This window comes from Lysinibacillus sp. NPDC092081, assembly GCF_044755845.1.
GTDB lineage: Bacteria > Bacillota > Bacilli > Bacillales_A > Planococcaceae > Lysinibacillus.
Genome location: NZ_JBIVRU010000014.1, coordinates 1 through 57,671 on the forward strand (window position 1 = coordinate 1; position 57,671 = coordinate 57,671).

Sequence of the window (57,671 nt, forward strand, 5' to 3'; positions counted from 1 at the left end):
TCACACCCGTTCCCATACCGAACACGGAAGTTAAGCTCTTTAGCGCCGATGGTAGTTGGGGGCTTCCCCCTGTGAGAGTAGGACGTCGCTAGGCAATCTAAAGTCTGAGAATTTTTTCTCAGGCTTTTTTATTTTTCAGGCTGTCTTATACAATCAATGTATAGGACAGCCTTTTATCTTAGTTAGCAAAATGTTTTCTGTGCGAAAGCGAAACGATAGCAACAAATGACATTAATTACGCTAAGGTGAAATCTAAAATTCAAGGGCGTTTCTTAGATTATTTAAATAAGATTGGCTAACGGGTAGTTCACTTCCATCCTTTAGAGTGACAATAAAATTGGAAGTAAGATCACGAGCCATTTTTTTTATGAAATGAATATTAACAATATAAGATCTGTGAATGCGAATAAAAGATGAAGGTAGGCGCATTTGAAGTTCTTTAAGTGTAATACTTGTTTTAAATTGTTCCCCCGCCACATAAAACCACGTTTTTTTCTGCAGACTTTCAATATGAGAGATTTTTTCAATTGCAACAGGATTCCATTCCTCTTCTTGCTTTCCAGTTAAAAATTGAAAGGGCTCTAATTTCTTTTCGGTAAAGGTTGACGGTAATACTACAATAAGTGCTGCAGGCACATCTAAAATGTTTATAGGGTAACCTATCCCATAATAGGGTGTTCCGAATAAAGAATTATCTAAAATGGCGTCTGTTCGTTTCCTTGTACGTAGTACTTGCTCTGCTATGCTTCCAGATTGTACTTGTTGACCTACTTCCAAGTTAACGTTTTGATGCCCAGAATGAAAATAGATATAGGCGTTTTCAGCAGCAATTGCAATGGATGAATTGGCTGGAACCCAGTCTTTTAGCATTGAAATAAACTGTTGTGAAATATCTTTTGGCAAAGAATTAGACTCATTGTTCATTGTGAATATCCCCCTTGTTTGTAAACAGTTTACCAAATTTCGTCGCCCAAAAAAGCAGTTTCATCATTAAAATTTGGTATTTTATCTAAAAATAATGAAAATTCAGATGCTCTGTTATATATTAATTTACAACAAATAAACCTGTTATGGAACAGTTGAATAAAAGTTTTTTAACAGAGTATATTGTATACAAAGGGGAAGGTGGAATTTCAATATGTCAACACGTCAAGAAAAAATCCAAACATTAGAAAAACAATGGGCAGAGAACCCTCGTTGGGCAGGTATTGAACGCGCATATTCAGCTGAAGAGGTTGTTAAGTTACAGGGCTCTGTAGTACTTGAACAAACTTTAGCAACTAAAGGTGCGGATCGACTTTGGAAATCTTTACACGAAGAACCGTTCATTAATGCATTAGGTGCATTAACTGGTAATCAAGCTGTACAACAAGTAAAAGCGGGATTAAAAGCAATCTACTTATCAGGCTGGCAAGTTGCTGCTGATGCTAACCTTTCTGGTCAAATGTACCCTGACCAATCCTTATATCCAGCAAACTCTGTACCAGCAGTAGTTAAGCGTATTAACCAAGCTTTACAACGTGCAGACCAAATCGATCATGCTGAAGGACGTGTAGATCAATTTGATTGGTTCGCTCCAATCGTAGCAGATGCTGAGGCTGGCTTCGGTGGTCCTCTAAACGTATTTGAGCTTGTAAAAGGTATGATCGAAGCTGGAGCTGCTGGTGTTCACTTAGAAGACCAATTAGCTTCTGAGAAAAAATGTGGTCACTTAGGCGGTAAAGTTTTACTTCCAACACAAAATGCTGTTCGTAACTTAATTGCTGCTCGTCTTGCAACAGACGTAATGGGTGTTGATACAATTTTAATCGCTCGTACAGATGCTGATGCTGCTGATATGGTAACATCTGATATCGATCCACGTGATGCTGAGTTTATTACTGGTGAACGTACTCCAGAAGGCTTCTTCCGTACAAAACCGGGCATCAAACAAGCGATTGCTCGTGGTTTAGCTTACGCGCCATATGCAGATTTAATTTGGTGTGAAACTTCTAAACCATCTCTTGAGGAAGCTCGTGAATTTGCGGCAGCTATTCATGCCGAATTCCCTGGTAAATTGCTAGCATACAATTGCTCACCTTCTTTCAACTGGAAAGCAAATCTATCAGAAGAAGAAATCGCAGAATATCAACGCGAGCTAGGTAAATTGGGATATAAATTCCAATTCGTAACATTAGCTGGTTTCCACGCATTAAACCACTCTATGTTTGAGCTTGCACATGATTATAAAGATAATGGTATGGCTGCATACTCTAAGCTACAACAAGCTGAGTTTGAATCAGAATCAAAAGGCTACACAGCTACACGCCATCAACGTGAAGTAGGTACTGGTTACTTTGATGATGTATCTCAAGTTATCTCTGGTGGTACTTCTTCTACAACAGCAATGGCTGGTTCTACAGAAACAGAACAATTCGTATAAGTTTCATAAAGTACGTGTATTCCTAAATTCATAATCATAGATTAGTCTCCTCCGCTCCTCCTAAAGCGGGGGATGACTACTTAAAATCACAAAGGTGGGGGAAACAACTGATGGAACAAGCAACAACAGGTAAGCTTAAAATTGTTGGGGAACAAAACGAGCAAACAAAAGAAATTTTAACACCAGAAGCCCTTGAGTTTGTTCTTGCCCTGCACGAAAAATTTGATGCTCGTCGAAAAGAGTTATTAGAGGCTCGTCAAGAACGCCAAAAGCGTCTTGATGCAGGTGAGAAACTCGACTTCTTACCAGAAACAAAGCAGATCCGTGAGGGAGATTGGACAATCGCACCACTTCCAGCAGATTTGCATGACCGTCGTGTAGAAATTACAGGACCTGTTGACCGTAAAATGGTTATTAATGCATTAAACTCTGGCGCAAAAATGTTTATGGCTTGCTTTGAGGATGCATCTGCACCGACATGGGAAAACATGATTGGCGGTCAAATTAATATGCGTGATGCTATTAATAAGACAATTGAATTTACACAAGCATCTAATGGTAAAACGTATAAGTTAAACGAAAACACAGCTGTGTTATTAGTTCGACCACGTGGTCTACATTTACTTGAAAAGCATGTACTAGTAGATGGCAAACCGATCTCTGGTAGTTTCTTTGATTTCGGTCTGTATTTATTCCATAATGCTAAAAATGCATTGGCAAAAGGTACGGGGCCTTATTTCTACCTACCGAAGCTTGAAAGCCATTTGGAGGCACGCTTATGGAATGATGTCTTTGTGTTTGCACAAGATTATATCGGAATTCCACAAGGGACAATTAAGGCTACTGTATTAATTGAAACAATTTTAGCAGCATTTGAAATGGATGAAATTTTATATGAACTACGTGAACATTCAGCTGGTCTGAATTGTGGACGCTGGGATTACATTTTCAGCTATATCAAACGTCTGCGCAATCAACCTGATGTAATTTTACCGGACCGTGGACAAGTAACAATGACTGTACCTTTCATGAAGGCATATACGTCTTTATGTATTCAAACATGTCATAAACGTAATGCTCCTGCGATGGGCGGTATGGCAGCACAAATCCCGGTTAAAGGGGATGACGACGCGAATGCTGTAGCGTTTGCAAAGGTTGCAGAAGATAAAAGTCGTGAAGCAACAGATGGCCATGATGGAACTTGGGTAGCGCACCCAGGTATGGTTGCAACGGCAATGGAACAGTTTGATGCGATTATGACGACACCAAATCAAATCCATAAAAAGCGTGAGGATGTAAATGTTACAGCGGAAGATTTAGTAGCTGTTCCAGAGGGGACAATTACACTAGAAGGTCTTCGTATTAACTGTAGTGTAGGGGTTCAGTACATTGCTTCTTGGCTACGAGGCAACGGAGCTGCACCGATTAACAACTTAATGGAGGATGCTGCAACTGCAGAAATCTCTCGTACACAAGTATGGCAATGGATTCGTCATCCAAAAGGTATCTTGGATGATGGTCGTGGTATTACATTGGCCTTTGTACTAGATATCTTGGAGGAAGAGCTTGTGAAAATTAAAGAGGCTGCTGGGAATCAAGCCTATAACGGTGGCCGCTATGAAGAAGCTGCTGAGCTGTTTAAATCTTTAATTGAACAAGATGAATTTACGGAATTCTTGACGCTTCCAGGTTACGAAAAATTAGCTTAACTTGCTTTCAGCAATTGCTGAAAGAGAGGAACTCAGTCTAAAAGCGCCACGTCCTGTGGCAACGACTGAGTGACCAACATCATGTTGCTGTCGCTTCGCTTTCGCACAGAAAACATTTGTTGGCCTAAAGCCTCCGGCGGATGTCACGGAATCGGAAAGGAGTGCTTATAGGATGTTAGCCTAAAATCATCGAATCCATGCGATAACGGTTAACTGACCTGCATCGGTAAAAACGCCACGTCCTGTGGCATTACCGAAATGACCAACATCGTGTTGGCCCTCATGCAGGCCCAAGCACAAAGCCGATTCCGGACGCAATTATGCCGAGGCATAATTGATTTGAGATACGAATCTACTAAACGAACATATCCAAACTTTCCTAAATTGTTGTGGACTAAACTCGAATGGAGTCCACCTTATTCCACTAATGTAACGAGCGGGGTCTGTTCCCCCGTTCCTTACTGAAAAATGAACACGGTTACAAAAAAAGGGGTCTTAATAAAAAGAGATTTAAAAGGGGTGAAGGATGTCTTACGAGCTTAGATGGGGGCTTGTAAGGCATTTTTTTATCTTCTAAAAAATGTTCCTGGACCGACGCCGGTAATTGATGAAATTTATGATGCATTAGCAATAGTTTAGAAATAGCTATAGTTGAAGGGGATGTCTCGAATTAATCATGAGACATCTCCTTTTTTCGATTGTTCATATTGAATATGAAAGTCAATTGGTCTTTTTCTTTGTGCACAAAGAATGATTATTTGTTATATTAGCTATATAACAATTATGGAGATGATATTAATGTTTATTCAAATAGAGCCACAATCTGATGTACCAATCTATGAACAGGTAACACGGCGAATTATGGAAGGTGTTGCAAGGGGAGAAATGAAACCAGGAGATACCCTACCATCTGTACGTAATTTAGCGGCTGATCTGGGTGTAAATATGCACACGGTTAATAAAAGCTATCATGAGCTAGAGGAAAAGGGGATCATTACTATAAGAGCCAAATCAGGTGCTATTATTCGTTCAACAGAGGAACGAGCGTTAACTTCTGAACAATTACAACAAATTGAAAAAAACTTAAAGCCTGTTGTGGTAGAAGGAATGGTGCTCGGCGCAACAGCTGAACAAATCGAGCACATGATAAAAAAGGTATTTTCTGATTTGCAAATACCTGTAGAAGGGGTGTAACACATGTTACTTGGCGTTTTTTCAACCGTGTACATCATAACATTAGCTCTACAAGTATTTGTTCCGTATATAGTACGTGAGACAATTGTTTTTGGCGTTACTGTACCTGAACAAAAAGTAAAACATCCCGCATTACGTAATATGAAAAAGCATTATGCTCAAATTGTTGGAATTTCTGGTGTCTTGTTATTACTGATGATGATTGTTAGCTATTATTACTTTGCACAATCTGAATTCATGCAAAGTATTTTATTGTTGGGCTGCTTATTTGCAATGCTTGCAGTCAGTATGACACTATATTGGATAAACCATCAAAAAGCTTTAAAACTTAAAAAGGAAGAGCAATGGGGCTTAAATATAAAACAAGTTCGTGCAGTTGACTTAACGGCCCGTAGTCGCGATGAAATGCTTCCGTGGCCATTTTATGTAATCCCTTTTGGTGTTGCGATGTTTCTAATTATCTTTACATTCCGCCATTATGACCAAATACCAGATCACATTGCTGTACACTGGGGACCTAGCGGTGAAGCGGATTCTTGGAGAAGCAAAACATATTTTACTGCGGTTTCACTGCCGCTTGTTATGCTGATGATGCAATGTATGATGTGGGGAATTGTAGATTCCATCAAGCGTTCAGCAATAAAGTTGGCTGTTAATCGTAAGGAAGACTCGTTGGAAGATCAGTTAAAAAGCCGAAAGTATATGAGCTGGAGCATTATGTTGTTAAGCTATGCACTTACTATTTTATTTACAGTGTTGCAGCTAAGCAATATCTATCCTTCGATGACTACAGGAAAAAGTCTATTACCGGTATTTATTTTATTCTTATTGCTTGTTCTTGGCTCAGTCCTTGTTTACGCATGGAAAAAACGTAAGCTGAGGGTGAATTATGGAGATAATGTTGCTTCAGAGGTAATGGATGTGGATGAGGATCGCTATTGGAAGGGTGGATTAATTTATATGAATCGTCAAGATCCTTCCGTTTTTGTAGAGAAACGCTTTGGGATCGGTTGGACGATGAATTTTGCAAACCCACGAGGTTATATCGTGATTGGTTTGCCGTTACTTATATTGCTGTTGATTTCTTTCTTTTCGTTATAATATAAATGAAAGTTGTTATGAAAAAAATTCGCTACACTCCTGCGGGACAGCGAGACGCGAGGCTTGCAGAACGTCCGCGGAATGGGGCGGATTTTTTGTTGAAATAGTGTGCCAGAAACAAGTTAGATGGAGGTAGACTTGAATGAAAATTCTCGTTGTAGATGATGATGTACATATTTTACAGCTAGTGAATATCTATCTGACAAGAGAGGGCTATCAGGTGATACAGGCAGAAAACGGACAACAGGCACTTAAATCACTTGAAGGAAACTTGCCTGATTTGGCTGTTGTAGATGTAATGATGCCGGGAATGGATGGTTTTACATTAACCGAGACATTGAGCCAGGATTACGATATCCCTGTACTGTTATTAACAGCAAAAGGCGAACTTGAGGACAAGGAACGAGGGTTTTTGGCAGGTTCAGACGACTATGTAGTAAAGCCTTTTGAACCTAAAGAATTGCTGTTTCGCATAGCCGCGATATTGCGTAGACTAGATAAGAAAAATCAGGTAACCATCCAGGTGGGCAGGCTAGTTATTGATCGTCTAAGCTTTGAGGTTGTCATTGGGGAAGATACACTCGTTCTGCCTTTAAAGGAATTTGAACTATTGGCATTACTAGCTTCTCGCCCGAATCAGGTGTTTACACGTAGTTTTATTATGGAGCAAGTGTGGGGCTATGATTATGATGGAGATGAGCAGACTTTAAATACGCATGTGAAGCGGATTCGTGAGCGTCTGCATCGTTATGAAACAGGTGTTGAGATTACTACGGTGCGTGGTGTTGGCTATAAGCTTGAGGTTATTGCATGATGAAAACGTTATATAGTAGATTTGTTGTCACGACTATGTTTGTTATGATCGGAAGCTTATGTATCGGCTTTTTATTCACAAATACTTATTATCATCAAGTTGTGAAGGAAAAAAACGATGCTAAAAATGTGAAAATTGCGCAGGATATTGCGAAATACATTGAGTCGTCTAAGCCTAACGATTTAGATAATTATTTAACGACTCTTGGCGAAATAGGCTATCAAATTTATGCAACAACCGGTGACGAAGGCCATTTCTTCGGCGGTGAGTATCGTGATAAAACACTACCGTCTAATACAGTCAAGCGTGTTTTAAACGGGGAAATTTATCATGGTATGCGTGATTTTCCAAAAGAGACTTTTGTGACAGGCTTTTTTGCGAATGAGTTAATTAATACGATAGGTGTGCCATTTACTTATGAGAATAAGCAGTATGCACTGTTCATTAGACCTGATATTCGCTTGTTGTTCTCTGAGGTGCATACGATACTTGGTGGACTTATTCTTACGATGACAGTACTTAGTCTATTAGCAATGCTGCTTTTTGCTAAGGCACTAATTCGCCCTATTACACAATTAACAGAGGCAACACATCAGCTTGCACATGAAAAATTCGATACGCTCCTGGATATAGATCGAGCAGATGAGATTGGACAATTAGCAGATAGCTTTAATGTCATGACCGGAAAATTACAGGAAAATGATCGAATACGTAAAGAGTTTATTAGTAATGTGTCCCATGATTTTCAGTCGCCATTGTTGAATATTCAAGGCTATGTAGATTTACTAAAGAATCCCTTGCTGACCGACAAGGAAAGGCAGGAATATACAACGATTATTGAACTAGAAACGAAGCGTATGTCGACATTAACTAAGCAATTACTTTTACTAACGTCACTCGATCAATCTACAAGGTTGTTAAAGTGTGAACCTTATCGTTTAGATGAGCAATTAAAGGAAACAGTAAGAAAATACCGCTGGCAGCTTGAAGACGCAAATGTACAATTATCATATCAGTTTGAACCAATAACTTATGATGGTGATGCGGGGCTATTACAAAATGTTTGGGATAATTTATTGACGAATGCCATTAAATATAATGTTGAAGGTGGAGAAATTCATATTCACTTGCAAGAATCCTCAAACTCGGTTGAAGTGCTTATTGAGGATAGTGGCATAGGAATGACTGCTGAACAATTACAAAAGGTATTTGATCGCTTTTATCGAGCCGATGCGTCCAGAACAAAGCAAGGTACGGGGCTTGGACTAGCCATCGTGAAGCAAATTGCTGAGCTACATGGAGGAACGGTTCATATGGAAAGTGTGATGAACTCCGGCACAAAGGTCCATGTCCACTTACCCAAATTGAAATGAAGAGTTCATGTAAAGTTCATGTTCACGAGATAAACTGCTACTAAGTTAAAAAAGCTTAGGGGGAGTTATCGTATGGAACAAAAATGGAGTATACGCCTTATTCGTCTTGCTGCGATTTTTGCCTTATTGGGAACGTATCTAGGCTCACATATGTCCGGTTCAGGTAGTTATCAATATAGACCAATACATGCACATATTTTGCTTGTAGGTTGGTTAAGTATGTTTGCCTGGGGTATTTTCTATCGTGCCTTCAAAGTGAAATCACAAAAGTTAGTGGCCGCACATGGTTGGACAGCTATTCTCGGTGTTTTTGGCTTAACACTGGGCATGTGGTTCTACAATTTAAATCCATTTAGTTTTAGCAGAACATTTACAATGATTTTCTTTATCATAGGTGGGACAACATTATTAATTAGTTTCGCTTTATTCATCGTTGTAACATTTATGGTAGATCAAAAAGAAGAAATGAAAAACTAATCAACATACCGTGTCACTATCTTTAATAAGAGGTGACACGGTATTTTTTATGAAGAACAGTTTTGTTTTGGATATGACATTTGTTAAAATATATGACATATATAAGTTGATTGGAGTGGAGACTTAGCGACAAAATAAAGTAAAAGGATTCACACACAGTTTTGTGTGTGAATCTTTTTTTACTATTTGGAAGGTGAATGTCGATAAAATTCAGAAGTTGGGTGATAAAAATTAAAAGTTGGGCGATAATTCCTGAAAATGTTCCGATAAAACTAAAAGTTGGATGACATTCTGTTAAAACGTATGTCATGTGGATAGGTTGATTGGAGCGAGCCCATAGGGGAACGAAGGCTAAAACCATCACGTCCTGTGATAACGCCTTCGTGACAAACATCCTGTTGCCCTAAGCGGCTCATCGGACGCCCCCAGGAAAGCGCCCAGCCGGAACGGAAATCAACCCCACACTATGCTGATGAGTCCTTTATTTTAAATTTTCAAGAGACTTCTTAAGCCATTTTGTTGCCTCTGTATAATCCTGTGCAACACCATGACCTTTTTTGTAAAGCATACCAAGCTGGAATTGTGCTTTTGGATGCCCTTGATTGGCTGCCAGTCGATACAGTTGGGCTGCTTTCGTAAAATCCTTCGGTACCCCTTGTCCATGACTGTGCATTTGAGCCAATTGATATTGTGCTTTGGCATGTCCTTTAGCTGCAGCTTGTTCAATCCATTTTGCGGCCTCTGTATAATCCTGATCGACACCTTTTCCTTTATCAAATAAATTACCGAGCTGATATTGGGCACCTGAATGTCCTTGGATGGCTGCTAGTCGATAGCAGCGTCGTGCCTCTTCTAAGTCCTGTTCGATCCCCAATCCGTGCTCATATAATAATCCTAATTGATATTCAGCCTGAATATGGGACTGATCAGTAGCGGCTCTCCACCATTTTACTGCTTCAACATAATTCAATTCAGCTTCATATAATAATCCGAGCTCATACTGAGCATCAGCATACCCCTTTTCAGCAGCTGCTTTAAAGTGAGGGAGAGCTTTCTCTGGTTGCTGAAGTTGGTATACATAAATACGTCCAAGCTCAAATCCTGCACTTATATGTCCATTGTTAGTGGCTAACTGTAACCATTTTTCTGCTAAAGTTATATCGTTTTCTTTGACATAGAGCACACCGAGACAGTATTGAGCATTTAAATGTCCTTTATGTGCTGCGAGTTTAAACCATTTTATAGCCTCTACGTGATCCTGGGGAATACCTTGACCAGTGTTGTATAGCATTGCCAATTGAAATTCCGCATTTGTATGGTCTTGAAGTGCAGCTAAATGGAACCATTGCACAGCTTCTTCAAGATTTTGCGAGATGCCACGACCTTTAAGGTACATATAGCCAAGATTATACTGAGCGCTTGCATCACCAGCTAATGCAGCCATTTCAAAATAGGCTATAGCTTCCTCATAGCTTTGCTCGACACCAGTTCCATTGTGATAAAGGAATCCAAGGTTATTTTGAGCACTTGTATTTCCTTGATTGGCTGCTAGCATGTACCATTTTGCTGCCTCGGCAAAGTTTAGTGGCATCCCAAGTCCTTGATTGTATAGAACCCCCAGATTGTACTGTGCATCTGCGTTTTCTAAATCCGCAGCAGCTTTATAATATTGAGCGGCTTCTTCATAATTTTGTATAACACCATGGCCTAAATGATAGAGCACGCCTAAGCTATAAAGCGCGTTTGCATCATTTTGCGCAGCGGCGCGTTCATACCACATTTTTGCAACAGCATAATCTTTCTTAACACCACGGCCTTGATTATAAAGAGCGCCTAAATTATATTGGGCACTTGCATTCCCTTGTTTGGCTGCAAGCTCAAACCAGTTTGCAGCACTTTTATAAGCCTCGGTTGATTGGTCATTTTGAAGCAGCAAATTTACATCAAAAGCTGAAGTTATATCTTCAAAGCCTGGTGCTATGCGAATCATTTTTGCCTTTAAGCTACGGTCATAGCATTCGATAAACCATTCTACAATATCACTTATATAATCAAGAACAATTTTTGCCGCCTTTGCTTCTACAACTTCACTACTATTACTAGAAGTCATTTTGCTTACAAGATTCATTAATAAATAAATACGACGTGGATGAATTTTTGCAACAAAGTTACGATTATTGAGTAACGTTCTCATGTTTTTTAACTTCGGTTCGGTATGCATTTCCAGCTTATAAAGCTCATGTAAAATTTCCTCCAGTACTAGGAGTGATTTTTGAAGAGATAGAGCTGGCTTTGAAATGGCGAGCGAGCTAGCATCCTGTAAATTTTTAGCCAATTTAACCAAGCATAAAGCTTTTAATTTCGTACATTGATCTTGGAGAATCTCGTATTGTATGACGATAGCAATCACCACTTTCATAAAAATGGGTCATCACCATAACGTGGGGTTGATTTCCGTTCCGGCTGGGCGCGTCCGATGAGCCGCTTGGGGCAACAGGATGTTGGTCACGAAGGCGTTATCACAGGACGTGATGCTTTTAGCCTTCGTTCCTCTATCGCTTATCCCCAAGGAGTCGCCCAGCCGGAACGAAGATCAACTTATTTACATGGTATACGTCTTGACCAATACCATTCCCAACTTTTGGTGATGAATCATAAATGTCCTCTTTTTTCATATATCGGGAAAATACCGTTATTGTTGAATTGTCCTCGATACATGATACTATTTGTTATAAGGAGATTCGTTGATATTCGAAGTAGCAATTACTAAAAAATACATCTGCCAAAGTTTCATGTTATCCGGGGGATAGAAATGATGAAAAATATTGCAGCAATTATACCAGCCTATAATCCACAACAGTCACTTATAACCTATGTCCATCAATTATTAGCCACCACCATTAGCCAAATTATTATTGTCAATGATGGCAGCGATCAAAAATATGCAAGTGTATTTGAAGAGTTGAAAAAGATTGACTGCTGTAGAGTGCTAGAGCATGACCACAATATTGGAAAGGGAGGCGCACTAAAAACAGCCTTTGCCTATGTAAGGGCGCAAAGGGGTATGTTTCAAGGTGTCATTACAGTAGGTGCTCATGACCAACATACGTTACAAGATGTAAAGTTAGTTTTAACGATGACAAAGGTATTTTCTGAAGGAATTGTGTTAGGAGTACGTAACTTCCATTCTTCGGATAGCACGTTTTTATCATATTGGGGTAATCGTACAACAAGTTTGTTTTTTGAGATCCTTTATCATAGAAAACTAATGGATACACAAACAGGTTTACGGTTTATTTCTATAAAGGAGCTACCATGGCTGATAAAAGTAAAAGGTGAACGATATGACTACGACACAAATATGCTAGTCGCTGCACTTGAAAGAAAGTGCCCAATTTTTGAAGTAGAGATAGGTCAGTTACGAATAAAGAAAAATACAGTGATCCAGTATGATGAAATAACAAATGCAGGGTCAATTATTACTAAAATGCTTATGAATTATTTAAATCCAAGAAAAAAATAACTATAGGTTTAATTTTGAAATAATGTGCTAGAATAAAAATTACTCAAGACCGTAGCGAGTATAGAAAGAAGGAACAAGGATGATGGAGTATTCAGATCAAGTGAAAAATCGTGTAAAACGGATGGAAGGCCAGCTACGTGGAATTTTAAAAATGATGGAAGAAGAAAAGGACTGTAAGGCAGTCATTACTCAATTATCGGCAGTACGTTCAGCAGTAGATCGAACAGTTGGTGTCATTGTAAGTACGAATCTTTTAGAATGTGTACAAAATGCTGAAGGTGATGGCGAGAAAATGAATGAAGCTATTCAAGAGGCAGTCAACTTAGTAGTAAAAAGTCGCTAAAATAAAGAGAAGCCTGCTCGATAGAAATGGCCATTAATATATAGAAAACTCACTGAAAAACGGGTGAGTTTTTATTTTTTTACAAAAATATAGTTTAATTCGATACTTCTATTATTTTCAAGGGAGTTTATACCTATATATTGTTTATTGTGTATACAGATAAAAGTCATGGTTAGTGAACTTGTCCGATAGATTTATAGTTCCTTCCTTTGTTATTCTAATTATAAGAATTTAACAAATGGGAAGGTGATTTATTGTGAAAAAGTGGTTAATAAGCGGAGCAGCATTATTGATGTTAAGCCCAACAACAGCCTATGCGCAAAATGCAGACGCTCGTTCAGTAAATACTTCCTCAGTGAATGCTTATAATGTAGTAGCTAATACGAAAGTAACAAATTGGGATCAATTCACAACAGAAATCGTAAAGCAATTAAATAATTTCGCTCCCGAAATAAAAATTACATATAGTGGACCAATGACTGATTTCAAAAAGAACTTTATGGAGTCCTTTGAAAAAGCACAGGAGCAAGCAGTCTATGCGAGTGGTCATATGGAAAGTACCGCTATTTCTGCAGACTCAACAGGCAATGTAACGTTTAAAGTGAAATATTTGACAAACCAAACACAAGAAGCGGACGTACAAAAAAAGGTCGATCAACTATTAAAAACAATTATTAAGACTTCAATGACAGAATTCGAAAAAGTAAAAGCGATTAATGATTATATTGTGTCAAATACTACATATGGTACTAAAACAAAGGCTAGTCCCCATAGTACTTATGCATTGTTGATGGAAGGGCAAGCTGTATGTCAGGGCTACGCATTAACAACTTATAAAATGTTAGAACAAGCTGGATTCGATGTGAAATATGTTGTTGGTACTGTTAATGGTAACGAGGCACATGCATGGAATCTAGTGAAGGTTGATGGTAAATGGTATCATTTAGATACAACATGGAATGATCCATTACCAAATCGTTTCGGCGCTTCTTCATACGATTATTTCTTAGTAACGGATGCACAGCTAAAGAAAGATCATAAATGGATAGCATCAAATTATCCTACTGCAACAAGTACAAAATATAGCTATATGCAAAATGTTCATTTTGCATATCAGGTTAATAATACACTGTACTTTAGTAATACAGCAGATAAAGATAAATTGTATAAGCTTGATTTAGCAAGTGGTACAAAAACAAAGGTCATTGATAAACGTGCCTTATATATTACAGGAGCGGATAACTTTTTATATTTCAGTGATTACAGTAACAGTGGCTACTTAACAAAATTAAATCTTAAAACATTAAAAACTGAGGTGCTCGTGAAGCAAGCAGTTTCTGATTTAAGAATTAATGATAATTATTTAGTTTATACTGTTAATGGTAAAGAACAGAAGCTTAAAATAAAATAAACTTCAAATACTTATCTATTGATAAAATGAAAGCACAAAAGGACTTCCAAGTGAGTCCTTTGTGCTTTTTTTGTATATAATGAAAACAGGAAAACGGTTGGAGGTGAGGATCTTGTGGAAAAAATTAGCCATTATTGTAATTATTATTATTTTTATTGACCCCATTTATACGGCTGGTAAAGCAGTTGTACAACAAGTGATAACTTGGTCAAATAATGATGAAATAGAAACGATGCTTCTTTCAACAAAGGAAAAAATTATAGACGTTACTGCTAAACTTTCAGAGAATACCTCCATTGAAACGGCCACACCTATAAAAGAAAAGCCAGAAGAAGGAGTAGCCGTTACAGCTCCTGCAGCCAAAAAACCTGAAGCAAAGTTAGTTGTAACAAATGCAAAGGAAATGGCTGATGCGATGTATGCGTACTACAGTAGTTTTTCACCTAAGTTTGAGATTCAATATAAAGGCGATACACAACGAATTGAACAGCTAGTGGAAGAAGCCTATGAAAATGCTATTAAACGAGATGATTATGTATATGGGCATATTAGTAAACACTCAATTCGTTTTGAATATGGAGGAAGAACGGCCACAATCTTTGGAGAGCAAAGTTATTTAATGACACCAGAGCAGGCAGCATTTGTTGAAATGAATGTGCAAGAGATTGTAGCCTCTATCAATAAAAAAGCATTAAGTGATGTAGAGAAGGTGAGGGCTGTCAATGATTATATCGTTGCCAATACCGCCTATACGGATCAAACGAAATCAAGTCCACATAGCGCTTATACAGTGCTTGCGGAACATGGTGGCGTTTGTCAGGGCTATGCATTGCTGGCTCATTCGATGTTACAAAAGCTAGGTATAGAAACAAAATATATAGTAGGCTATGTCGGACAGGAAGGACATGCTTGGAATTTAGTAAAGCTGGACGGTCAATGGTATCACCTCGATACTACATGGAATGATCCGGTGCCTGATCGTAAAGGGGCGGTACGCTATCAATATTTTTTAGTGGATGATCGAACAATGGCAAAAGATCATACGTGGATTACTAAAGACTACCCGAAAGCAACGAGTACGATGTATAACTACTTTCACAATGTAGATTTCGCTGCACAGGTAGGGCAACAAATATTCTATAGTAATGTATCTGATGATAATAAATTGTACGTGCTTGATTTAAAAACAGGTAAATCGAAACGCATCTCCAATTCACGTACACAGTACGTCGTTTATGCAGATGGTTGGCTATATTTTAGTAATTATTCACACGGAGCGTATTTAACAAAGATTCGCCCGGATGGAAGCGAAGAAAAAATATTAAATAGGGAAGAAACGAAGGATTTATTTGTGCAGGACAGCTATTTATATTTCACTACAAATGAGCTTAAAAAAATGGCACTTTAACGTTATGGCGCAATTGTAATCTGTTGTTATTGCAGTTTCGTTTTATCACAATAAATTAGAGTGACATGCCAGAAGATGCATGCTTTGTGTAGTGGTTGATTGGAGTGAAGACTGGGCGACTCTTTGGGGATTAGCGATAGAGGAACGAAGGCTAAAGCATCACGTCCTGTGATAACGCCTTCGTGACCAACATCCTGTTGCCCCGACGCCCCCAGGAAAGCGCCCAGTCGGAACGGAAATCAACCACTCGTTTTGCAGAAGAGAAATGGATACCCTGATTTCATTGAATATAATAGTTTTTCAACAACATGAAGGGCCTATGACATTACAAACTGTCATAGGCCCTTTTTGTTCGCTCCATAAGATAATAGATTGGTTGATGCTGACATAGAGAAACTTCGATTTGCGGATACATCAATTTCATTTCCTGTGAAAAAATCTTAAAAATTAATGGATTATGCTTAATGGCACCACCATTACAATAAAGGCTAAATGCTTCGCCTTGATAGTTGACTTTTTGCAACACGGCGCTTGCAAGGAGCACTAATTCATGGGCAGCACGCGTTGATATTTGAATGGCACATGAATCCTTTTTGGTCACGGCATCTGCTAAAAATGCGCCCATTTTTGCTAGCTGTGCATTCGTGTAGGATGGATGGAACAGCCATGTAGCTAGCTCTGTAACATCTTGGATTCTTAAGTAATCATAGACAGCATTTTTTAATAGGGTCGGCTCACCGCGTCCGTCTTCCATGCGGAAAATGGCACGTATGACTTCTTGCCCTAACCAATAGCCACTGCCTTCATCTCCTGCACGATGCCCCCAACCACCTGCACGTACTATTTGTGTACCATCAAATGCGTACGCAATGGCTCCTGTTCCAGCAATGAGTAATGCGCCTGCCTGTCCAGCAGTAACACCAAGTAAAGTGGCTTGTGCATCATTTTCTATAAGAAGCGTATCTATTTTTAACTGTAATGCCGATACAGCACTATGAACGATTGCCGATACGACTTCATGATCTTTGGGAGAATCAATGCCAGCCATTGCAAAGGTAGCTACAGCAATATTTGAGTAATTTTGCTTTTGCAAAAAGTTCTGCACGTTTACTAGTAACGCTTGCAATATTTCTGTAGCAGACGCAGCACCGATTGCTTGATAATTCGAGCCACTTGTTGATGTTGTATATTTTATTTCACCAGACTCGGCATGTACGAGCGCACATGCCGTTTTTGTAGCACCACCGTCAATAATAAGTAGCCATCCCATCATTGATTCCATTCCTCTATATATACTGTTAATTGTTTTTCTGCCTCAATAATCATAGACTCCTTCAAACGAATCCACTCATAAAGGTTATGAGTATTTTCATTGGAGCGTTCAAGAGATGCTTTCATCGTTACGGGTGCCGGACCACCAGGTAATGTACGTACAGCAACGAAAGTCTCTGGTTTTAATGTGTTATAAAAATCTTCCTCGGAAATTTTTAATGGTTTACCAGTAATTAATTTGGATTGTGTATTGGTAAGACCCCATGTAAGGCTTGCTAGAGATTCCTCGCCATGAGAGAGCAATACTTTAATACATTTACTAACTATACTATGTGCTTGGCGGAATGAAATACCTTCCGAGCGCACTAGCGTATCGGCAAGCTCTGTCACATTGGCAAAACTATTTTCTGCTCGACTTTTTAGTTTTTTCTTGTTTACATCCATCGTGACAACAAGTGAACCAAATAGTTTATAAATACCTATTAAACGGTCAATGGCGCGCCATAAATATGGTTGCATATCATCCTCTGTGTCTACGATATCTCCAAAAGGTGTATTATGTACCATTTGTAATACTGTACTAGCATCACCAACAACCGCTGAGAGCAATGAACGTGTATGTTCGATCGAAACAGGATTGCGCTTTTGTGGCATGATAGAGCTAACTTGCACGTACGGACTTGCTAGTGTAAATGCATTGAATTCCTGTGTAGCCCATAATAAAAAATCTTGGGATGTGCGTCCGAGATTAAGTGCCGCAAGCTGAACGATACTTGCTGCCTCTGCAATATAATCTGCACCAGCAACAGCATCCCAAGCATTTTCGATAATATCATCGAATGCCAATAACTCCCGCATGCGCTCTCGACTTATATTGAAGCCTGTTGTCGTTAATGCCGCAGCTCCCATACTACTGCGATTTACCGTTTTATAGACATGCTGTAAACGTTCAAAATCTCGTTCAAGTTGATCGATGACGGCTTTCAAATAATGCGCAAAGGTTGTTGGCTGTGCCTGCTGCGTATGTGTATAGCCAATCATAATCGTATCGACGTGCTCCTCAGCAGCTGCGATTAAATCATCTCGTAATGTCAGTAATTCTTGCATAAGCAACAACAATTTTTTTCTTAAAGTCATGCGATAGATGGCAATACCCATATCATTACGACTTCTTCCAATGTGAAGATTCCCAGCAACATCGCCAGCAAGCTCTATTAATTTATTTTCGATGCGGAAAAACAAATCTTCATATCGCGGGCTGTAATCCTCTATACGATAATAGTTCAAGTCTAGTTTTTTTAGAGCAATACCAATTTCTTTAGCTTCTTCTTTTTGTACTAGTCCCTGTTCTTCTAACATTTTTAAGTGTGCAATATTGATCTGTAGCATAATTGTTAAAAAGTTTTTCTTGGCTTCATCGTAAGCCGGCTGTAAGACAATTTTACGATAAATATTAGAAGGGAAGATCATCCCATCTTCTTGCTGGGTTTTGTTGCGGAAATCTTCAAACATATTAATTGCCTCCTAGTAGATTGGCAGTTATATGGCCGAACCAGCACTGCCTTTAGATAACTTCTCGGAAATAATAAGTACAATTAAAATTAAACAAATTTGTAAGACGCCATATGCACAAGCAGTTCCAAATTTAAAGGAATACAATTTTTGGAATATTGCCACTGATAATGGCATTGTTGACGTACTGTAAATAAGGATAGACGCTACGAATTCGCCAAAGCTTTGAACAAGTGCTAATAACGTACCTGCCAAAATGCCCGTAAATGTAAGTGGTAGGACAATACGTCTAAATGAATACCACCATGTTGCACCTAAACTTCGTGATGCTTCTTCGATAGATTGATCTAATAGCACAAGTGATGCTGATGTCGATCGGAAAACAAGAGGTAAATGTCTAATAAAATAAGCTAATGGCAAAATCCAGAATGTCCCGATAAGAACCTGATTAAAGGCGAATATATTTTCCGTACTAAAGGCTGCTATTAAATTGACAGCTACAACCGTTCCCGGCAATGCCCAAGGAACCATGATTAAAATATCGAGTAATGTTTTACCTTTAAAATTTAACCGTACCATCGCATAGGCTGCCGCAACACCGAAAATGATATTGCCGAGTGTTGCAACGATCCCCATTCGAACGGAATTCCAAATCGGTCGCCACGTCCGTTCATCTGTAAAAAGCGCTTGATAATGATCTAATGTATAGTCTGTTGGAAGAATTTGCGTTTTCCAGGCACCATCAACGGAAAATGAAATTAATATAAGCACTAAAATCGGCAAAATTAAAATTAATGTACCTAGGAAAGACGCAATAGTCGCTATGATTTTCATGCTTTTTGAAGATACTTCAGATCGATGAACACTAATACCTTTGCTGAGATTTTGATAATTTCGGCGGTTTTGATACCAGCGCATAACAATTAAAAAGGTAATGGACACAAAGGATAAAATCATAGATTGTGTCGCTGCCATATCTAAATTCCCATTCGTACGTGATAAATAGATTTGCATTGTCATCGTGCGTTCGACACCGAACATTAAAGGTGCAGTGTAGGATGCCATAGATATCATAAATACGAGTAAGGATGAGGCAACAATCGAGGGTGTCAACATGGGCAAAATAACCTTTGTCCATACTCGAATACGCCCGGCACCTAAGCTAGTTGCGGCTTCTTCTAAAGCTGGATCAAGACCTTTTATAGCTGCTGAGGCGGTTAAGTAGAAGTAAGTGTACATAGTGAATGTATGTACTACGATAACCCCCCATATGCCTTTTAATGAAAAAGGTACTTGCTCTAAACCGAATAGGTGCTGAAACGCACGTGGGAAAATTCCACTCTCTCCATACAAAAATGTAAAGGACAGCACACCTACTAATGGCGGAAGAGCCATGGGTACTAATACTAAAACAGAGAGTATCCGTCTGCCTGGGAAATCATAGCGTTCCAGTAAAAATGCCATAGTTACACCGACGATTGCACAGCAAATAACACTGATAACGGATATATAAATACTAGTCCACAATGCCTCTAAATTTGCTGGGCTAGCTATATTAAAAAAGTTTTTATAATTAGATAGCGCGTCAGCACCAGAAAAGCTTTCTTTAAAAGTTTGATAGAACGGGTATACTACATAGGCAAACAACACTAAAAATAAAGGTGCAACTAAAATATAGACAAACCAATTTGAGCTAGTTAGTCGTGTCCATGCATTTCCTTCAGAAGGTTTGAGGTGTGTTTTTTCCATGTTGGTACCCTCCTATTCCCCTAAAAAATACAGTGAATCTTGGGCTATATTTAAGGTGATTTCTTCACCGATTTTTTTAAATTGACCGTTCATATTAATAATCATTACTTTTAGTGAAAAATCTAGACATTCCACAATGTAGTTCACACTAATTCCTGTAAATTCAACAAAAGTGATTTTACCTGTTAAGTTGTTTTCACCAGTACCTTGATTAATGGATTCAGGACGAATAGAAATAAACACTTTGTCTCCAATCATATGCGTTAAAGTGGGGGAGCTTTGTTGCTTTCGCCCAGTGAAAACAAGTCCACTCACAGTTTTTACTTGTATATCGTCACCATTAATTGCATCGATTGTCGCCTCAATTAAGTTTGTCTCACCAATAAAATCTGCTACGAAGCGGTTTGAAGGTCGATTATAAATCTCTTGCGGAGTACCGATTTGCCTGACATTACCATTTTCCATGACCATTATCCGATCGGACATGGACATAGCTTCCATTTGATCATGCGTAACATAAATGGTTGTAACACCGAGCTCAGATTGAATACGTTTTATTTCAACGCGCGTTTCTTCGCGTAATTTAGCATCTAAATTCGACAATGGCTCGTCGAGTAATAAAATGTCAGGCTCAATCACAAGAGCTCTTGCCAATGCAACCCGTTGCTGCTGCCCACCAGATAATTCATTAATTTTCCGATTCCCATATTGCGATAAATGTACAAGCCCTCTAATACGGTCAACTTTTTGCTTGATCTCCGCCTTCGAAAATTTTCGTACTTGTAATCCAAATGCGATATTTTCGTCTACCGTCATATGTGGAAAGAGAGCATAATTTTGAAACACCATACCGATGTTCCGTTTATTAGGTTGAAGCCTTGTTACATCAAAATCATCAAAAAGAATTTTCCCTTCGCTTGGGTAATAAAAGCCGGCTATCATCCTTAGCGTTGTCGTTTTCCCACAACCACTTGGACCGAGGAACGTGAAAAATTCACCAGCTTTAATATGAAGATCTAAATCTTGTACGCCATGAATTTGACCGAATTTCTTAGAGACATTTTCTATTTTGACACTTTTCAAGTGAAATGCTCCTCTCTCGTTAGAAAATTAGTTACATGAAGCCTCGAGTAAAATATACTCGAGGCTTAAAAATATGAACAATATTGGTAGATGTTTTATGAGTTACTTATTAATCGGTCACTTTTTCCCGCGTCCTTTAATATTGTTATCCCAATGTTCCATCCATTCTGCTTCGTTTTCAGACATGAGTTTCCAGTCTATATCAAACGTTTTTAAATCTAATTCTTTATACCACTCAGGCATAGCAGCTTTATCAATATCTGAGCGAGTAGGAATTTGATAGTAATCGTTTGCTAGTTGGGTCACCATACCTTTTTCAAATAAGAATTCGACGAAGAGCTTTGCATTTTCTAAGTTTTTGGCATTGTTGACAACTGCAACACCATCAACTAGAATCGGTGCACCACTTTTCGGATAAATATAGTCAAACGGATAATCAGTCGTATATTTCTTTAATAAAATATCTTGCAAATTCCATAAAGAAACACTGCCTTCTTGTCGTGTCATCTTTAAATAAAGCGCATTTGGGTCTTGTGTATATTCCTTCGTGTTGGCATCTAATTTTAATAACCAATCGTAGCCCTTCTCAGGTGAATCTGCACCTTGACGTAAAATCATAGATGAATAAATAGTACGCATCGTTCCAGATGCTAACACACCACGAATTAAAATTTTATCCTTCCACTTTGGATCTAATAAATCATTCCAATCTTGTGGACCTGTTTCTTTCGTTAATACATCACGGTTAATCATAATGACCTCTGGCAGTAACATTTCACCAAACCAACGACCATCTGCATCTTTATAAGCTGCATCAATGGAGTCGTTAAAGCTCGGCTTCCAAGCGTGAAGTAAACCTTCATTGGCGCCGACAGTTAGTGCAGATTGCGTACCGCCCCACCAAAAATCAGCCTGAGGATTTGCTTTTTCACCACGTAGGCGTTCTAAAATTTGCTGTGCGCCCATCGTTAAAAATTCCACTTCAATGTCCGGGTACTTTTCATTAAACTGATCGATTACCTTTTGCACCATTTCTTCATCGCGCCCTGTATAGATAACAAGCTTTCCAGATGGCTTAGCTGCTACATCGGTCTTTTCAGAACTGGATGTTTTGTCGCTATCTTTTGCATCTTTTGTAGATGCCTTGTCACTACTACAAGCAGCTAAGACAAGAAGCATCAGCACAAGTAAAAAACCGAAGATACGTTTTTTCTGCATAATCTCCCCCCTTCCTAATAGTGAAAAACTTACATACTATCAGTATAATCTTTAAACCTGACATTAATGTTAGAATAATTAAAAAATTATAATTAGTTTCATCATAGCTAAGTAAATTCTAGATAGCAATGGCGCTTCACTAAAGTCGAAAACTCTTTAAAGTAGCGAGAATTAAAGCTTTTCAGAGTAGATTATCAAAATATGTTCAAAAGTGAACAAAAGTTGATTTTGGTGATTTTGAAATGCATGCTATTATTTTAAGAATAATTCGAATTATTTGTTATTAAAAAATGAAAAGGAGTGAAGAGACATTATTGGTAGGTAATTTTTTGAATAAAAAAATTTTTTTCGATTTGCATAGTTTGTATAGCTATAATTTCGCTATTTAGTCCGACAATTGTTTCTTCTTTAATGATAACTGACAACAAAATACTAAATACTCATTATTACATTCAATATATTGCTAATTTGTTGAGTTTCCATTTAAGTTTATTCTTCCTTGTTTTGTTAGCAATATTCTATTTGTCAAAAAAGATCGATGACTAATTAGTACAGACAAAACCTACCTAAAATCGATGTGAATAGAGATTTTAGGTAGGTTTTAATTGTTCTTTAAACGATGACATTGACTTTTTTCTTGGGCGAGTGGATATATTGCCACTCTTGCGGACTACAACATTGCGCTAGGCGATGAAAACGGTAATTTTAGACCGAATGAAAACTTAACACGAGCTCAATTTACGGCGTTTATGTATCGAGCACTTGGTTTATAAAAGTTCATATATAAATAAGGGAGATGTATCAAAAAATAGGATACATCTCCCTTTCTAATGTAGATTAAAGTATTTATTTACTGATAGGCTCTAGAGATTTTTCCTTTTGTCGTCGCTGCGAAAGTATTGTCGGTAGCATCATACCGACAATAACCAAAATAATACCGGCTATTTGTAAAGAAGTTAATGGTTCGTCGAGAACAATAACTGAAACAGTTACAGCAACGGGTAACTCCATAGCACTTAAAATAGAGGCAAGAGCGCCTCCCACCTTCGGAACAGCTATAGAGAATAAATAAATTGGCAAAATAATACCGAAGAGTCCTAGTGCTAGTCCAAATTTCCATAAGCCCCCGGTGAATAATTTGCCGTTCCAAAGAACTTCAGGGTTTAGGAAAATACTAATCATGATAAGAGCGACAAAGGAAACGATCAACACGCGTGATGTAGTTGTAATACCTTCCACGTGACGAGAGTTAAATTGAATAAAGCAAGCAAAAGTAAAGGCAGCAGCAAATCCTAGTAGCCAGCCTTGAATGGCAATACCGCTTAAATCTACATTTAGTACGCCAGCAGCTAAAATAGTTCCAGCAAATAATACAATAATTGAAATCACTTCAGTTCGACTTGGTAGGCGTTTATGAAGTGCGCAATCTATTAATAAGCCGATCCAAGTGAATTGGAAGAGCATTACTACTGCAAGAGAGGCTGGTAGATACTTTAATGATTCGCCGTATATAATTCCTGTAGTGCCGGTAAATATCCCGGCGCACACCAAAATAAGCAGTCCCTTTTTAGAAAGCTTCGGTAATTGTCTTTGTGTCACTATAAAAATAGTTGCAACAAGCATAAAGCCAATAATATATTGACTCGATACGGCCTCTCCTGTTGTAAAGCCATGCTGCATAGCTACTTTGACAATTGTCGATAATACACCGTAGCTACTAGAAGCAATGACAATCAAAAGAGGATAAATTAAATTCTTTTTCATGTTTTTTATTTCACTTCCTAAAATTGCTTGACCATATGATGAAATGGTTCATCGATTATGGACCATGGCTCTGTAATGACAAAGCCCATACGTTCATAAAGACGACGAGCGTCCTCTTTTTCCGTTTCAACATTTAATGATAATTTTGTATAACCTCGTTTTTCTGTTTCCGCTAAGACAAATTGTAGTAATAATGTTCCTATTCCTTTACCACGAGCTTCTGGTGCTACACAAATAGTATCAATATAATATTCATCTTCATGAGCTTCTTTATCGATGATGATGGATGGCGCATTTTTTTCTTCAAGCCATTTTACGAGATTTGCATCCATATGAATGGCTTCGACACCATTATAGTAAACAAGAATTCCTAGTACTTGCTCATTCTCAACTGCAACAAAAGTATTTAAATAGGAATGTCGATTATCCTCACGCTTGAATAGTACAGTAAGTTCTTGCTCCACTGCTTTAGCTGTCAGTTCTCCGGTTAAACGGTTGGCAATCTCACCAATCGCATCAATAATTAGTGGTATAACGGCATGGGCATCCTGTGGTTGCGCTTGTCGAATTGTAATACTCATTGTCAAAATCCCTACCTTTCTATAAGCAAGTATAACAAAGATAGAGGATGACTCAAGTTTTTGAATAAATGGTGATATTCTGACGGCATCATTGGTTATTTTTCCGAAAGTTTAAAACTTTATACGATATCTGATTTCGTGTTAATCTATAATGACTAGAGTTTCGGGAGGACAACAATGACAAAGGAAGATAAAGATTATATTTTAGTTTATGGAGATGCTTTTATTGACTATATCGCAGATGATGTAACAAACACATCTTTTACTAAATATATGGGTGGTGCAACGGTAAATGTTGCTGCGGGAATTAGCCGTATCGGCGCTCCATCTGCATTAATTACGATCACAGGAGACGACGAAGGCTCTCAGTTTGTTCGAGATGGCCTTGCACAAGAAGGGGTAAGCCTGGATTATGCAGTATTTAACCCTGCGAAGCGTGTTAGCGGTGTCTATGTACATTTAACAGAAGCATGTGAGCGAATTTTTAAAGATTATGTCGATGAGACGCCAGATTTACAAGTAGAAGCAATACAATTAAATGAAGCAGCTTTTAAATATGCATCTGCTTTAACAGTATGCTCGGGTACAATGTTCCATCCTACAGCCCTTGATACAACACGTGCTGCTGTAGAAATGGCAAAGGAAAAAGGGGCAATTATCGCAATGGATGCGAATATTCGTCCTCTACGCTGGAGCAGTGAGCAGGTTTGCCGTGAAACGATCACGTCATTTTTTGAGCACGTAGATATTTTAAAGGTTACTGATGAAGAATTATTTTTCCTAACAGAAACAACTAGCTTGGAAGAGGGCATTGAGCAGTTAAACAGTTATTTAGTGCCCATTATTTTAGTAACAGTGGGGGAAAATGGCACATATGCGGTATTAAATGGTGAAGTTATCCATGTACCGACAGAAAAGGTAGTGCCAGTAGATACTACAGGTGCTGGAGATGCATTTATGGCTGGTGTATTACGCGATATTCATTACAATGGTTTACCTACAACGGAAGAAGAACTTGTTCGTTGTGTAAGCTTTGGCAATAAGCTAGGTGCTATGGCAGCTACTAAAGCAGGAGCATTAACAGCCCTTCCATTTTATGATGATATTAAGCATTTACTTAAATAGTCGTTTGGAGCGTGCATACAATGGAAAAAAATTACGATGTATTAGTGAAGGATCGATTATTTTTTGGCGGTGCGAAAGATGCAGATTCAGCTTTTGAACAAGAAACGGTTGATATCGTGATTGATGTTCGAGTAAATGGCTTATCTAATGAGGAGCAAGAATCAGCTTCATATGCGTACAAGCATATGCCGATTGCTGATGAGGACATAGAAGTAGCACCATCTATTCAAAAAGTGGCGAAAGAAATTGTTTCTGCTTATGAGAATGGGCAGAAAGTGTACTTCCATTGCGGAAGCGGGGGAGGTCGCGCAGGAGTGGCTGCCACTGCTGTATTGATGGAACTTGGCATGGCCAATTCTCTAGAGGAAGCGGAAGAGGCCGTAAAGAACGCCCGTCCACAAGTAACAATTCGTCCAAAAATGGCAGATGCATTGCAGAAGCTATTTAAGTAAATGAGAAGATGTACCAAAAGGTTTTTCAACCCTGGTACATCTTCTTTTTTAGTTTTAATGAATTATCCTTTTTTGCTCTTTGAAAGTTTATCGATAAAATTCAAAAGTTGGGCGATAATTCCTGAAAGTGTTCCGATAAAACTAAAAAGTTGGATGACATTATGTTAAAACGTGGTTTATTTTTGAAAATATAATTCACTTTAATTTTTGTAAGTTAAAAAATACAAATTTAGGAGTGAATCAAATGACTACATTTACATCCTTACAAGAGGCTCAAGCCTTCGCCGAAGCTTTTCTTTTATCAACTGAGCAGGTATCTTTAAACCATCCTTATAAGAAGGATAAAGGTCGATATCCACGAGTGCGAAAATTTTTCCAAGACCATCTATTAAATGGTACAAGTGATGCGTCCACATATCAACAAGGTGTTGGACAATTAATGATGTTCTGTGCCCAATTCGCCCAACAAAAAGCACTAGTTGGCGAGCGTGATGCAGTTTACAAGGAAATGGTTAATAATGTTATTCCCAAACTTTTGGAAAGAACATATAATTTTCCGACAATCAATCCATTAGCTGGCTTTATTTATCTTGGTGTAGCGATGCTTAAGAAATTAGATGAATCGCAAAGTGATGTATCTCTTTCTAATGTAGATGAGTTGTTAGTGCGATACCGAGATTATTTTGCTAATGAAGTATTAAGTTCTAAAGAATACCATGCTCTAATGTATCATCGTACTCCGTCTGCTTGGACATACAATGACTCAGAAAAAGCGTACCGTTTTGCTACTGGACCATATTCGGGGCAAATCGGATACTGGATAACTACTGCCGATTTATCTACCGATCCTCAAAAAAATTACTTAGAGATGCCAACAGTTCTGGATAGTTCAGGACAAGTTACTTTCGCTGGTATTCAACCAGGAACAAGTGGAAGAGATTATATAGATCATCATTCCTTTTGCCACACTAAAAACCAGCGATTTATTCTTAATGCCTCGCTCAATGCAATTGCTTTATGGATGGCGGCACATGTTTATGATGTAAAAGTTAATGAGACTGGAGCTTCATTAAACCCTGCCTATAACATGAAAAATGCAATTAGAGATGTTCTTAGCTATACTCATTGGGGTTCCAATACTTCAGTTGCTAATGCTTCTAAAGGGTGTTTCCAACAAGAGCCCTTTAACGGTGCATTAACTGCTAGAAGAGTCCTCCCGGTTCATGGATTTTCCGAGGTAAATCTAGCGAATAGTATGCTGCGAGCTCGATTTGATTCTCCGGCATATAATACATTTGCAATAACATTCTTACAAATCTTTGCAAGTTTAATTGAAAATCCAACAGTTTCGTCATGGTATAATCTTGTTCCAAACTTTAAATCAGATTCTGGAGTTATGGTAACTCAGATGATTAATACCTACCAAGATATATTTACAAACTATTCAACTATCAAAAATACTTTAATTAATAATTTGTTTAGCCTAGCTAAATATTGGGGTATGTACATTCCGGAAAATGCAATGTTAGGTTCATCCGAGATGATTAAAAATCCGTGGCAAATACCTAATAAGGGTGAGGGGATTAATCAAGCCATGGTTGGATTGTTCAATGTTTATCCTGGATTCACAGGTCAAGGATTTGCAAGTAGTAACAATAAAATAGGAGAAGCTATTAAACTTCAACTTGAAGTTGGTCAAGCATTACACGGCCAAAGTTTCTTCCCATCGCACGATCGTTCTGGTCTTTGGGATTTAGCCCGCTTAGATATATTAGCCGATGCTTCAAATACAGATGGAACTGTTAGCTCTGCTACAGACCTTACGACTACAGATAAAGAATCTCCAAACTGTGCCGGAGCACGTCGCACATTCTACGCTTTAGCTATGGCGTTAGCAGTCGATGGTTCTAATGGATTCAAATTAATTTAATGCCCCATTAGGATGGAAGGAAACATATAAATAATGACTAGCTGCGATATAAAAGCCTAATCATGAACGCATATAAATTTGGAGATATTTCAAATTTATATGTGTTTTTTATACAACTGTGATTTTTATAAATTATCGTTGCGGCTGGAGCCCCTAAGAAAGCACTCAGCCGCAACGGAAATCAATCCCACTTTATGGTAAATAACCGTTAAAATAAGGATTGTTGACGCCCTAGTTAATATATAGTTATTATTGTGTCTAGGGAGGTTCTTCAATTGCCTTTAAAGAAAGAACGAATTGACGCAGTAAAATTTATGCGAGTAACAGCGATGTTACTTGTTATATTAATTCATGCAACTGGGGTTGCACTGAGTAAAATCTCAAATGATAATTCCTCTTATTTTGTCTATTTATTTTTAAACCGCTTTACACGCTTTGAAGGGGCTGTTTTTGTATTTTTAAGTGGACTTACATTGTTTTACAATTACGAATCGAAACCTTTTACAAAACAAACATGGACAAACTTTTACAAACGTAGATTTTTGTTTATTCTAGGACCTTTCCTCATTTGGTCTATTTTTTATGAGCTATTTTCCTACTATCAAGGATTCCGAGTGTTTGCAGGTGGGAAGGCAATGTTCACTTCCATCGTTACAGGGGGAGCCTATTATCAATTATATTTCATATTAATTTTAGTGCAGCTCTATTTTTTAATGCCGCTTTTCATATATCTCGTAAAACGCTTTTGGTGGTTTAAAAAATATTTATTATTCATTGGCTTTACTGTTGAAGTAGCTGTTCAAAGTTACTTTGAAATGTTTGATATTTCCTTTACCGTTCCTTTATTTGCTATATACATTGCGAGCTTTTTCTTCGGTGGCTGGGTTGCATTACATTATCAATTTTTAAAGGAACAATGGTCGAAAAGGCAATATTTCGTATGGATATCCTTTACCTTTTTATTAGGAATAGCTTACACAATTCTGTATTATTTCCGCAGCGTATTGGAGCATGATGAAATTTCATACATAGCATTTAAATTTTTGTCTACTAGCTATATGCTTCTCTCTTGTTTTGTACTATTCAAAATTAGTATTTGTTTAGTTCATCACGGAGGACGAAAGCTCAACGAATTTGCAGAGCATTTAAGAATTTATTCGTTTGGGTTTTATTTAGTCCATCCATGTATTTTATATTTATTGAGCGATACTATTTTGAGTGGCCTCGTTACTTCACATATACATTTATATATATTTCTGAGATTTGTCTTAACGGTCATTTTCTGTTATGTATTTATTCGCTCATTGCATCTTCTTTTCCCTCGTGCATGGTTTTTATTTGGAAATTTACCTGCACCAAAGAAGAAAAGTTCGCTTTAGATATTCTTGAAATTATCAGTTGATAAAAATCAAAAACAGCCTTAGCTCCTCATAATTGTTGATCTTTGGCTGTTTTTGCATACGTAAATTTGTGCTATACATATTAGAACAGTTTTTGTTATAGTAATAATATAACAAAGATGAGGTGATCTGTATGATGGAGGAGTTAGCGAAAGTTCCTTGGGCAGTCATAGCGCCACTAATTGTGGTTCAATTTATTTTAATGATTGTTGCTCTAGTCGACTTGCGAAAAATCCATGCCACTAATGGGCCTAAGATATTATGGGTGTTTCTTATTATTTTTACTAGTTATCTCGGATCGATTGCGTACTTTATAGTTGGGAGAAAACAATCATGACGATATTACTTCAGGTAACAAAACTTACAAAGCAATTTGCAGAGAGAGTAGTTGTGGATGGAATCGAGTTCACATTAGAAAAAAACACATCGACAGCTTTAATTGGACCTAATGGCGCTGGTAAAACAACGACATTATCGATGCTAACAGGTTTATTAAAACCGACCTCTGGAAGTGTAAAAATGCTGGATGGTGATGTAAGAGCCAACATTGGTTTCTTGCCACAATATCCGCAATTCCATCCTTGGTTAAGTGCGTTAGAGTTTACTGAAATGGCGGCAAAGTTAAATGGTGTACCTGCAAAAAAAGCAAAGTTAGAAGCACAAAAAACGCTTGAGTTTGTAGGTTTAGGTAATGATTTAAATAAGAAAATTTCCACTTTTTCTGGAGGCATGCGGCAACGACTAGGTATTTCCCAAGCAATTGTGCATAAGCCGAAATTGCTCTTATTAGACGAACCAGTATCTGCTTTGGATCCGGTTGGTCGTAGGGAAGTTCTTGATTTATTGAAGGGCTTACAACAAGAAACAACTATTTTATATTCGACACATATTTTAAATGATGCCGAAGAGATGACAGATCAATTACTGTTTTTACGTGATGGAAAGCTAGTAGAACAGGGGACATTACGTGAAGTTCGACAACGTTTCGATGAACAAAATTATGTTGTAGAATTTAGCACTGAAAAAGAAGCAAAACTTTTTGCTAGTCAATCTGAACTTATAGGAGAAGCAAAGGGTAGTCATGTATATATAGAAATTATTGATGAAAAACCGAGTATGCAGGAGCTGCTTCAACATTTGAGTAGTTGTCCTTATAAAATACGAAAAGTGGAGCGACAAACAGCATCACTTGAAGAGATTTTCATGAAGGTGGCGAGAAAAATATGAGAGGATTTAATGTACTTCTGCAAAAGGAATTCAGAGAAGCTTGGCGAAGCTGGAAGTTTTTATGGATACCTCTTGTATTTGCTTTGCTCGGTATGAGTGATCCACTGACAAACTACTATATGATGGATATTTTAAATGCGGTTGGTAACGTACCAGAGGGCTTTGAAATGTTGATGCCAGAATTAATGCCAGTTGACCTATTACAAGCTTCCATTGGACAGTTTCAAACGATAGGTTTACTCGTATTAATGGCTACTTTCGTAGGAGCCATTAGTAAAGAAAGAGCAAGTGGAATGGCTACTTTATTGTACGTCCGTCCTATATCGTTCGGCGCTTATTTTATGAGTAAATTTATCGTCATGAGTACTGTTGGCTTTATTAGTATTTTAGCTGGTTTTGCTGCGAGCATATACTATACGGTCGTGCTTTATGGAACATTTGAGATTGGGCCACTTATAGCAAGTTTTTCCACGTATTTTTCTTGGCTACTCTTCGTGATAGCAGTGACATTAATGATGAGTGCGACTTTTAAAACAGTGATCGCTACAGCATGTGCATTTGCTTTCATATTTATTGGGCAAATATTGGACGCTTTAGTTGGGGCGTTTTGGACAATATCACCGTGGAAATTACCGGTATATGGTGTTCAATTAATGAGGGGCACGATGGAGATGTCGGATTATTGGTTGACCCTATCTATTACATTAGTTATCACGATCATTTGTATGAGTATAGGAATTTTAACAATGAAGAAAAACGCATCGATGACGAAAATTTAAAGGAAATGTACCCTGCCAATAGAAAACTATAGTGTACTTAGCCACATGGTTAAAGTAAGAATTCCATGTCTGTTGAAGTGCTATTCCGTTACACATAAGTAACTTTATTAACTTTATTTTATAATGGTTTAATCATATTTATGAGCATCAACCTGGTAGATTCCTGCCGAGTTGATGTTTTTTTTATCTAAACTAATTATAAGAACTGTTCTTGGAATATCCATAACTTAGGAATATAATGTAGCTGTAACTCATGGTTTGTCGAACAACTCAGAAAATATAAAAATATAAGTAGGAGGATGTGGTTAAATTGGCTACAGAAAATTCTGATCGCTTTCTCATTTCATTTAACTTCTTTCAGCTGGTCCAAACACCAGCTGAAAGAAGTTAAAGCCTCCGGCGGATGTCACGGAATCAGAAAGGAGTTCACATAGGATGTTAGCCTAAAATCATCGCATCCATGCGATAACGCCTTAGCTACGATGATGGGAGGCGATCAAATACCTAAGAAGATTCCGACCTTACATGATATATTAATGCATGAAAAGAATAGAGTGAATTATAAATTTGTGAGTAGATACATAACGATTTACGAGGCTGAAGATATTTTTAAACAAGGAGTGGAGCGGGGACGCCGCTTTGAAGCTTTATTAATAACGGAGCATGGCAAACCACATCAAAAACTAATCGGCATTGTTACACCATTAGATATTGTAAAAATAGATTAAGCAAGACGAAACAAGCTGTTAAGGGCTTGAGCGTCTTGCTTTATCCTTCATGCTTATATAGAGGGAACCGTTTGCTTGAACCTGAGCAAAATAAACATCTTCAACGGATTGGACATTTTGCTTTTTCAGCTTTTTCATAAGCCAATCTTCAGTTAATTCAAGTTCAACTAAGTTTTCATAAATAACCTTCCCATCTGAAGCTACTTCTGTTGGTATATAGGTTGGTGGTGTAACATCGGCCTTTACATCTTGTTTTGTAGCTGGTTGTTCAGCAGGCCTTGGTAGTACACTTAATTTACCCGTAGTTTCAAGTAATGCGTATTGTACATCTTGTACAGAGAATACGGCTTGTTCCCTTAGCATCATCGCTAATTCATCCATATGCAAACGATTCTTCTTTAAGGCAGACTCTAAAATAATTCCATTTTGAATAAGGATTGTAGGCTTGTCATCAACAATCACACGGGCTTTTTTAGATTTAATGGTTATGATGGTCATTAAATATGTTAAAACGCTCCACCAAATGAGGGCAATGAGTCCATCTAAAAACGGTGTCTCAGCCTGTGCTGCTATTTCTGATGCAATGGAACCAAATGTGATACCTGTTGTATAGTGGAAGAATGTAAGTTGTCCAAGCTGTTTTTTTCCTAGTAGTCGGGTTACGATGAGTAACGCAAAGAAGGAAAGTGTGGACCTAAGTATCATTTCCCAAAAATCAGCTTTAAAAAATTCGTCTATATTCATACATAAATCAACTCCCTTAAAACTGCTATTTCAATAAATAGCTTGTGCAAAAAGGTTAATAGTATGCGACGATCTCTTATAAATGGAGATTAAATAAAATTGGAAAGTAGGTGGCGACATGAATAAGAAAATAGAAAATTTAAATAATCCGGTCTATCCCATTATGATTGCAATAGCTGTTGCCCATCTTATCAATGATACGATGCAGGCCGTTATTCCAGCGATGTTCCCGATATTGAAGAGTGATTTAGGGTTAACTTTCACACAAATAGGTCTTATTTCGTTCGCATTAAATATGTTTGCTTCTGCTTTGCAGCCTGTTGTTGGTTTTGCTAGCGATAAAAAGCCGATGCCTTATGCTCTACCGATTGGTATGATAAGTTCATTCATAGGCATTGCTATTATAGCGTTTACATCACAATATTGGATAATTATTATTGCAGTATTATTTTTAGGGTTTGGCTCAGCTATTTTCCATCCTGAAGGTTCACGTGTTTCATTCATGGCAGCGGGCTCAAAAAGAGGACTTGCTCAATCGGTTTATCAAGTTGGCGGTAACTCTGGGCAAGCACTCGCACCACTAATTAGTGCTTATATTTTTGCTTTGCTTGGACAACGTGGTGCCGCGATTGTCTTAGTAGTGGCAGCAATAGGTATTGTTATATTGAGCAAAATTGCAGTGTGGTATAAAAAGCAGTTGGAGCAAGAACGTATGGCAAAGAAAAAACGAGTGTTGATTTCTAACTTGCCTCCATTAACAAAGAAACAAGTAGGCATTGCGTTGACGTTACTATTTACTATTATTTTTGCGAGATCATTTTATACAACTAATATTACAAGTTTTTATGTATTTTATTTAATGGATCATTATGGTGTTAGTCTTCGCCTTGGACAAATTTTAATTTTCACCTTTATGGCATTTGGGGTCGTTGGCACATTTTTCGGAGGTTCATTATCAGATCGAATTGGTAGAAAAAACGTTATTTTACTGTCCGTTGTTGTACCGATGCCATTTTGTTTAGCGTTGCCTTATGTACCGTTATGGGCAGCAATGATATTTTTAGTAATTATCGGTACACTCATTATGATTAGCTTCTCGGTAACGGTTGTCTACGCACAAGAACTTGTTCCGACAAAAATTGGGACAATGGCTGGTTTAACAACTGGTTTTGCTTTCGGAATGGGTGCAATCGGTGCGATGGTAATTGGTGTATTAATGGATCATAGGGGTATTGATTTTACGATGATGGTCGTATCTTTGCTACCATTATTATTACTAGTAGCATTTTTCTTACCTAAGGATAAACCAGCTTCGGCGGTGTAACGCTTAGGTAAGAGTGAAAGATAAAAACGCTACTCCTAATTGCATAAAGCTGTATGGTGATTTTTTTGCGAGGAGTATCGAAACAGTTTGTTTTCCTCCTAGGTGAGGCTTGTCTTGGGAGAATAATTTAGGTTGGATCTTTTTAGTATTTTAATCAAAGTTATTAAACTATTTTGGTTTAGCTTGCTATTCATACCAATGATGAGGAACTGTTGATTTTTCACGGAGAGTGGTGACTCCTGCGGGATGAGCTTGCGCTGAAAGCCCCGCAGGAACGTAGTGACGAGGAGATTGAAGCCAAGCCCGCGGAAAGCGCCAACTCGGAGTGAAAATCAACTTTTGATTAATGCTACACTTTAATTTATATTCATTATTTTATAGATAAGCTAAAACGCGTTCTCAAGTTAGAAGAACGCGTTTTTATTATTGACGTAATGGGGATAAAAATTCAGTCGGAAGTTTTCCCTTATCTAGTACATAGCCCTCTGATACGTGAACTTCATGCATTTTATCATTGTAAGTGAATTTAAAAATACCATTATCAAAGTCAGTGCCAATCTCTTTGAAAAATATTCCTTCAATTGATACATATTTAGGACATGTAAATGCTACTTTAAAATCCTCATGTTCTTGGATTAAATAAGCACGTACCCCTTTTTCATATGTATCGTTAGCATCATCGTCAGTTGGACGTTGGACAGCCACGATGTGAAAATCAACAAAAGGAACCTCTTTTAATAAGACGTTTAGGAAGGAACCCTTTGTAATCTCTTCCCAGCGACTTTGTGCGCTTTGGCCTACGATGATTTGAGAAATTCCGTAGTTTTTTGCCACTTCTGCAATAACCTTTTGTATTGGGCGCTTTTCATTATCTTGTAATATAAACTTTTCAATTTCAAGCTCATCAGATAACTTTTTCCATTGCTCGATGTAGCTAGATTTCTCTGCATCAAATGCATCAAGGGGTTGCGAATCGACGGAAAGAATATATAATGGACAATCTAACATTGTAGCCATTTTATGACCACGTCGTATTAATCGCTCACCGTTAAGCCCATAGTAGACACAAACTAATATACTTTCGTCTAAACGCCCTTTTATATGCTTCATAAAAATTAACACCTCATATCTTGTCTTTATTTTGTCATTTTTACTGTAGATTTTGAAAAAATATCCTAAAACAGCTAAAACCGATACTGATACAGTGCATTATGCTCATTTGTATTGTATACTAAAAAACGTATAAAAGTTAATGATAATATATTGGAAAAACCTTGAGGAAACAGGATTATCTCTATACTTTACAGTTATTTGATTTATGCATTTCATGCATTTAAACTAATTGCTTCTATATGCCACACTATTATGCAGTTAGTTAAAAAGATAGTCAAGTGACTCGGTACGCCGTAGTGACAGGAATAGTGTGTACATTTTATCTCTTCAAAAGTCATGCTATTTTCTAAAGGCCTTAAGAAAATACGTTATTGGTTATTCAGGTTTCTTAAGATAGGGAGTTCATAGCCTGAAAAGTTCCCCTGGTTTTATGCAGTGCTATCACCATAAAATAATATGCGCTGAATGTTGAATGAACTAGATTTGTCATTATTTATTATTTCTATTACTTCAACACATACCACTTACTTTCCAATTCAAGGAGTACACAAATCAAATTTTGTACGTGAAGCAAAGTATAAAACAGTAGTAACTTCAGTAGATTTGGGAATACTTTATTATCGGTTATTTTCTCATATACACAGTTTTTCGCACCATATCAAACAGCGGTTGCTAAACGAATTTGTTAGTAGGAGGTTTTCACTTGGTTACAGTTCTCTTTGCGATACTTTTACCAATTGTTTGTGCTGCGCTTATTCCACTACTTTATAGGCGACTAAGGCGTGTTGCACATCTTGGCTGGTTTGTTTTATCCGTTCCATTCATCTTGTTTCTTTTACTCGCGAGCTATATTCCTCAAATTGCCGAGGGTAAAACGTTTATTCATACATATGAGTGGATTCCCTCTTTTAATATAAATTTCACAACTTATCTCGACGGACTCAGTATGATTTTTGGCTTGCTGATTACGGGTGTAGGTAGCTTAGTCATTTTATATTCTATTTTTTATTTATCAACGAAAGAATCTCTTCATCATTTTTACTGCTATTTATTACTTTTCATGGGCGCTATGCTTGGCGTCGTCTTTTCAGATAATTTAATGGTATTATACACATTTTGGGAGCTAACAAGTGTATCTTCATTCCTGTTAATTGCTTTTTGGCATCATCGAAAATCATCTCGCGCTGGTGCAAGAAAAGCGATGACAATTACCGTTTTTGGTGGCCTTTCAATGCTTGCGGGCTTTCTAATGCTTTATGTGGCATCTGGTACATTTAGTATTCGTGAAATCGTAGCTAATGTAGGGACTATACGAGATCATACATTGTTTATCCCAGCGTTAATCCTCATTCTAATTGGTGCATTTACAAAATCTGCACAGTTTCCTTTCCATATTTGGTTGCCAGATGCGATGGAGGCGCCAACACCAGTTAGTGCTTATTTACACTCGGCAACGATGGTAAAGGCCGGCATATATTTAGTTGCACGTTTTTCTCCAGTATTTGGAGGAGAGGCTGTTTGGTTCTGGCTAGTAAGTGTGATTGGTCTTGTAACGTTGTTCTGGGGCTCATTTAATGCTGTGCGGCAAACAGATTTAAAGGCGCTATTAGCCTTTTCAACGGTTAGTCAGCTCGGTCTAATTATGAGTTTATTTGGACTAGGATCCGTTGGTCATTATTACGGCTATGCTGCAGATACTGTTCTTTACACGCAGGCAAGCTTTGCAGCGTTGTTTCATCTTATTAATCACTCCACGTTTAAAGGTGCACTATTCATGATGGTTGGTATTGTCGATCATGAGGCGGGCACACGCGATATTCGCCGTCTCGGAGGATTAATGGCCTTAATGCCTGTGACCTTCACAATTGCAGTCATTGGCGGATTTTCTATGGCCGGCTTACCTCCATTTAATGGCTTCTTAAGTAAAGAAATGTTTTTCGCAGCGGTACTAGCTATTCGTAATGTTGAGGCATTTTCAATTTCCGATTTGGGACTGCTATTTCCAATCGTGGCATGGGTAGCAAGTATCTTTACATTTGTTTACTGTATGATTTTAATCAGTCGAACGTTTTTCGGAAAACTACAGCTTGATAAGTTGGATAAAAAACCGCATGAAGCTCCATTAGGTATGCTACTTTCGCCAATTATTCTGTGCGTCTTTGTAGTGGGGATTTTCTTCTTCCCAAACGTGCTAGGGCATTATATTTTAGAGCCTGCTATGGCTAGTATTTATCCAGCATTCCCATCAACTAGTGAATTAACACCACATATTCATGCTTGGCATGGCATTAATGCTGAATTGTTAATGACTTTTGTTGTAGTAATTATTGGGATCATCTTATTTAAAACGTTAAAAAGCTGGAAGCCTTTGTATCGGATATTCCCGCAAAGATATACGTTTAATATGTATTACAATCGTTTGATTGAGTTTGGTGAAAATGGTTCTGCAAAGCTTACGAATCGTTATATGACAGGTAATTTAACGCATTATTTTGTCTATATATATGTATTTTTTGTTGCGCTTATCGCAGGATATTTTATATGGTCGGATGCTACTGCATTTAACTTTGCGAAGGATTCCGTAATTGAGTCCTATGAGCTCATTTTAGTGTTTGTCATGATGTTCGCTGCAGTATGGATGATTTTCGCTAAAGGACGCGTAACAGCCATGTTGTTGAATGGCGTACTTGGCTATTCAATCGCATTTTTCTTTGTAATTTTCCGTGCTCCTGATTTAGCATTAACCCAATTAGTCGTTGAATCTGTGACAACAGCATTATTCCTTCTATGTTTTAAATATTTACCTGATTTAATGCCTGAAGCTTCTCGTAAAAAAATGCAATGGTCTAAGGCGATTATATCCATTTCCGTTGGCGCCACAGTTACATTAATAGGCTTAGCGGTTGTCCATTTCGATCGCTTTGAGCCAGTGGCTACTTACTTCAATGATTCCTACGAACTGGCGGGTGGTTCAAATATTGTCAACACAATATTAGGCGATTTCCGTGCATTTGATACGATGCTAGAAGTTGTCGTTCTTCTGATTGCTGGCTTAGGAGTGTATACATTAACGAAGCTAAAGCCACGAAAGGAGGAAGCGGATCATGAAAATAAATGACGTTATTTTGCGTACAATCACAAAGACGGTCGTCTTCATTATTTTAACCCTTGGAATTTATCTATTCTTTGCAGGGCATCATGCTCCAGGTGGAGGTTTTATAGGTGGCCTCGTACTGGCCTCTGGCATTGTTCTACTATATTTAGCGTATGACATTGAAACAGTGCATAAAGGAATGCCATTTGATTTTAAAAAAGTGGCAGCGCTTGGCGTATTACTTGCGACAGGCACAGCAATCGGCTCACTATTTTTTGATGTTCCGTTTTTAACGCAGACATATAGTTATATAAATGTGCCGATATTCGGGAAAATGGGCTTTTCGACTGTAACCATTTTCGAGGCTGGCGTGGCTTTAACGGTAGTAGGTGTTGTGGTCACAATTATTTTAAGTATAAGTGAGGATGAGTAGCCAATGGAGTCTTTAATACTAGTGTTAGTTGGTGTATTAGTAGCTGTTGCGACGTACTTAATCCTCTCGAAACAGTTATTACGTGTGATTTTAGGAACTGCGGTCTTATCGCATGCGGCACATTTACTGATTTTAACGATGGGTGGACTGAAAAAGGGGGACGTACCACTTTTAGAAGAATCAGAAGGTCCTTACACAGATGCTCTGCCGCAAGCATTAATTTTAACGGCAATCGTAATTAGCTTTGCGGTAACGGCGTTCGTGCTTGTTCTCGGTTACCGAGCCTATAAAACGAACGGTTCGGCGAATTTTGATGAATTGAGAGGTACGCCGGATGAGTAATATGATTGTTTTACCATTAATTGTGCCGGTTATAACGGCAATTTTACTTGTGTTTTTACGTGAAAATGTCTTTTTGCAGCGCATCATTAGTTTATTGACATTAAGCTTTGTTGTCCTTATTAGTGTCATTTTATTGCAAGAGATTCAGAAACAAGGTGTAATACGTATTGATTTTAGTGGCTGGGCACCACCATTCGGCATTTTATTTGTTGCTGATTCATTCGCCATGCTCCTTGTATTAGTAGCGAATATTGTGGCAGCCATTTGTTTGTTATATGCCATTTTTACAATCGGTAAGAGCTTTGAAAAGATGTATTTTTACCCGTTTGTCCTGCTTATGGTAGCGGGAGTTAACGGCTCGTTTCTAACGGGGGATATTTTTAACTTGTTTGTATGCTTTGAGGTGATGTTACTTGCTTCTTACGCACTCATTAGTTTAGGTGGCGATAAAGTTCAGCTGCGCGAAGCGTTAAAATATGTGCTGATCAATATTGTTGCATCTTGGATTTTCCTAGTGGCATTAGCTTTTTTATATGGAACCGTTGGAACGTTGAATATGGCACATATTTCTGTCCGTGTTATTGAGGCAGGAGTTAACCCACTAATAACGACTGTGGCTCTTATTTTCTTAATTGTTTTTAGCTTGAAGGCTGGCCTATTATTATTCTTCTGGCTTCCAGGCTCATACAGTGCACCTCCAACAGCTATAGCTGCACTTTTTGCAGCATTATTAACGAAGGTTGGAATTTATGCGCTCGTCCGTACCTTTACATTACTTTTCCCAACTAATACTGAAGTGACTCATATGGTGCTAGGAATTATGGCGGGAATTACGATTATTGCTGGATGTATGGGAGCACTGGCAGGGCGAGATGTAAGAACAATTGCCTCTTATAACGTCCTTATTGGTGTTGGCTTTATAGTAGCTGGTCTAGCGATCGGTACGGAGTCTGCTTTACAGGGCGTAACATACTATTTGATGCATGATATGGTAGCTAAGGCTATGCTGTTTTTAGCAGTCGGAATGATGATGTATGTTACTGGCGAAACGGTTATTGATAAAATGAGTGGGCTTATTCGAAATTACCCTCTTTTTGGCTGGTTATTTTTTATTGTCATGTGTTCGCTGGCTGGAATACCACCATTAAGTGGCTTTTTAGGTAAGGTTTTAATTGGACAAGGAGCTATTGAGGGCGGAAATTTTGTTCTACTAGGTCTAGGATTTTTATCTAGTTTAATTGTTTTGTATTCACTATTACGAATATTTCTCTCCTCATTCTTTGGGGAAACCATTATTAGTCTAGAGGATGAAAAGCCGTTACCAAAGCGCATGGTCTTGCCATTAACATTGTTGGCAGCTTGTACAATTGGTTTAGGGATTGGAGCTGAATGGATGGCTCCGTATGTAACAGATGCAGCAAAAACACTCTACACGCCATCAATTTATATTGATGCAGTGCTGGATGGCACAACATGGCAAGGTGAGGTGAATAAATAATGGCGATGCAATTTATCTTAAATTTATTTATCGCAACACTTTGGCTATTGTTACAGGATGAAGTTATACCGCAGTTTTCGACATTTTTAATGGGCTTTATCGTCGGAATAGGGATTTTATATGCTATGCATCGCTTTTACGGCACACAATTTTATTTACGACGTGTGTTTTCAATTATTAAATTATTATGGCTCTTTAATTGGGAGCTACTATTATCGAGTTATAGTGTATTAAGACAAATTACTACTCCGAAGCTCAATATTACCCCTGGTATATTTACTTATAAAACAGCGCTTAAAGGAGACTGGGAAATAACAGCACTTGCCTTGTTGCTCACCCTTACTCCAGGCTCAGTAGTGATGGAAGTTTCTGAAGAGGGAGATATGTTTTATATTCATGCAATGGATATTGAACAATCGAAAGAAGCTGTCATTCGTTCAATAGGGAAGTTTGAACAAGCGATTATGGAGGTGACACGTTAATGATTGAAAAAATTTTACTATTGGCTCTTGCGTTATTCAGTGTATCGATTGCGTTGTCGTTGTTTCGTGTAATTCGAGGTCCTTCGTTGCCCGACCGTGCCATAGCGCTTGATACAATCGGTGTTAATTTACTTTCAGCAATCGCTATCGTCTCCATTATATTGAAAACAAAAGCATACCTAGAAGCCATTTTAATATTGGGCATTTTAGCTTTTATCGGCACAATAGCGTTTACGAAATATATTGAAAGAGGTGTGATTGTTGAACGTAAATCAAATGATTGAATGGGCGGCAGTTATACTTATATTGATTGGCTCCATTGTAAGTGTTATTAGCGCTTTTGGAATGATTCGTTTACCTGACGTATACACACGCTCACATGCTGCAACAAAAAGTTCGACATTGTCGGTCTTAACATGTCTATTAGGCGCATTTATTTACTTTTGGGTACATGATGGATATGTGAGTGTACGTTTAATTTTAGGAATTATCTTCGTTTTTGTAACAGCTCCTGTAGCTGGACATTTAATATGTCGTGCAGCGTATCGCTCTCGCGTACCTTTAGCAGAAGGATCTGGGGAGGATGAGTTGAAGGAAAAGCTATTTGCAGATGAAAAATAAGATAAGTGGGGACCTCCATTTTTGGGGGTCTCAGTTTGTCGACAAAGGGATAAACATAATGTGAATCAATAAACAAAGGTTGATTTCCACTCCAAGTGAACGCTTACAGCGGAAATTAAAATAGATTGATTTATCAGAAAATTATGTTTATAATGTTTTGTCTAAAAATTTTCAATTTAGCTTGATTATTATTTCAAAAGAGTATATCTTATTAGCAGATAGATTTTTTATTCTCTAAAGTGAATAAATATCCATTCGATTATTTCAAGAACTTAGATTTTCATAGCCAATAAAACATAAATAAAAGGAGATCATGAATATGAAAAACAAAATTTTCATGCTAATGCTCGTTCTAGTAATTGGTGTACTAGCAGCATGTGGCGCAAAAAGTAATAAAGCAAGCGATAAAAATTCAAATGCTGGCGAAGGCACAGAACAAAAGCAAGTCTTAAAAGTAGGTACTTCATCTGATTATGCACCATTTGAGTATGTTGACGCTGCAAAGGGTGAAGATATTATTGGTTTTGATATTGATTTAATTAAATTAGTTGGTGACAAGATTGGTGTAGAAATGCAAGTTCAAGATATCGACTTCAATAGTCTAGTGCCAGCTCTACAAGCAGGTAAAGTGGATGTTGTTATTTCTGGTATGTCACCTGATAAAGACCGTGAAAAAGTTGTAGATTTCTCTAATAAATATAATCAAACAGAGCAAGTGTTTATCGTGAAAAAGAATAGTGGAATTAAAAAAGAGGCTGATTTAGCTGGTAAAAAAATTGGTGTTCAAAATGCTTCTATCCAAGAAAAATTAGGTAACAAAATTGCAAAAGAAATAGATGCTACAGTTGAAGGACGTACACGAATTCCTGAAATTATCCAAGACATGATGTCTAAACGTTTAGATGCTGGGATTGTAGAAAGCGGTGTAGCAAAAGGTTATCTTGATACGAACGAAAAACTAGAAGCGTTCCCAGTTAAAGAGCAACCTGAAGACTTCAAAGCAATCGCTGTTCAAAAAGGTAGCGATCTTAAAGATAAAATTAACAAAGCATTAAAAGAATTAGCTGATGAAGGTAAAATTAAAGAGCTAGAAGATAAATGGTTAAAAGTTAAATAAGTAAGGTGAACTGCGATAGCTCTATTTCGAGCTATCGCTTACGTTTCCTTAAAAGAGAACAAGAAAGGAGGGGGCGCTGTGAATTTAGATTTTACAGCTATCATTCCCTCTATTCCTTACATATTAAAAGGGATAGGTGTCACACTTCAAATTGCAATCGGTGCATCAATCATCGGTTTTATAGTTGGTATATTACTAGCATTATGCAAAATTGGTAAAGTGAATGTTTTGCGTTGGTTTGCAGATTTTTATACATCGATTTTCCGTGGTACACCGCTTGTATTACAATTAATGATTATTTACTATGCAGTGCCACAGTTATTAGATATTCAAATTGACCCAGTTCCAACAGCTATTATTGCATTCGGGTTAAATTCAGGTGCTTATATTTCTGAAATCATTCGAGCTGGTATTAATGCGGTTGATAAAGGACAGATGGAAGCGGCACAAGCGCTCGGTATTCCATATGCAAAAATGATGAAAGATATTATAATCCCACAAGCCGTAAAAAATATTTTACCATCTTTAGTAAATGAGTTTATTACATTAAATAAAGAAACAGCTGTTGTTACGGTTATTAGTGCACTTGATATTATGCGCCGTGCTTATATTGTAGGTGGTTCAACATATCGCTATCTTGAGCCTTTACTATTTGCGGGTGTGATCTACTACATTATGACGCTTGTACTAACGTTCCTTGGTAAACGAATTGAGAAAGGAATGAGAAAAAGTGATTAAAATTGAAGATTTACACAAATCATATGGGCAAAACGAAGTACTAAAGGGTATTTCAACTGAAATAAAAGAAAAAGAAGTAATTGCTATTATTGGACCATCAGGATCCGGTAAATCAACATTCCTGCGCTGCTTAAATTTATTAGAAGAGCCCACGAGCGGAAAGATTACAATTGCTGGCGAAGTTCTAACGGACAAAGGAACAAACATTATGAAGATCCGTGAAGAAGTCGGTATGGTATTTCAGCATTTTCATCTTTTCCCTCATAAAACGGTACTTGAAAATTTAACATACGCACCGATTAATGTGAAGGGAATGAATAAGGCAGCTGCTATCAAAAAGGCTGAAGATTTACTAACGAAGGTAGGCCTATTTGAAAAGCGCAATGAATATCCAAACCGTCTATCAGGAGGGCAGAAGCAACGTGTTGCCATTGCTCGAGCACTTGCAATGGATCCAAAAGTAATTTTATTTGACGAGCCTACTTCAGCTCTTGACCCTGAGATGGTAAAAGAGGTATTAGCTGTTATGAAAAATCTTGCTGATACGGGGATGACGATGTTAATCGTAACGCATGAGATGGGCTTTGCACGTGAAGTGGCTGACCGTATACTATTCCTTGATGGTGGAAAGTTAATTGAGGATGCCTCACCAGAAGAGTTTTTCACATCACCATCTACACAGCGCGCGAAAGACTTTTTAGAAAAAGTATTATAAACGAGAAAACGCATTTAGACTTTCTGAAAGGAATGTCTAAATGCGTTTTTTTGACCGCCTTAAAGGTAACGTTTTGAGTTACTCTTTTTGTACAATCTAATGATTTTATGTGTATGTGCTTACAATTACTTTGTTTTATGCTTATAATAGGGGGGTCAGAATTTTTTCTGAAAAAGTAGCCACAAAGTGAGCGATTGCGATTGAAAAAATTATTATATGTAGCTTTTTTTGTTGTTTTTATAGTCATTTTTTTGTACGTAAACAATCACTGGCTGGTTGTAAGCAAGTATGAATTCGAGTCAGAAAAAGTGCCTGCCAGCTTTGATGGGCTACGCATTACGCAAATAACAGATTTACAGGATTCTCTCTTTGGCGAACATCAAGAGAAACTCATAGCTAAGGTGAAAACAACAAATCCTGACCTGATTTTTATTACAGGTGATTTAGTTGATAGTAATCGTTATAATTTGGAGCGAAGCTTGCAGGCTGTTAGAGGGTTAGTTAAATTAGCGGATGTCTATTTTGTACTAGGAAACCATGAAGTAGCGACGAATAAAGTGAATGTAATTTATGAGGAGCTATCATCGTTAGGTGTACATGTGTTGTCCAATGAATCGACCTTCATTGAGCGCGACGGGGAGCGCTTGGCGATTGTTGGCATAGAAGATCCGTTAACGGGTAGAACAACGAAAGAAATGCTAGAGATAGCAACAAGAAATGTTCAACCAAATGAACTAACAATTTTACTAGCGCATCGACCAGAAGTGTTTAATACGTATGTGGAGTTTGGAATTGATTTAGTATTTTCAGGACATGCACATGGTGGACAAGTTCGAATTCCTGGTATTGGTGGTCTTTTCGCACGAGGACAGGGAATATTCCCAAAATATACGGCTGGTCTTTATAAAGAAGGAACCACAACTATGGCCGTTAGTCGAGGATTAGGTAATAGTACAGTACCTATGCGAATTTTTAATCTACCAGAGATTCTTGTCATAGAATTAAAGAAAAAATAAGCACTGCGTCTTTGCTACGCAGTGCTTTCTATTTGTTTACGCTCTATACGTTTAACAAGATAGATGCTTATTTCATATAAAATAATCATTGGAATTAAGACGAGTAGCTGACTAATAAAATCGGGTGGTGTAATTACAGCAGAACCAACGCCCATCCCGATATAAGACCAGCCTCGTATTTTTTTCATGGAGTCAGCCGTTAGTACACCAATGGACGATAAAAAGAGGGTTACGATTGGTAATTCAAAGAGTAGTCCAAGTGGTACAGTTGTCATCACTAAAAAATGCATGTATTCATTTGCTGATACCATAACATCAAAATTAGTTGCCCCTATACCCACTAAAAATGAGTAGCTGAGTGGATTCACAATAAAGTAACCGAAAGCTACGCCTGATAAAAAGAGTACAAGCATGACAGGTGCATAAAGACCGAGGAAACGGCTTTCTTCTTCTTTTAAACCTGGCTTTACGAAGCTCCACAGAAAATGAACTAAAAACGGCATAGATAGCCCGAATGCTAGTGTTGTGGAAATCGTCATATAAAATTTGACAACCTCTAATGGCCCTAAAATAATTAGTGAATGCCCTCGAGTTACATAAGGAAACCAAATATTAATGGTAGAGAATACAATAATAAAAAATAGAATAAATACGATTAGCCCTTTAATAATTTGTTTGCGCAGTTCCGTAAGATGTTCAAGCAATGATGTCAATGGAAAAAGTGGTTCATCAGCTTCCGTATCCTCTTCAATTGTCACTACTGGAACTTCAACAAAAGCCTCTACAGTCGTGAGAGGCTCAGCTTCTTTCTTATCAAGTGGACTTAAATATTTTCTTTTTCCTTCTTCATATGGATCCATAGGACAACCTCCTACGAAGCGTCAGATTTTTTTTCTTCTTTTTTCGCTGTATCATCCTCATCATCGATAAGCCCTTTCGTGGACTTTTTAAACTCTGCAAATGTTTTACCGACTGCACCGCCGATTTCTGGCAATTTTTTCGGACCAAACACGATTAAAACAATTACCAAAATAATGATTAACCCAGGTACTCCAATTGCTCCAAGACCTCCCATAGTCTTACCTCCTTTTAATAAATTGTTTAGTATATCAATTATGCCTCGGCATAATTGCGTCTGGAATCGGCTTTGTGCCAACGTGATGTTGGTCACTCAGTCATGTGTTGTTGCTGCCGCTGCGCTTTCGCACAGATAAAACCCTATTGCTGTCGCTACGCTTTCGCACAGATAAATTGCCACAGGACGTGGCAACGTCTGAGTTCCTCTATTTCAGCGGGTCTCTAAACACCCGCTGAAAGAAGTTATACTAAGGAACCACCTGATTTGCTATATTTCACAACACCCTCTGCGCAGCGATAGGCTAGCGCCCCCAAAGTACCAGTTGGATTATAGCCACTATTGTGTGCAAAGTTTCCGGCACTCACAGCAAAAAGATTTTCTACATTCCAATGCTGCAGGTAGTTATTCACAACGCCATCCTCTGGCTTTAAGCTCATAACTGTTCCACCTGTATTATGGGTTGTTTGATACGGTACAATATTGTAATCAGTGATTTCGGCATTTGGGACAACAGTTTTGGCGCCCATTTCTTTCATAATGTCAGCTGCACGTGCTGAAATATATTTATGAAGTGCGCGATCCTGATCCGTAAAGTTGTACGTTAACTGTATTAGAGGTAAGCCGTAAGCATCTTTATACGTAGAATCAAGAGACAAATAATTTTCTTTATGTGGCATCGAAGCACCTTGTGCACCAATCCCGAATGAGCGTGTATAGTAATGAATAGATTGTTTTTTAAATTCTGATCCCCATGTTGGCGTATCAGGAGGTGTTGGGTTCGAGCCGATAGGGCGTGCACCTGTTTGTGTTAGAGCTATATTTCCGCCGTGAATAAAATCTAAGTCACTATGATCGAAATTATCGCCATTATAGTCATCTATACTCATACCGAGTGAACCTGCACCCATAAATGTGTTATATTGCTCATCAAAGAATCCTGCTGCTCCAGGTAATATTTGATAGCAATAGTTTCTTCCAAGTGTCCCTTTTCCAGTAGCCGGATCATATCGTTCTCCAATGTTAGAGACCATCAATAGCTTGGCATTATTAAAGACATAACTAGTGAGTACAACAGCGTTTGCTGGTTGAATAAATTCTTCACCAGATATCGTATCGATGTATCGGACACCAGTTACTTTATTGCCTTTCTTTAAGATTTCAACAACATTGGAATTATAGCGTAAGTCAAATTTACCTGTTTTTAATGCAGTAGGAACAACAGTAATCTCTGCAGATGATTTGGCGCCATATTCACAGCCGAAGCGCTCACAGAAGCCGCAATATTGACAAGCATTAATCGTTTCACCGTCAGGATTCTTATAAACTTCTGATACGTTTGCAGAAGGTACCATGTAAGGTGATAATTTTAATTTTTTTGCAGCTGTTTCAAACTGCGTAAGCATCGGAGTCATTTTCATAGGCCCAGTTGGATATGGATTTGAACGTTTTCCGCTAAATGGATTTTTATCATCTCCGGAAATACCTGCCGTTTTTTCGAATTTGTCGAAATAGGGCTCAAGTTCATCGTAAGTTAATCCCCAGTCCTGTAATAAATAATCTGGTCCAAGCTTTTTCGGACCATAATGTTTATCTGTTAATGTTTTAATTTGAAAATCATAGGGTAAGAAGCGATACGTCATACCGTTCCAGTGTGTGCCAGAGCCGCCAAGCCCTTCACCAAGTAAAAAGGAACCGAGCTGACGCATAGGCAATGCCTTCATATTGCGATTATTACGGAAGCTTACAGTTTCCTTTGAAAGATTTTGCATTAAATCATAACGAATTGCATAACGATACTCGTCATGGATCGTCATATAATCTTCTGTGCCGCGTTTTTGTCCGCGCTCTAAACCAACGACCTTTAAGCCTGCCTTCGAGCACTCTGCAGCGACAATGCCGCCAGTCCAACCTACCCCGACTGTAACAACGTCTACACCTGGTAATGTTGTTGCCATTTTCTAACCCCCTTATATTAGTGGCTGCCTAATGAATTAGGCTCAATTTTTTGGAATTTCGGATCTTCGATTTGAGTAATATACGCCATTTGATGACCAGGAAAGCCTTTCATACGCCAACCATCCATATTGCGATTCCCGCCATATATAGGGTCAGAGTAAGCGCCTTCTAATGTTGCTGCACGTAATAAAGTAAAGAAGAAAGCAGATGTGACACCACTCATTTGCACGTCACCTTTCTGGAAGGCAGTTAAAATTTCATCCATTTGCTTAGCATCTATATCATTAAAGCTCTTTTTAAAGCGATTCTGTGCCTCCGACTCTAACTTTTGAACACCTTGCTTAAAAATTTCCGCACGGGTTAAACGACTCTGATAACCTTGTGTTGGGGCACCCTCACCAAATGGACCATGCATATATTCTTTAGAATTACTGCCGTATTGCCCTGCTAGCTGATGATCGATAAAGTAAGGCACATCTAAGCCCTTTGCTCCTGGACCTAAATCATCCTCAGGGAAAATACGTTCAGTAGCATTTGCTAAAATATTAAAATCTCGTTGATTCATAAAAAACATTTTAGCTTTTGGCGAGCCAGTCTCTTCAGTAGCAGTTCCATGCTGACCATGTTCTAGCGTGGCAGTTCCTTTACCAGGCATGTTATAGCCTACAAGCCCTCCTATTAATCCACCGCCGACTAATGTACCTGCTGCAATCCCTGTTGTTTTTAAAAAATCACGACGTGAAACATCCTTTTCAGAACTCATCGAAATCCTCCCCTCAAAATGTATAGAAACTATTCTATTTTTTATATTCAGCAAAAAAAGTAAATTATAATCAGGTATCTATGGAAAAATTTTTAATTTCATCCAAAAGGTGAATCAATTTGATGTAATTGCGATAAATTGTGGGTGAGTTGTGGATTAATTGTTGATAATGTGTGGATAAATGCAGGTTGCTGAGGAATTAATTACGTCAATTGAGCAAATGTTTGTGAACAATCATCGTGGGGGAAGATAGTAGCAATAGAACGTGCAGCAAGTGATGATGAGCATGAATGAACAAAGGAGCTACCCTAGCAATGGGGCAGCTCCTATTTGGTAATTTATTATCGAAAAGTTAGTTTAGTATTTCTTGCATAGCTTCCAATAGTTGTTCGGTAGAGATAAGACGCTCGCCACCGCCTTGTACCATCTGATCACTGCCACCGCCTTTTCCATTAACGAGTGGCAGTACTTTTGCAGCAATGTCCTTCATACTTTTCTCAACCTTTGCGCCACGTGCTGCGACAAACTGAAGCTTATCTTCATTTTCTGAAACAAGTAAGACGATAGCGTCTGTCTGCTCAGCGACAACAGTCCGTGCTAATTTTTGAAGCTCTTGCATCGTACGCTGAGTAAAGGCCGCAGTAATAATGCTTTTTTTTCTAGAAACTAGCGCTTTTGCTTCATAATTTAGTAGTTCCTCTTGTGCTGCCACAAGTGCTTTTTCTGTACTTTTCTGTGTTGTTAAGATTTTTGTAAGTGCTGTAGATGCTTCAACTTCAGGTACACTTAATTGTCTTGCAACGTCAGCTAGTACTTTCTTTCGCATGGCAAGCTCTGCTAAAACTCTGTGACCGCAGACAAAGGAGACGCGAATATTACCCTTCATTTTTTCTGTGCCAAGGATTTTTATAGCACTTACTTGTCCTGTGGATGTCGGATGGGTGCCACCACAGCCGTTGTAATCAAAATCAGGAATAATAACAAGTCGAATATCTCCTGTGACGGCAACCTCTTTGCGAAGGCTATAGTTTTCAAGTTCTTTTTCTGTAATCCATTTCGTTGCAATTGGACGATTCTCTAAAATAATTTCATTGGCGCGGGCTTCCGCGGCTACAAGCTGTTCTTCCGTTAGGGCGTCCATGGCAATATCAATTGTGACCTGCTCACTACCTAAATGGAAGCTAACAGTTGGTACATCAAAAAGCTCGACAAAGGCCGCTGTTAAAATATGTTGACCTGCATGCTGCTGCATATGATCAAATCGTCGTTGCCAATTCAATTGTCCATGCACTTCACCAGCTAAACTTGAAGAGTCATCTTGAATATAATGACGAATTTCATCATTAATTTTCTCAACATCAATGACCTCGATATCATTTAAAGTACCTGTATCATGAGGTTGTCCGCCTCCTGTTGGATAAAATGCAGTATTTGATAGCACCACGTAGTTACGACCATCTCTATCAGTTCCACTGTTGATAATTGTTGCTTTAAATTCACGTAGCATAACATCTTGATAATATAGTAGCTCTTTCAAGAAAAAAGCCTCCTTTATATAGAGTATTCTTAAGAGAAGCAGGTCTCTCAATTAGTTTCATTTTATTTTGGCATAATTACTTTCAAGTGTATACGAGTTTTCTAGTTGACCCATGCTGAATTTGATTTAATATATAAAAGAACAGGTTAACTTAAAGGAGATAATACAATGGAAATTACACAATTCTCAATGGAAGAAATTTTAGATCCAACAAACATTATTGAAGGTAAGCGTTATGAATTTATTTTAGATGTAGATATTGATGAAGAAGATGAGCTTTATCATGAAGCAGGAATTGAGCTTCGTGTATTAATTGCTGAAAAAGGTGAAGAGCCATTTATTTTAAATTACTTCATTCTGGAAAAAGCTAAAGGTGAGTATTTAGATTTTGCATTAGAGGATGAGGAGCTAGAGGAAATTTTAGCATTCTGCAAAGAGGAAATTGCCAAAGCATAGTATGCTCGTGTGAAAATCCTCCAAACAAAAATTAATATTCTTATTTGGTAAAATTCCGCTTTTCTTTCAGTGGGCAGGCACGAGCTACATTGACGTACTCTTGTTTGTCTCCTGGGAGTCTACGCGGAATTTTAACTTTATGACCAAAAATATCTTTTGAATGCCTTATTTTTAAATTAAGGATTATTTAAGATTGATGAAATATTCGTGTTGTGTTCATGAGCTAAACTATGTTTAAGATATAAAAAAACGGGGATTTTTAAACGAAGAGGTGTTTTATGTCAGTTTACTCACATTCTATTATGGTAGCTTTTTTAATAACCATTTTCTCATCCTTTGTACTATTTGTACCTTGGCTTATTTATACGTATCGGAAATATGGCTACTTATCTGTATCTAAAACCATTATTATGTTCTCATTTATTTTTTACTTTTTATCGGCATTATGCTTAGTTTTGCTACCTTTCCCGGAAACACGTGATACTTGCTCTCTGCAAGCACCAGGTACAGTCCATTATAATTTACATCCTTTTCAATTTGTCACTGATATTTTAAAGGATAGTGGGATTGTTTTGACGAATCCATCAACGTGGATGTATATCCCAAAACAGCCTGCTTTTTATCAGGCATTCTATAATTTCTTACTGCTCATGCCTTTTGGCGTATACTTGCGTTATTTTCTTAAAAAAAGAGAGTACTGGAAACGTGCATTTCTATTTAGCTTTTTGCTAACATTGTTTTATGAGGTAACCCAATACACAGGGATTTATGGCATCTTTAATTGTGCGTATCGAATTTTTGATGTGGATGATTTAATGCTTAACAGTGTTGGTGCACTTTTAGGATTCTTTTTAGCTCCTGTTGTGTGGGCGCTGTTTCCTTCTCATGAAGAGGTGGCGGCTAAAGCAGCAGAGATGGTCGAAAAAGATATCGTCAAGCCATTATCTATTTTGTTAGCACTTGCAATAGATTTATTTATCGCATATATCATTTCGTTCTTCGTTGGTGTCGTAACAGGTTATAGTGGTATGTTCGAGTTTTTAGTAAAAATTGCTTTATATATGTTGCTGTTTGGTGTTGTTCCAAGCTTTACAAACGGCGCAACATTAGGGATGAAGTTTATGCGCTTTACAATGGTAAGTGAAAACGGCAAAAGTATTGTAAGCCAATCTTGGCGCCGTTGTGTCGCTATTCTCGTGGTAGTATGTACTTCGAAGGTTATAACAACTATAGGCCATATTCAATTAGATATGGATTCACCATTTTATGTATTACAAATTGTCATTACATTGCTAGCCTTTATTGCGAATTTTGTTCTAACGATGGTAATTGCTATTCATGTAATACGTGTCATCGTAAGTGGAGGCAGACGCCGTTTGTATATGGACTATTATGCAGGCTTACTAGCAACGAGAAAAAAATAAGGGGGATTGTTGGATGAAATACGTAATCATCGGAGGAGATGCTGCCGGAATGTCAGCAGCAATGGAAATATATCGAAATGTACCAGGAGCAGAGATTACATCTGTAGAACGTGGCTTTATTTATTCATATGGGCAGTGTGGCTTGCCCTATGTTGTAGATGGGCGTATTTCATCGACAAAGCGTCTAATAGCAAGAGATGTAGAAACGTTTCGTGATAAGTATCGTATTGACGCACGTGTTGGTCATGAGGTTAACGGAATTGCTGTAGACAAGAAGCTTGTTTTTGGAACACAGTCGTCTGGGGAATCCTTTGAAATTCCTTATGATAAGCTATTGATTGCAACAGGCGCGGATCCTATTATGCCAGTGGAAAAGGGTTCGGATTTAACGGGTATACACACGGTGAAAACAATACCTCAGCTAGATAATTTACTAGCCGATTTAACGCCAGATATAGAAAATGTAACAATTATAGGTGCAGGCTATATTGGGCTAGAGATGGCTGAGACGATACATGCTTGCGGCAAAAAAGTAAGATTGATTCAACGAGGTAGCTATGTTGCAAGAATTCTAGATGAAGAGCTAGCACAACATGTTCATGAGGAAGCAAAAAAGAACGACATCGAGCTTGTGCTAAATACAAAAGTAGAGGCGTTTGAGGGCAATCACCGTGTTGAGCGTGTTATTACGGACAATGGCGCATTTGATACAGATTTAGTCATTATGGCTGTGGGGATTAAACCGAATACCCAATTCTTAGAGGGAACAGGAATAGCACTAGCTAAAAATGGTGCAGTCATTGTCAATCGACATTTAGAGACATCTGTTGAAAACATTTATGCTGCAGGAGATTGTGCAACACACTTTAATATTGTGAAAGAGCGCTTAGATTATGTACCTCTTGGCACGACAGCTAATAAGCAAGGTCGTTTAGCGGGACTCAATATGTCAGGCAAATCTGCGCCGTTTAGTGGTATTGTAGGTACTTCAATCTTAAAGTTTTTCAATTTAACGATCGCCACGACAGGTATTAATGAGCGTAAGGCAAAAGAGCTAGGCTTTGAATATGAGGCATTTAAATTATCTGCCCGCCATATTGCGGGTTATTATCCAGGTGCCCAACGGATGTTTATTAAAATTGTTGTGCGTAAACGAGATCAACAGCTGTTAGGGGCGCAAATTGTTGGACCTGCAGGTGTTGATAAACGTATCGATGTGTTTGCAACTGCCTTATACAATAAAATGACATTACCAGATCTACTAGATTTAGATTTAGCCTACGCGCCTCCATTCAATGGTGTTTGGGATCCTCTACAGCAGATTGCTAGAAAAAATGCGCGTTTATAACATAGGGGGTATTAGAAATGAGCATTTACGACATTCAGGTTGCTCTAGAAGATGGTACTGAATATAGCTTAGATCGTTATAAGGGCAAGGCAATGTTAATTGTTAATACGGCTTCAAAATGTGGTTTTACACCCCAGTTTGAAGAATTAGAAGGTCTATATAAAAAATATCAGGATGAAGGCCTTGTTGTTCTTGGCTTCCCATCAAATCAGTTTAAGCAAGAGGTAGCGACTGCTGAGGAAGCGGCGTCTCAATGCCGTTTGACTTATGGTGTGACGTTCCCGATGCATGAAATCGTGAAGGTCAATGGTAAGGATGCACACCCTATTTTTAAGCATGTGACATCCCATTCAAAAGGCTTTCTCAGCAACAGTGTAAAGTGGAATTTCACAAAATTCCTTGTGAATCGTAATGGTGAAGTCGTTGGACGCTATGGATCAGCTGATAAGCCAAGTAGCTTTGAGGATGAAATAAAAAAAGTATTAGCATAATAAAGGTAGAGGATTCACGCACAGTTTTGTGTGTGAATCCTTTTTTGCTTTTTGGAAAGTAGATGTCGATTAAATTCAGAAGTTGGGTGATAAAACGCAAAAGTTTATCGATAAAAATTAAAAGTTGGGTGATAAATCCTAGAAGTGTTCCGATAAAACGCAAAAGTTGGATGACATTTTGTTAAAACGTATGTCATGTGGAAGGTTGATGACGATTTAAGGTTGTTGTAAGCTTGCGACAATTTTGTTGTAAGTTTGGGGTCGTATACTAAAGTCAGAAAGAAGAGGTGAGCGTTTATGACGCCATTATTAAAGGTACAAAATGTAGAAAAAACTTACGGCAAAGGCGCAAATACATTTACAGCGCTATCGAATATATCATTTGAAGTAGAAAAAGGAGAGTTTGTTGGTGTAATGGGGCCTTCAGGGGCTGGGAAATCGACGCTACTAAATGTGTTAGCGACAATTGACACACCAACGACTGGTGAAATCATTATTGGAGATACAAACTTAGCGCGCATGAAGGATGCTGAGTTAGCAGATTTTCGTCGTGACAATCTAGGTTTTATCTTCCAAGACTATAACTTACTCGATTCTTTAACAGTTCGTGAAAATATTGTACTGCCGCTTGCGATAGCAAAAGTACCAACAAAGGCAATTAACGAAAGGGTAGAACGCATAGCTACACTGTTTGGGATAAAAGAGTTACTAGATAAATATCCATATCAAATTTCAGGTGGACAAAAACAACGTACAGCATCATCACGTGCGTTAGTTACAGAGCCGAAATTAATTTTTGCGGATGAGCCGACTGGTGCTCTTGATTCAAAATCAGCAACAGACTTGCTTGAAAGTTTAAGTGATTTGAATAATTCTCAAGCGTCCACTATTATGATGGTTACGCATGATGCATTCGCAGCAAGTTTCTGTCAGCGTATTCTATTCATTCAAGACGGACAGCTTTCGAGGGAAATTCATCGTGGTACTCAAACAAGAAAGCAATTCTTCCAAGAGATTTTACAGGTGCTTGCTGGCATCGGAGGTGGAGTAAATGACGTTATTTAGTTTAGCGCGTAAAAATATTCAGCGTAATTTGTCGAACTACTTTTTATATATCGCCTCGATGGTCTTTAGTATCGTTATCTACTTTACGTTTGTGACATTGAAATATAATGATGATCTTTCAGCTTTAAAGCAATCATCACAGCAAATTAAAGGATTGATGAGTGCATCATCCGTTGTGCTATTATTCTTTATCGTCATCTTTATGGCGTATTCCAATTCGTTTTTTATGAAAAAACGAAAAAAGGAAGTAGCACTTTACTCGCTACTAGGTGTGCGTAAGCAGAAAATTGGCTTAATGCTCTTTTTTGAGAATTTAGTGATCGGTTTTGTTTCTCTAGTACTAGGAATTGTTCTTGGATTCTTTATGTCACAAGGATTATTAATGATTTTAGTACGTTTGATGGGCTATGAGGTTGTAGGAAGTTTAACATTTTCTACTGAGGCTCTAGTAAATACAGCAGGGATTTTTACGCTACTATTTTTATTCACATCCTTACAGGGCTATCGTGTCATCTATCAATTTAAATTGATTGACCTGTTCCATGCGGAGAAGCAGGGAGAGAAAATTCCACGTGCATCATTATTAGCAGCTATTCTTGGGACAGCGCTACTTGCATTTGGTTATTATACAGCGTCTTCAGATATCTTCACGAGTAATATTTGGAAATTTTTCACAGTACTAGGTACTCCACTAATGGTTATAGGTGTGACAATTGCAGGGACATATTTATTATTCCATAGTGTTAGCGTATTTGTATTAACTACGTTGAAAAAAGCAACTTCTTGGTCATGGAAAGGCTTGAATTTAATTGGTGTATCGCAATTATTGTACCGTATTCGAGCAAATGCTAAATCTCTTTCGATCATCGCTATTTTAAGTGCGACAACGATCACAGCAGGTGGCGGCGTTTTCGGAATGTATTACAATGCGGAAGCCAGCGTACGTCATATGCTACCTAACACATTTATGTGGAAGGGCGATACGGTAAAATTTTCTCAAGAAGACGTCTTGTACAACGAATCGCTTTCTGTGAAAAATTTACGCGTAGATAATGAATTTTCGTTTTTTGAATATACATTATTAAAGGAATCTGACTATAATCGTTTAGCAAAATTGCAGGGGAAAGATGAAGAACTGCACATTGCAAATGGTTCAACCGTTTTACTTGATGCAAGCTTCGATGAACGTTTTTCACATAATTTTACGGGTGAAGAGTTTAAGTTGGAGAACGGGGAATCATTCCATGTTGATAAAATGTATACAGAGAGTGTATTAAACTTTATGCCAGCTGGTACAGTCCTCGTTGTTAATGATAAAGTGTTCTCTGCAACAAATGCAGAAGGTGTTAAAATGCAAGTAGTTGGTATGGATAATGACTTGAAGCAACAGGCTATTTCAAAGGAAATTTACAAACAACTATCTACTGAACAGCAGGAAGGGTTTTCAAGTGTTCCGCAAAGTTATGAGGATGGTTTAGCTACTGTAGGATCACTATTGTTTGTAGGAAGCTTTTTAGGATTAGTATTTTTAGCAGCGACAGGAAGTATCATTTACTTCAAAGTTTTAACAGAGGCAGAGGAAGATCAGCCTAAATATGCAATTTTAAATAAAATCGGTGTTAACAAAAAACAAATCTTAAAAACAGTTGCAGGGCAGGTTGCCGTTATCTTTAGTGCACCACTCGTTGTCGGCATCGTTCATAGTGCATTTGCGCTACTAG

General features: G+C 38.0%; 53 protein-coding genes, 1 rRNA gene and 1 pseudogene (1 of these 55 running past the window's edge). 39 read left to right on the forward strand and 16 right to left on the reverse strand.

Annotated features, from left to right (window positions below):
• Positions 1 to 94: ribosomal RNA gene (gene rrf, locus ACIQLB_RS17795) — 5S ribosomal RNA — on the forward strand; the annotation flags it as partial.
• A 158-nt stretch (positions 95 to 252) separates the two neighbouring features.
• Here rrf and ACIQLB_RS17800 read toward each other — a convergent pair.
• Positions 253 to 924: a LytTR family DNA-binding domain-containing protein gene (locus tag ACIQLB_RS17800; RefSeq protein ID WP_400728612.1), complete on the reverse strand. Its 672-nt coding sequence runs from the start codon at positions 922 to 924 to the stop codon at positions 253 to 255.
• A 214-nt stretch (positions 925 to 1,138) separates the two neighbouring features.
• Here ACIQLB_RS17800 and aceA point away from each other — a divergent pair, with 214 nt between their 5' ends.
• The 7 genes from aceA to ACIQLB_RS17835 all read left to right on the forward strand — a co-directional run bounded on the left by aceA (position 1,139) and on the right by ACIQLB_RS17835 (position 9,090).
• Entirely contained in the window at positions 1,139 to 2,422 is a 1,284-nt protein-coding gene (gene aceA / locus ACIQLB_RS17805) for an isocitrate lyase (protein ID WP_400728615.1), read from the forward strand.
• Between the two features lie 110 nt (positions 2,423 to 2,532).
• Entirely contained in the window at positions 2,533 to 4,131 is a 1,599-nt protein-coding gene (aceB, locus tag ACIQLB_RS17810; protein WP_400728619.1) for a malate synthase A, read from the forward strand.
• A gap of 798 nt (positions 4,132 to 4,929) precedes the next feature.
• Positions 4,930 to 5,325 (forward strand): GntR family transcriptional regulator, encoded by a 396-nt coding sequence (locus tag ACIQLB_RS17815; RefSeq protein ID WP_400728622.1) that lies wholly within the window; start codon positions 4,930 to 4,932, stop codon positions 5,323 to 5,325.
• Between the two features lie 3 nt (positions 5,326 to 5,328).
• Entirely contained in the window at positions 5,329 to 6,426 is a 1,098-nt protein-coding gene (locus ACIQLB_RS17820; protein ID WP_400728624.1) for a DUF1648 domain-containing protein, read from the forward strand.
• Between the two features lie 142 nt (positions 6,427 to 6,568).
• Positions 6,569 to 7,240: a response regulator transcription factor gene (locus tag ACIQLB_RS17825; protein ID WP_400728627.1), complete on the forward strand. Its 672-nt coding sequence runs from the start codon at positions 6,569 to 6,571 to the stop codon at positions 7,238 to 7,240.
• Positions 7,240 to 8,613, forward strand: a complete 1,374-nt coding sequence (locus tag ACIQLB_RS17830; RefSeq protein WP_400728843.1) for a sensor histidine kinase — start codon at positions 7,240 to 7,242, stop codon at positions 8,611 to 8,613. The genes ACIQLB_RS17825 and ACIQLB_RS17830 overlap by 1 nt, the downstream gene beginning before the upstream one ends.
• 72 nt (positions 8,614 to 8,685) lie before the next feature.
• Complete coding sequence (locus ACIQLB_RS17835; RefSeq protein WP_400728630.1) at positions 8,686 to 9,090, forward strand: hypothetical protein; 405 nt, start codon at positions 8,686 to 8,688, stop codon at positions 9,088 to 9,090.
• A 481-nt stretch (positions 9,091 to 9,571) separates the two neighbouring features.
• Here ACIQLB_RS17835 and ACIQLB_RS17840 read toward each other — a convergent pair whose 3' ends face one another.
• Entirely contained in the window at positions 9,572 to 11,509 is a 1,938-nt protein-coding gene (locus ACIQLB_RS17840; protein ID WP_400728633.1) for an SEL1-like repeat protein, read from the reverse strand.
• A gap of 393 nt (positions 11,510 to 11,902) precedes the next feature.
• Here ACIQLB_RS17840 and ACIQLB_RS17845 point away from each other — a divergent pair, with 393 nt between their 5' ends.
• From ACIQLB_RS17845 to ACIQLB_RS17860, 4 genes are all read left to right on the forward strand, one after another.
• Positions 11,903 to 12,613 (forward strand): glycosyltransferase family 2 protein, encoded by a 711-nt coding sequence (locus tag ACIQLB_RS17845; RefSeq protein ID WP_400728636.1) that lies wholly within the window; start codon positions 11,903 to 11,905, stop codon positions 12,611 to 12,613.
• An 82-nt stretch (positions 12,614 to 12,695) separates the two neighbouring features.
• Entirely contained in the window at positions 12,696 to 12,956 is a 261-nt protein-coding gene (locus ACIQLB_RS17850) for a metal-sensitive transcriptional regulator (protein ID WP_004233098.1), read from the forward strand.
• A gap of 256 nt (positions 12,957 to 13,212) precedes the next feature.
• The gene (locus ACIQLB_RS17855) at positions 13,213 to 14,367 is read left to right on the forward strand and encodes a transglutaminase domain-containing protein (RefSeq protein WP_400728638.1); all 1,155 of its coding nucleotides are present in this window, start codon (positions 13,213 to 13,215) and stop codon (positions 14,365 to 14,367) included.
• Positions 14,368 to 14,470: 103 nt separating this feature from the next.
• Positions 14,471 to 15,775, forward strand: a complete 1,305-nt coding sequence (locus tag ACIQLB_RS17860) for a transglutaminase domain-containing protein (RefSeq protein ID WP_400728641.1) — start codon at positions 14,471 to 14,473, stop codon at positions 15,773 to 15,775.
• Between the two features lie 325 nt (positions 15,776 to 16,100).
• Here ACIQLB_RS17860 and ACIQLB_RS17865 read toward each other — a convergent pair whose 3' ends face one another.
• The 5 genes from ACIQLB_RS17865 to ACIQLB_RS17885 all read right to left on the reverse strand — a co-directional run bounded on the left by ACIQLB_RS17865 (position 16,101) and on the right by ACIQLB_RS17885 (position 22,609).
• A complete protein-coding gene (locus tag ACIQLB_RS17865) occupies positions 16,101 to 17,048 on the reverse strand; it encodes an N-acetylglucosamine kinase (RefSeq protein ID WP_400728643.1) in 948 nt (315 codons plus the stop codon).
• Positions 17,045 to 18,559, reverse strand: a complete 1,515-nt coding sequence (gene argH / locus ACIQLB_RS17870; RefSeq protein WP_400728646.1) for an argininosuccinate lyase — start codon at positions 18,557 to 18,559, stop codon at positions 17,045 to 17,047. Before argH ends, ACIQLB_RS17865 begins: the two co-directional genes overlap by 4 nt.
• Positions 18,560 to 18,586: 27 nt before the next feature.
• Complete coding sequence (locus ACIQLB_RS17875; RefSeq protein WP_400728649.1) at positions 18,587 to 20,308, reverse strand: ABC transporter permease; 1,722 nt, start codon at positions 20,306 to 20,308, stop codon at positions 18,587 to 18,589.
• 12 nt (positions 20,309 to 20,320) lie between these two features.
• A complete protein-coding gene (locus ACIQLB_RS17880; RefSeq protein ID WP_400728652.1) occupies positions 20,321 to 21,391 on the reverse strand; it encodes an ABC transporter ATP-binding protein in 1,071 nt (356 codons plus the stop codon).
• Positions 21,392 to 21,508: 117 nt separating this feature from the next.
• Positions 21,509 to 22,609, reverse strand: coding sequence for an extracellular solute-binding protein (locus ACIQLB_RS17885; RefSeq protein ID WP_400728655.1), 1,101 nt, complete (start codon positions 22,607 to 22,609; stop codon positions 21,509 to 21,511).
• Positions 22,610 to 23,259: 650 nt separating this feature from the next.
• On the opposite strand from ACIQLB_RS17885, the pseudogene ACIQLB_RS17890 reads away from it, so the two are divergent.
• Positions 23,260 to 23,382, forward strand: a pseudogene (locus ACIQLB_RS17890) (S-layer homology domain-containing protein); the annotation flags it as partial.
• Between the two features lie 73 nt (positions 23,383 to 23,455).
• Here ACIQLB_RS17890 and ACIQLB_RS17895 read toward each other — a convergent pair.
• Both ACIQLB_RS17895 and ACIQLB_RS17900 read right to left on the reverse strand, forming a co-directional pair.
• Positions 23,456 to 24,373, reverse strand: a complete 918-nt coding sequence (locus tag ACIQLB_RS17895) for an EamA family transporter (protein WP_400728658.1) — start codon at positions 24,371 to 24,373, stop codon at positions 23,456 to 23,458.
• 17 nt (positions 24,374 to 24,390) lie between these two features.
• Positions 24,391 to 24,954 carry a GNAT family N-acetyltransferase gene (locus tag ACIQLB_RS17900; RefSeq protein ID WP_400728661.1) on the reverse strand — a complete coding sequence of 188 codons (564 nt, stop codon included), beginning with the start codon at positions 24,952 to 24,954 and terminating at the stop codon, positions 24,391 to 24,393.
• Between the two features lie 177 nt (positions 24,955 to 25,131).
• Here ACIQLB_RS17900 and ACIQLB_RS17905 point away from each other — a divergent pair, with 177 nt between their 5' ends.
• The 8 genes from ACIQLB_RS17905 to ACIQLB_RS17940 all read left to right on the forward strand — a co-directional run bounded on the left by ACIQLB_RS17905 (position 25,132) and on the right by ACIQLB_RS17940 (position 32,595).
• Entirely contained in the window at positions 25,132 to 26,079 is a 948-nt protein-coding gene (locus tag ACIQLB_RS17905) for a carbohydrate kinase family protein (RefSeq protein WP_400728664.1), read from the forward strand.
• A 20-nt stretch (positions 26,080 to 26,099) separates the two neighbouring features.
• Positions 26,100 to 26,531, forward strand: coding sequence for a protein-tyrosine phosphatase family protein (locus ACIQLB_RS17910; RefSeq protein ID WP_400728667.1), 432 nt, complete (start codon positions 26,100 to 26,102; stop codon positions 26,529 to 26,531).
• 244 nt (positions 26,532 to 26,775) lie between these two features.
• Complete coding sequence (locus ACIQLB_RS17915) at positions 26,776 to 28,461, forward strand: hypothetical protein (RefSeq protein ID WP_400728670.1); 1,686 nt, start codon at positions 26,776 to 26,778, stop codon at positions 28,459 to 28,461.
• Positions 28,462 to 28,736: 275 nt separating this feature from the next.
• Complete coding sequence (locus ACIQLB_RS17920) at positions 28,737 to 29,840, forward strand: acyltransferase (RefSeq protein WP_400728673.1); 1,104 nt, start codon at positions 28,737 to 28,739, stop codon at positions 29,838 to 29,840.
• 154 nt (positions 29,841 to 29,994) lie between these two features.
• Positions 29,995 to 30,198, forward strand: coding sequence for a PLDc N-terminal domain-containing protein (locus tag ACIQLB_RS17925; RefSeq protein ID WP_049663636.1), 204 nt, complete (start codon positions 29,995 to 29,997; stop codon positions 30,196 to 30,198).
• Entirely contained in the window at positions 30,195 to 31,088 is an 894-nt protein-coding gene (locus ACIQLB_RS17930; protein WP_400728675.1) for an ABC transporter ATP-binding protein, read from the forward strand. The genes ACIQLB_RS17925 and ACIQLB_RS17930 overlap by 4 nt, the downstream gene beginning before the upstream one ends.
• Complete coding sequence (locus ACIQLB_RS17935) at positions 31,085 to 31,867, forward strand: ABC transporter permease (RefSeq protein ID WP_400728678.1); 783 nt, start codon at positions 31,085 to 31,087, stop codon at positions 31,865 to 31,867. Before ACIQLB_RS17930 ends, ACIQLB_RS17935 begins: the two co-directional genes overlap by 4 nt.
• 569 nt (positions 31,868 to 32,436) lie before the next feature.
• Positions 32,437 to 32,595, forward strand: coding sequence for a hypothetical protein (locus ACIQLB_RS17940; protein WP_400728681.1), 159 nt, complete (start codon positions 32,437 to 32,439; stop codon positions 32,593 to 32,595).
• Positions 32,596 to 32,613: 18 nt separating this feature from the next.
• Here the strand turns inward: ACIQLB_RS17940 and ACIQLB_RS17945 are convergent, their stop codons facing one another.
• Entirely contained in the window at positions 32,614 to 33,339 is a 726-nt protein-coding gene (locus ACIQLB_RS17945) for a DUF421 domain-containing protein (RefSeq protein ID WP_400728683.1), read from the reverse strand.
• Between the two features lie 118 nt (positions 33,340 to 33,457).
• Here ACIQLB_RS17945 and ACIQLB_RS17950 point away from each other — a divergent pair, with 118 nt between their 5' ends.
• On the forward strand, positions 33,458 to 34,663 hold the full coding sequence (locus tag ACIQLB_RS17950; protein ID WP_400728686.1) for an MFS transporter: 1,206 nt from the start codon (positions 33,458 to 33,460) through the stop codon (positions 34,661 to 34,663).
• A gap of 423 nt (positions 34,664 to 35,086) precedes the next feature.
• Here ACIQLB_RS17950 and ACIQLB_RS17955 read toward each other — a convergent pair whose 3' ends face one another.
• Positions 35,087 to 35,773: a histidine kinase gene (locus ACIQLB_RS17955; protein WP_400728689.1), complete on the reverse strand. Its 687-nt coding sequence runs from the start codon at positions 35,771 to 35,773 to the stop codon at positions 35,087 to 35,089.
• A gap of 706 nt (positions 35,774 to 36,479) precedes the next feature.
• On the opposite strand from ACIQLB_RS17955, the gene ACIQLB_RS17960 reads away from it, so the two are divergent.
• The 11 genes from ACIQLB_RS17960 to ACIQLB_RS18010 all read left to right on the forward strand — a co-directional run bounded on the left by ACIQLB_RS17960 (position 36,480) and on the right by ACIQLB_RS18010 (position 45,832).
• Entirely contained in the window at positions 36,480 to 38,894 is a 2,415-nt protein-coding gene (locus ACIQLB_RS17960) for a Na+/H+ antiporter subunit A (protein ID WP_400728692.1), read from the forward strand.
• The gene (locus tag ACIQLB_RS17965) at positions 38,881 to 39,303 is read left to right on the forward strand and encodes a Na(+)/H(+) antiporter subunit B (protein WP_400728695.1); all 423 of its coding nucleotides are present in this window, start codon (positions 38,881 to 38,883) and stop codon (positions 39,301 to 39,303) included. The genes ACIQLB_RS17960 and ACIQLB_RS17965 overlap by 14 nt, the downstream gene beginning before the upstream one ends.
• A gap of 3 nt (positions 39,304 to 39,306) precedes the next feature.
• Positions 39,307 to 39,645, forward strand: coding sequence for a Na(+)/H(+) antiporter subunit C (locus tag ACIQLB_RS17970; RefSeq protein WP_400728698.1), 339 nt, complete (start codon positions 39,307 to 39,309; stop codon positions 39,643 to 39,645).
• Entirely contained in the window at positions 39,638 to 41,143 is a 1,506-nt protein-coding gene (locus tag ACIQLB_RS17975) for a Na+/H+ antiporter subunit D (protein WP_400728701.1), read from the forward strand. The genes ACIQLB_RS17970 and ACIQLB_RS17975 overlap by 8 nt, the downstream gene beginning before the upstream one ends.
• The gene (locus ACIQLB_RS17980) at positions 41,143 to 41,625 is read left to right on the forward strand and encodes a Na+/H+ antiporter subunit E (RefSeq protein WP_249076135.1); all 483 of its coding nucleotides are present in this window, start codon (positions 41,143 to 41,145) and stop codon (positions 41,623 to 41,625) included. The genes ACIQLB_RS17975 and ACIQLB_RS17980 overlap by 1 nt, the downstream gene beginning before the upstream one ends.
• Positions 41,625 to 41,909, forward strand: a complete 285-nt coding sequence (locus ACIQLB_RS17985; protein WP_249076134.1) for a Na(+)/H(+) antiporter subunit F1 — start codon at positions 41,625 to 41,627, stop codon at positions 41,907 to 41,909. Before ACIQLB_RS17980 ends, ACIQLB_RS17985 begins: the two co-directional genes overlap by 1 nt.
• A complete protein-coding gene (locus tag ACIQLB_RS17990) occupies positions 41,887 to 42,246 on the forward strand; it encodes a Na+/H+ antiporter subunit G (RefSeq protein ID WP_400728706.1) in 360 nt (119 codons plus the stop codon). Before ACIQLB_RS17985 ends, ACIQLB_RS17990 begins: the two co-directional genes overlap by 23 nt.
• A gap of 319 nt (positions 42,247 to 42,565) precedes the next feature.
• On the forward strand, positions 42,566 to 43,363 hold the full coding sequence (locus ACIQLB_RS17995; RefSeq protein ID WP_400728709.1) for a transporter substrate-binding domain-containing protein: 798 nt from the start codon (positions 42,566 to 42,568) through the stop codon (positions 43,361 to 43,363).
• Positions 43,364 to 43,441: 78 nt separating this feature from the next.
• The gene (locus tag ACIQLB_RS18000; RefSeq protein ID WP_053485396.1) at positions 43,442 to 44,101 is read left to right on the forward strand and encodes an amino acid ABC transporter permease; all 660 of its coding nucleotides are present in this window, start codon (positions 43,442 to 43,444) and stop codon (positions 44,099 to 44,101) included.
• Positions 44,094 to 44,816, forward strand: coding sequence for an amino acid ABC transporter ATP-binding protein (locus tag ACIQLB_RS18005; RefSeq protein WP_400728713.1), 723 nt, complete (start codon positions 44,094 to 44,096; stop codon positions 44,814 to 44,816). The genes ACIQLB_RS18000 and ACIQLB_RS18005 overlap by 8 nt, the downstream gene beginning before the upstream one ends.
• Before the next feature lie 200 nt (positions 44,817 to 45,016).
• Positions 45,017 to 45,832, forward strand: a complete 816-nt coding sequence (locus ACIQLB_RS18010) for a metallophosphoesterase (protein ID WP_400728716.1) — start codon at positions 45,017 to 45,019, stop codon at positions 45,830 to 45,832.
• Between the two features lie 14 nt (positions 45,833 to 45,846).
• On the opposite strand, the gene tatC is transcribed toward ACIQLB_RS18010, so the two are convergent.
• The 5 genes from tatC to ACIQLB_RS18035 all read right to left on the reverse strand — a co-directional run bounded on the left by tatC (position 45,847) and on the right by ACIQLB_RS18035 (position 51,166).
• A complete protein-coding gene (gene tatC / locus ACIQLB_RS18015) occupies positions 45,847 to 46,692 on the reverse strand; it encodes a twin-arginine translocase subunit TatC (protein ID WP_400728719.1) in 846 nt (281 codons plus the stop codon).
• A gap of 11 nt (positions 46,693 to 46,703) precedes the next feature.
• Entirely contained in the window at positions 46,704 to 46,907 is a 204-nt protein-coding gene (gene tatA / locus ACIQLB_RS18020; protein ID WP_400728722.1) for a twin-arginine translocase TatA/TatE family subunit, read from the reverse strand.
• 245 nt (positions 46,908 to 47,152) lie between these two features.
• A complete protein-coding gene (locus tag ACIQLB_RS18025; protein WP_400728725.1) occupies positions 47,153 to 48,865 on the reverse strand; it encodes a GMC family oxidoreductase in 1,713 nt (570 codons plus the stop codon).
• Between the two features lie 17 nt (positions 48,866 to 48,882).
• Positions 48,883 to 49,629, reverse strand: a complete 747-nt coding sequence (locus tag ACIQLB_RS18030; RefSeq protein ID WP_400728728.1) for a gluconate 2-dehydrogenase subunit 3 family protein — start codon at positions 49,627 to 49,629, stop codon at positions 48,883 to 48,885.
• Between the two features lie 352 nt (positions 49,630 to 49,981).
• Positions 49,982 to 51,166 (reverse strand): alanyl-tRNA editing protein, encoded by a 1,185-nt coding sequence (locus ACIQLB_RS18035; RefSeq protein WP_400728732.1) that lies wholly within the window; start codon positions 51,164 to 51,166, stop codon positions 49,982 to 49,984.
• A 168-nt stretch (positions 51,167 to 51,334) separates the two neighbouring features.
• Between ACIQLB_RS18035 and ACIQLB_RS18040 the strand changes: the two genes are divergently transcribed.
• From ACIQLB_RS18040 to ACIQLB_RS18065, 6 genes are all read left to right on the forward strand, one after another.
• The gene (locus ACIQLB_RS18040; protein ID WP_370045435.1) at positions 51,335 to 51,622 is read left to right on the forward strand and encodes a DUF6509 family protein; all 288 of its coding nucleotides are present in this window, start codon (positions 51,335 to 51,337) and stop codon (positions 51,620 to 51,622) included.
• A 278-nt stretch (positions 51,623 to 51,900) separates the two neighbouring features.
• Positions 51,901 to 53,046, forward strand: coding sequence for a VanZ family protein (locus tag ACIQLB_RS18045; protein ID WP_400728736.1), 1,146 nt, complete (start codon positions 51,901 to 51,903; stop codon positions 53,044 to 53,046).
• Between the two features lie 13 nt (positions 53,047 to 53,059).
• Complete coding sequence (locus tag ACIQLB_RS18050; protein ID WP_400728739.1) at positions 53,060 to 54,394, forward strand: FAD-dependent oxidoreductase; 1,335 nt, start codon at positions 53,060 to 53,062, stop codon at positions 54,392 to 54,394.
• Between the two features lie 17 nt (positions 54,395 to 54,411).
• The gene (locus ACIQLB_RS18055) at positions 54,412 to 54,885 is read left to right on the forward strand and encodes a glutathione peroxidase (protein WP_400728742.1); all 474 of its coding nucleotides are present in this window, start codon (positions 54,412 to 54,414) and stop codon (positions 54,883 to 54,885) included.
• A gap of 297 nt (positions 54,886 to 55,182) precedes the next feature.
• A complete protein-coding gene (locus ACIQLB_RS18060; protein WP_400728745.1) occupies positions 55,183 to 55,950 on the forward strand; it encodes an ABC transporter ATP-binding protein in 768 nt (255 codons plus the stop codon).
• On the forward strand, positions 55,937 to 57,671 hold the 5' portion of the coding sequence (locus ACIQLB_RS18065; protein WP_400728748.1) for an FtsX-like permease family protein. It continues 134 nt past the right edge of the window; the window shows 1,735 of its 1,869 coding nt (coding positions 1-1,735); its start codon is at positions 55,937 to 55,939; the stop codon falls past the right edge of the window. The genes ACIQLB_RS18060 and ACIQLB_RS18065 overlap by 14 nt, the downstream gene beginning before the upstream one ends.

Coding starts and splice junctions, on each gene's coding strand:
- ACIQLB_RS17955 (WP_400728689.1), bottom strand. CDS start 35,773: ATGAAGCATATAAAAGGGCGTTTAGACGAAAGTATATTAGTTTGTGTC.
- ACIQLB_RS17915 (WP_400728670.1), top strand. CDS start 26,776: ATGACTACATTTACATCCTTACAAGAGGCTCAAGCCTTCGCCGAAGCT.
- aceA (WP_400728615.1), top strand. CDS start 1,139: ATGTCAACACGTCAAGAAAAAATCCAAACATTAGAAAAACAATGGGCA.
- ACIQLB_RS17985 (WP_249076134.1), top strand. CDS start 41,625: ATGATTGAAAAAATTTTACTATTGGCTCTTGCGTTATTCAGTGTATCG.
- ACIQLB_RS17970 (WP_400728698.1), top strand. CDS start 39,307: ATGGAGTCTTTAATACTAGTGTTAGTTGGTGTATTAGTAGCTGTTGCG.
- ACIQLB_RS17950 (WP_400728686.1), top strand. CDS start 33,458: ATGAATAAGAAAATAGAAAATTTAAATAATCCGGTCTATCCCATTATG.
- ACIQLB_RS17925 (WP_049663636.1), top strand. CDS start 29,995: ATGATGGAGGAGTTAGCGAAAGTTCCTTGGGCAGTCATAGCGCCACTA.
- argH (WP_400728646.1), bottom strand. CDS start 18,559: ATGTTTGAAGATTTCCGCAACAAAACCCAGCAAGAAGATGGGATGATC.
- ACIQLB_RS17815 (WP_400728622.1), top strand. CDS start 4,930: ATGTTTATTCAAATAGAGCCACAATCTGATGTACCAATCTATGAACAG.
- ACIQLB_RS17850 (WP_004233098.1), top strand. CDS start 12,696: ATGGAGTATTCAGATCAAGTGAAAAATCGTGTAAAACGGATGGAAGGC.
- ACIQLB_RS18040 (WP_370045435.1), top strand. CDS start 51,335: ATGGAAATTACACAATTCTCAATGGAAGAAATTTTAGATCCAACAAAC.
- ACIQLB_RS17845 (WP_400728636.1), top strand. CDS start 11,903: ATGATGAAAAATATTGCAGCAATTATACCAGCCTATAATCCACAACAG.
- ACIQLB_RS17975 (WP_400728701.1), top strand. CDS start 39,638: ATGAGTAATATGATTGTTTTACCATTAATTGTGCCGGTTATAACGGCA.
- ACIQLB_RS17930 (WP_400728675.1), top strand. CDS start 30,195: ATGACGATATTACTTCAGGTAACAAAACTTACAAAGCAATTTGCAGAG.
- ACIQLB_RS17965 (WP_400728695.1), top strand. CDS start 38,881: ATGAAAATAAATGACGTTATTTTGCGTACAATCACAAAGACGGTCGTC.
- ACIQLB_RS17830 (WP_400728843.1), top strand. CDS start 7,240: ATGAAAACGTTATATAGTAGATTTGTTGTCACGACTATGTTTGTTATG.
- ACIQLB_RS18045 (WP_400728736.1), top strand. CDS start 51,901: ATGTCAGTTTACTCACATTCTATTATGGTAGCTTTTTTAATAACCATT.
- ACIQLB_RS17825 (WP_400728627.1), top strand. CDS start 6,569: ATGAAAATTCTCGTTGTAGATGATGATGTACATATTTTACAGCTAGTG.
- ACIQLB_RS17840 (WP_400728633.1), bottom strand. CDS start 11,509: ATGAAAGTGGTGATTGCTATCGTCATACAATACGAGATTCTCCAAGAT.
- ACIQLB_RS17935 (WP_400728678.1), top strand. CDS start 31,085: ATGAGAGGATTTAATGTACTTCTGCAAAAGGAATTCAGAGAAGCTTGG.
- ACIQLB_RS17900 (WP_400728661.1), bottom strand. CDS start 24,954: ATGAGTATTACAATTCGACAAGCGCAACCACAGGATGCCCATGCCGTT.
- ACIQLB_RS17875 (WP_400728649.1), bottom strand. CDS start 20,308: ATGGAAAAAACACACCTCAAACCTTCTGAAGGAAATGCATGGACACGA.
- ACIQLB_RS17885 (WP_400728655.1), bottom strand. CDS start 22,609: ATGCAGAAAAAACGTATCTTCGGTTTTTTACTTGTGCTGATGCTTCTT.
- ACIQLB_RS17905 (WP_400728664.1), top strand. CDS start 25,132: ATGACAAAGGAAGATAAAGATTATATTTTAGTTTATGGAGATGCTTTT.
- aceB (WP_400728619.1), top strand. CDS start 2,533: ATGGAACAAGCAACAACAGGTAAGCTTAAAATTGTTGGGGAACAAAAC.
- ACIQLB_RS17980 (WP_249076135.1), top strand. CDS start 41,143: ATGGCGATGCAATTTATCTTAAATTTATTTATCGCAACACTTTGGCTA.
- ACIQLB_RS17895 (WP_400728658.1), bottom strand. CDS start 24,373: ATGAAAAAGAATTTAATTTATCCTCTTTTGATTGTCATTGCTTCTAGT.
- ACIQLB_RS17835 (WP_400728630.1), top strand. CDS start 8,686: ATGGAACAAAAATGGAGTATACGCCTTATTCGTCTTGCTGCGATTTTT.
- ACIQLB_RS17865 (WP_400728643.1), bottom strand. CDS start 17,048: ATGATGGGATGGCTACTTATTATTGACGGTGGTGCTACAAAAACGGCA.
- ACIQLB_RS17995 (WP_400728709.1), top strand. CDS start 42,566: ATGAAAAACAAAATTTTCATGCTAATGCTCGTTCTAGTAATTGGTGTA.
- ACIQLB_RS18055 (WP_400728742.1), top strand. CDS start 54,412: ATGAGCATTTACGACATTCAGGTTGCTCTAGAAGATGGTACTGAATAT.
- ACIQLB_RS17945 (WP_400728683.1), bottom strand. CDS start 33,339: ATGAATATAGACGAATTTTTTAAAGCTGATTTTTGGGAAATGATACTT.
- tatA (WP_400728722.1), bottom strand. CDS start 46,907: ATGGGAGGTCTTGGAGCAATTGGAGTACCTGGGTTAATCATTATTTTG.
- ACIQLB_RS17910 (WP_400728667.1), top strand. CDS start 26,100: ATGGAAAAAAATTACGATGTATTAGTGAAGGATCGATTATTTTTTGGC.
- ACIQLB_RS18025 (WP_400728725.1), bottom strand. CDS start 48,865: ATGGCAACAACATTACCAGGTGTAGACGTTGTTACAGTCGGGGTAGGT.
- ACIQLB_RS18050 (WP_400728739.1), top strand. CDS start 53,060: ATGAAATACGTAATCATCGGAGGAGATGCTGCCGGAATGTCAGCAGCA.
- ACIQLB_RS18030 (WP_400728728.1), bottom strand. CDS start 49,629: ATGAGTTCTGAAAAGGATGTTTCACGTCGTGATTTTTTAAAAACAACA.
- ACIQLB_RS17820 (WP_400728624.1), top strand. CDS start 5,329: ATGTTACTTGGCGTTTTTTCAACCGTGTACATCATAACATTAGCTCTA.
- tatC (WP_400728719.1), bottom strand. CDS start 46,692: ATGGATCCATATGAAGAAGGAAAAAGAAAATATTTAAGTCCACTTGAT.
- ACIQLB_RS18060 (WP_400728745.1), top strand. CDS start 55,183: ATGACGCCATTATTAAAGGTACAAAATGTAGAAAAAACTTACGGCAAA.
- ACIQLB_RS17800 (WP_400728612.1), bottom strand. CDS start 924: ATGAACAATGAGTCTAATTCTTTGCCAAAAGATATTTCACAACAGTTT.